We start from the raw sequence: 57,671 nt of genomic DNA, 5'->3' as shown, positions 1-57,671 counted from the left end.
TTTTATCACTTGTCAAAATTACGGGAGTACTTCGCGAAGTCATATGACTTTTATCATACTTTTTTGCGTCATATCTACTTATTTTAGAGAGGAATTTAAAAGCGTCGGATCATGAAAAAAGGAACTCCAGTCTCGGCAATAATGACTAAGCACGTTATTACATTAAAGACAACCGATAATCTTGAAACAGCGGAAAGTCTATTTAAAAAATATCATATAAGACACATACCGGTGTGTTCTGGCAGCAAATTGATCGGCATGCTCAGTTATACTGATTTATTACGGATCAGTTTTGCCGATGCCGTTTATGAAGATGAGGAAACAGTAGACTCTATGGTGTACAATATGTTCAGTATTGAGCAGGTTATGGCCAAGAATCTAGTCAGTGTATCATCAAATACCATGGTAAAAGATGTGGCCGAACTCCTTTCAAAAAGGGAGTTTCATGCGATACCAGTGGTTGATGATGGCAAACTGGTCGGCATAATAACCACGACCGATCTTATCAATTTTTTATTGCAGCAGTATGAAGATTAGGTTTTAGTTTTTTATTCTTCTTCCGATGTACCAGCCGAGGGTTCATCATCTTCACCTTTCTCTAAATGATGTTGCATGATGTTCAATTTTTTCAACTTGGCTTTCCAGCCATCCAAAGCCTCTTTCTGCTTTTGTACCTTTTTGATCACATCTTGCACCAAAGGATTATCTTCCGAGGCATTGGAAAAGAATTGAAGATTATTTTCTAATTGTCGGATGTCATTTTTACTCTCATCTATCTTTTTGCGAATAAAAGAACGTTCGTTGGCAATGGCCCTATCGTTTTCGGTATTGGCCAGCTGTTGGATTTTATTGCCATATTTTAACAGCTCTGATTCTTGCCTGCTCACATCCAATTTCTTGAAAATGGCATCCAATATGATGTTGAACTTTTGATTGATGTTCTTTTTGTTAAAAGGTACCCGGCCGTACATTTTCCACTCTTCTATGAATGATTTTATCGATGCCAGATCTTTGTCCCTTTTTCCTGATAATTCAAAAGCTTTTAATCGTTCAAGACAGGCGTTCTTTTTATCAAAATTTTCCATCTCGTCCTTATGGGCCTCATTTTTCAGGGCATGCAAACGATCAAAATAATGATTACAGGCACCTTTGAACTCCTTCCAAATTTTATCGGAATATTTACGGGGTACATGACCTATTTTTTTCCATTCGCTTTGAATGCGCTTCATTTCGGAAGTGGTCTTATCCCATTCCTCACTATCTTTCAATGAAATGGCAAGATCCAATAATTCACGTTTTTTATCAAGGTTTTCCTGTTGCTCCTTTTTAAGATTTTTGTAATACCCATTTTTACCTCGATTGAAGCTTCGTACCGCTTCCTTGAACCCTGCCCAAGTCTGTTCGTTCACTTTTTGGGGCACTTTACCGGCCTTAAAAAAAGCATCTCGTAAAGATTCGATTTGTTTTATCTGTTGCTGAAGTGCCTTATGGTTATTGGCGATGCTACCGGCTATATCTTGAATGGCCGAGATAATTTCCTTCTTTTTTATTAGATTCTTTTCATAGGTTTTATCAAGGTCATTATAATAATCCTGTCTTCTTTGGTGCAATACCTTGGTGGCCTTGCTAAATCGTTCCCAGATTTCTTCGCGATGCTCTTTATCTACTGGGCCAATATCCTCTTTCCAGATTTTATGCAGGGTCTGTAATTCACGAAATGCCTTATTAAGATCTTCCTCTTTTTCCAGGGCCTCTGCCTGTTCGACCAATTTGATTTTTTCTTCTAGATTATGCTTGAAATCCAGATCACGTAATTCGCGGTTTATATGAAGAAAGTCATAGAAAATTTCAATATGATGGTGATAGGTTCGCCAAACATCGTTATAGTGGTTGCGGGGAACTGGACCTGCATTACGCCATTTTTCCTGAACCTCTTTAAAGTGTTTATAGGTAGTGTTGATGTCCTCTTCTACATTCACCAGACTTTTGAGCTCTTCGATAATCGACAATCGATTCGCAAGATTCTCTTTCAAGCTATTTTCGAGGGATTTATAGTACTGATTTCGTTTTTCACGATATTCGGAATATACCTCGTTGAACTGTCTTTTTGAAACCGAGTTATATTTAAAATCCAACTCATGACCTCCATTGTTGATGAAATCCTCTTTTTTCTCTTCAATGAACTCCTCGAATTTCAGGTCGAACTCATATTTAATACCATCTACATGTTTTCTGATGGCCTGTACTTTTTCATTTTTGACCAAGCGTTGTAATTCACCCACCAAATTTTCCATAGACATGGCATGGTAGTCCAGAATTGGAATATGGTGTCTATGATGGTTGTCTTGATCCTCGGCATCTTCGGCATTCGATTCGTCGATTTCCTCAAGAACCGCATCTTCCTTCTCCTCTGTTTTCTTTTTGGTTGCTATCTCGGAAGTCTCCTTTTCAGCCGCAGGTTCTGAGGTGTCCTCTTCGGACACCGGTTCAGTAATTTCCTTTTTGGATACTGGTTTAGAGGCTTTCTTTTTAGAAATAAGCTCAGAAGTCTCCTTTTCAGGCGCCGCCTCGGATGTGTCCTTTTTGGATACGGGTTTAGAGGCTTTTTTTTTGGTTATAAGCTCGGAAGTCTCCTTTTCGGATTTGGTGTCCAGAGGTCCGGGGGCATCGTCCGAATTTGAATTTTCAGTCGTATTTTCAGTGCTTTTCTCCGAGGTGTTTTCGGTAGTTTCTGAATAATTTTCTCCACCTACAGTTTCCTGTAGTTCTTGATCTTTTTCTTCTTGCATCGAAATTCTTGTTAGTTCTGCTTAAGAATGCTTATGTAATATACTAACTACCGAATGAATACCAAAGCTTATACTTGTTCTTTTTTGGGACAGATATTATGAATTCCAGATTTCCCATGCCTTTTCGGCCTGTAACTCTAGCATCCTTAACCCATTACAGATCGCTGCACCTTGTTTCCCCCCTTCTTGTAGGAAGGCCGTTCTTTCCGGATTGTAGATCAAGTCGAAAAATAGATGTTTTTCTGTGATCAGATGATACGGAATGTCTGGTTTTTCTTCAATATTAGGGAAAGTGCCCAATGGGGTGCAATTGACCAGAACCGTATACTTTTTAACTGTTTTTTCATCCAATTCGTTATACCCAAATTGATTATTACCGGGCGTTCTAGAAACGAACTTGAATTTTATACCTAATTCATTGAATACATAGGCAACGGCTTTTGATGCACCTCCGGTACCTAAGATCAAAGCTCTTTTGTGATGCTTTTTTAAAAATGGTTGTATTGATTTCTTAAAGCCATAACAATCGGTATTATAACCTTTTAGACCTTTTTTGGTGAATTTGATCGTATTGACTGCACCAATTTCATTTGCCTTTTTATCCAGTTTATGCAGATAGGGAATTACGGCTTCTTTATAGGGTATGGTAACATTCAGTCCTTTGAGGTTTTTGTTGTCGTCAACAAGATCTTTGAAATCCTCAATCTGGGGCAGATCGAAGTTTTTATAGGAATGATCCTTCAGGCATAGGTTCTCGAATTTTTGGGCAAAATATCCCTCGGAAAACGAATAGGCGATATTCTTGCCTACCAAGCCATACTCATTTTTTTCTATTGTCGCCATACCACTCCAAACCTAATAAAATAAAAATACCTAAGATGATAAAGAATATGGCCCACCAGGTTTCGGTATTTCCAAAATCGGGAAGATACCGTTCATAGTTCAAAATAATTTCTTTACCGTTAGAATCCAAAAATACCTGTCCTGTCTCATCTGTTTTAAAAATAGTGCGTTTCCAAGGCCATACTACCCCTAATGAACCCGTGATAAAGCCAATGATTACAGCGGTTGTAATATGCTTAAAGTGCTTTAAGACATACGTGAGGATATGGGAGAGGGTGACCAGTCCTGCGGCCGATCCGGCGGTGAAAACTGCTAATATTTTTAGGGTTTCCAATCGTTCACCATTGTTCACAAAGCTAAAGTCCCCCCGTAACATTTCAGCCATTGAATCATAAAGGGCATTTACCGAATCGACTAAGAGCAGTACATAATTCCCGAGTAATATTAGAATAAAAGAGCCCGAAAGCCCTGGCAGGGTCATACCCGAAACACTGATCATACCACAAACAAAAATAAACCAGAGATTGTCATTTTCTTTTGCAGGATTTAAAAAACTAATCGATAGCCCTACAAGAAGACCCAAAATACCGGCGGTCAATGTTTTTTTGTTCCAATGCTTGAAATCTTTCGAGATATAGTAGATCGAACCTAAAATCATTCCGAAAAAGGTGGCCCAAACAAAAAGTTCTTTGCGTTCCAGAAAATAATCCAATATTTTGGAAACGCTAAAATAACTGACTAACATGCCAAAAATAAGTAGCGTTAAAAATTGACCATTTACATAGCGGTAAAAACTTTTGAACCTACCGTTAAATAATAATTTAATGGCTTTTAGATTTATTTTCTGAAGGGAGTAAATGAATTCTTCGTAAAATCCACCGACGAAAGCCACTATGCCTCCTGAGACACCGGGTACTTTATTGGCCGCCCCCATAGCAAGTCCCTTAAGGACCAAAAACAATTTATCTATAAATGTTCTAGGTTCGTACATACGGAGCCATGATTATTTTCTTGAGGCAAGTTTCTCAAGTATAAAAATAAGGGAAAAACCAATGATCGCAGCGATTAAGGCGAACATTAATTGTGGGTCGCCCTCGAAGTTGAAAGGCGAAATGTTTTGTTCTTTTAAAGGTATGATCTTGTCGCCGATCGTTTTGGCTTCCAATATTACTTTCCAGGGCCAAATTTTGTTCAATGAACCTAAAATGAAACCTGTCAATAAGGCTAAGGTAAGGTTCTTATAATGGCTGAACATCCATTTTAAGAGTTTAGCAAAGCTAAGCAGTCCAAAAATAGCGCCTAAGGCCACTGTGACAATCACTTTGATTTCCCTTTCATGTACGGCGTCCAAAATAGTTTTATACGAACCCAATAAGACCAAGATAAAAGCTCCTGAAATACCCGGTAAGATCATTGCACAAACGGCTAAAGCCCCGGACATAAAAAGATAGGGGAGGCTAGAGGCATTTTCTGAGGCAGGCAAAGTAGTAATGAAATACGCAATTGCCGCTCCTAAAAGTAACATGATGACTGTGGCCAGATTCCATTTGGCGATTTCCTTTCCAACGAAAAAAATACTGGCCGCAACCAATCCAAAGAAAAACGACCAAAGCAAGATAGGTTCATTTTCCAGTAACCAACTCACTAATGTAGCTAAAGAAAAAAGACTGATGAAAATCCCCAAAAACAATGCTACCAGAAAATTACCGTTCAATTTTTTCCAAAAGGAATTGAATCCCTCATTTTTCCAAATTTTCAGTAAAGCTGGGTCAACATTGTTGATTGAAGTAATCAATTCTTCGTAAATGCCTGAAATAAAGGCGATTGTACCTCCAGATACACCAGGGACAACATCGGCTGCACCCATGGCCATTCCTTTAAGGGTAATAAAAATATACTGGAGTAAATTTCGATTTTCCATAAACAAAAAAGCAAAAATAGACTATTTATCTAGAAGCTCATTTGTTGTCTGCAATAATGTTCTGGGTCCATGCTGTTTTGAAGTAGCTGGGAAACTCTTTTTGAAAAAGGTGTATTTTTTCAGAATTTTTCTTCAGTGCATCCAATAAGCGAATTCGGGCATTTATTTTATCATTGGCCAAGAGTAGTATGCCTACTGTTTTATATTGTATCTCAGCACTTTCGGGATAAAACTCCTGACCTTGGGCCAATATGCGGATTCCTGAGTCATAATCCTTATTTGCTTTTGCAACATTCGCCCAGCTTAACCAGGTATCCAATTCGTAATTGCCCAGTTCAACGGCTTGTTGAAAGGAATAGTCCGCCTGATCGTATTGTTTCAAGGCTGTATTGATAATGGCGCTTTTTTTCCAATAAGTAGGATTCTCTCCGTCAATATTCAAGGCTTTATCTATGTAATAGAGGGCTTTGTTAAAATCCTTTTTTTTGTAATAGAAATCTGTTATCGCCAACCAACCTTTATCCAATAGTGGGTCTTCATGTACCGTTTGGTAATAATAGTATTTGGCCATATCATCATTGGAAAGACGTTCATAACACCTGCCGATCCTTAAATAAGCATGTGAAGTAGGATCGTCTATTTGAATTGTGGTCTCATAATTCTCAATGGCCTCATTGAACTTACCTAGCTTTTCGAGTACCTTCCCTTTTTCAAAATAGGCACCTATAAACGCATCGTCAGAGATTATGGCAAAATCAAAAGCCGTCAAAGCCTCTTTGAACATTCGTTTAGAAATATATTGTTTTCCCAATTGATGCCAAGCAACCTCGCAATAAGGATTTCGGTCTAGATAATCGTTGAGATAAACAATGGCACCTTCAAAATCCTCAAGAAAATCGAAACAATAAATAACATTATAAAGGGAGGAATAATCCTGTTCGTCAAAATGCACACATTTCATGAAACTCTCCTTCGCGAGCTTGAATTCGTCCATAAAAAGATACTCCATTCCGAGTAGGGAATAAATATCATAACTATCCTCTGAAAGTTCCAAGGCCTTTTTGAGCAAGTTGACCGCTGCTGAGTGATTGTCCTTTTTTGAATATATATTCGCCCTTTGTATATAGATCTCTTCGTTGGCTCTGTCGAGAAGTTGCAGCTTATCCAAGAGTTGCTCTGCCCTGTCAAGATTATTCTCGAAAACCAATACCTCAACGTCTAAAAGTTTGAGTTCAATGGAATCGGGGTGTTGTTTTAAACTTATTTTTATGGCTTTTTTTGCCAATGCTATCTTTCCATGATTCAGATAATGGTGTATAATATCCTCAAAATCCTCAGCATCAAAGAAATAGACATCATCTGTCTTCAGCATGGATTCGAATTTGGCAATGGGCTTGTCTGGCCTTTCATTGGCTTCTAACGCCATAGGTAGTATTTGGTTAATCTATGGATTTAAAAGTAGTCTTTTTGGGACTAAGCTTCAAACCTGTTAAGGGCTATATTATTAACAAATTAGTTAACAAATTATTGTTTATAGCTATTCAAAAGTTCAAGTATGGTATGGCAACCTTGTTCTATTTCCTCATGGGAAATAGTAAGGGGAGGTGTTATTCTAACCGCACTTTTCTCAAATAATAACCAGAATAAGATAAGGTTTTTCTTGGATGCCGAAAGGATTAGGTAATCCGCTATTTCGGCACTTTCCATAATTAAGGCCAACATAAGACCTTTACCTCTTATCTCTTTGATATACTTGTGTTTAAGTAGTTTTCTTATCAGTTTTTCTTTCTTTAATGTTTGGGGTATAAGGCCACTTTCTGTTATTTCCTTCAACGTGGCTAAACAGGCAGATGCTATTACCGCATTGCCTCCAAAAGTGGTAATATGGCCCATCTTCGGATGATCTTGTAAGGTGGCCATCATTTCCCTGGAAGCCGTGAAAGCACCTACAGGAAGACCGGAGGCCATACCCTTTCCTATAACCAGAATATCAGGGACACAATCGTAATTTTCAAAGGCGAACAATCGTCCCGTACGGCCAAAACCAGGTTGAATTTCATCAAGTATCAGCAAAGCGCCAACTTCCGAACAACGTTTTCTTACCTTTTTCAAATAATTCTTTGAAGGCTCAATAAAACCGGCTCCACCTTGTATGGTTTCCAAAATAACCGCAGCGGTTTTATCCGTTATTCTCTGCAGATCGGAGGTTGAATTGAATTCAACAAAGGAAATATCAGGGATCAGTGGCCTAAAAGCACTTTTTCGTTCTTCGTACCCCATAACACTTAAACTACCCATTGTGTTGCCATGGTAGGCCTTATGTGCAGCGATGATTTGTGTTCGCCCCGTATACCGTCTGGCCAATTTTAAAGCGCCCTCAATGGCCTCTGTCCCTGAATTGACCATATATGTCGTTTGTAGTGAAGGCGGTAGTAAAGAAGCCAGTAGTTTAGCATATTCTACAGCGGGTCCTTGAATGTACTCCCCATAGACCATGACATGCATATACCTATCCAATTGAACTTTTACGGCCTCGACTACCTTGGGATGACAATGACCCAGACTACAGGCTGAGACACCGGCAACAAAGTCCAAATGTGCATTGCCCCCGTTATCATAAATATAGGAACCGCGGGCATGTGACACGTGCATTCCCAAAGGGTGGGGGGAGGTTTGGGCTTGAAATTTAAGAAAGTCCTTTTTCATAAATTACATTATTCGGCTTTCTGTTGTGTTGACTTTTTCTTTGGATCGGTCGCTTTGTCGTTCGCCTTATTGCGGCTGTTCACCGGATCGTTTTCATTGGAATTGCGTTCCTCTTCCTCAGCATCGATATCGATAGGGTTTGAGATTCCTCGGATTACCGGAAGCACAATATTGTTATCGTCTTCGTCGAAAATACCATCTTTGGTGAGGATGCGTTCATCACCACGCCATATAAACCCCTTTAATTTTCTACTGTTTTCCGGTAATTCGGTTTCGGGATAAATATTGCCATCTGGATTGGTGAAAAAGGTAAGGTCTTCAATGTCATTATTGGCCATGGTTATACGAATAGCGCTACAAATGGTCTTATCGATCCCTATGAGCTCATCATCGTCGTTGTACATATAGTAAATGACCTCTGTATTTTTGATTAAATCTATAATCTTGAGTTGATTGTCCCGGAATTTGCCAAACAGATCTATTCCTTTCGCTTGGTTATACCCCTCCATGCTCACACTGTCCAATGAAATGATAAAGGCATTGTTCAAGACCTTAAGCGAATCCATTTTTTCGGTCTTTAAATCCGATTTTAAATGAATACTGTCCCCTGTCATTTGATTTGGACCATTCCACAGAATGGGATTTGTGATCAATTGGGTTATTCCGGTCTTTTGATCCGCATGGATGGAATCGCATTTACCGCTCAAATCGGTTTTGAAGAACTTGGCGTTTCTAAAGGCCCTAAGTACCCTATGATCGGGTTTTCCAGTCACCATTAAGGTGTCGCCGTGCATATACAATGAATCTTGCTCCATTAAGGAAATCGAGACGGCACGCTTTGTGGCAAATACGGAATCCTTGGCTTTAAAGACCTCCGCATAATGCGCCTTGATCACTCCGTTGTTGACCGTATCGATGACCTTGATATTATTGGTCGCCGATGCAAACTCCCTGGCTTTATTAAAATATACGCTATCCCCTTTTATGATTCTATTGTTATAATCGATTCTTGTATTTTTTATAAAGTAGCCGCTTTCTACCTTTGTATCATAAAATCCACGTTCACAATATATTTTATAAGATTTTCCCGTTATGGTCGATGGGCCATAGAGATAGGCGTTTTTAGAGGTTTCGTAATAGTCCAATTGTTCTGAATCAAGGATATAATCGGGATTTTTTAGGTGGACACTGTCTAAAAACTGTAATTTTTTATTTTGTAGAAAATATCGCCCTACTTCGCTAGTCAATGTATTTACAGAATCTACCACGGTTCCGAAATCCTGATAATAAGCTTGTTGCGCCAATCTATTAAAACGCAAGGTGTCCGTGGTCAAGGTCATTTTGGAGTTGCTGGTCAAAACAACATTTTCCCAAGCCTTGGCCATATTTACATTGCCGTCATAGTTGATCTTACCACTGGTCATTTGAATGGAATCACCTTGCTGCAAGCGAATGTTGCCAATGGCCTTAAGCTTATTTTCTTTTTGATAGTATATGGCGATATCACAGAATAAATCGGCGCCTTCATGCTCAAATTGTATTTGTCGCTCGTCTTTGCTAAAGATGGAAGCTCCGGGATACTGGGTCTCATCCTTGGTAAAGTTGGCACCATAGACGATATTGATTTGTTTTACTTCTTCCCGAGGGGCATCTTGGGAAAAGAGGGGTATTGTAACCAATACAACCAGTAGAGAAATGATTTTACCGAACAACGTAAATAATTTTGCCCAAAAATATGATTTTTTAAGGGAGCTATATAATGATTGGGATAGTTTTAGGAAATGTTAATCCTTCCTGTGCCTAGCCTTGGATTTACCTCTATAAAAAAAGCCATCTGAACTTAAAAAGTGCAGATGGCCAAATTGATCTTTATGGTGTGACCGAATATTAAAATTCCCTATAGGGCCCTTCTAAATATTGATTCGCCTCTTCTTCAGCAAATTTTGCGGTTTGGTTATCCCAATGAAGGGTCTTATTCGGAAATCGACCCGCGATAACACCCAAAAGAATGGTTTCCGTTAATCGTGATGCATAGGAAAATGGAGCACTGCATTCCCCACGGCCCAAACAAGCTTCTACGAACTCGTGATAATGCTTGGGTCCCTCGGAATTATAATTACGTACTGGTTTACCCATATTATTTGCTTGCCCGATTGCAGTAATTTCGGCCGATATATCAACATATTTCCCATCGACTATTTTACTGGGTAATTGCATAAAATGGGGCAGTAACAATCGACCTTTTTCGCCTACGAACATCGCACCTTGTTCAGGTAATGTTCCCGGACCGGTTGCTTGGGTTTCAAGGGACATTTTATCTTCTACCGACTTTTCTTTTTCTTTATTTTTGACAGACCTTTTTTCAGCTGCCCCGGGCAATTTCAAGTCTTCGTGCATCTTGGGAGCACCAGGTCCATCGTACCAAATCCACGTTAAGGTATCTGCCGTATGTTGTGTACCCGGAAATTCATAAGTGACCGAATTGTTTTCAGGGAAACCAACACCATTCGGTTCCCTGCATTCATTTCGTATGGTTCTGGGAACATCCAATTTCAAGGCATTATAGGGGGTGTCGAAAATATGGACTCCCATATCGCCGAGGGTACCACAGCCGAAATCCAATAGTTTTCGCCAATTTCCAGGGTGATAAACCCCCTTTTTGTATGGTCTTTCGGAGGCAGTTCCTAACCATAGGTTCCAGTCCAAGGTCTCGGGAATTGGATCGCTTCCTACCGGAGCTGGTCCATCATAGCCCCAATTTTTTGGAGACCAGGCATGTACTGTATGTACTTTTCCAATAATTCCGGATTGTATCAATAGGGTCGCCAATTTATAATCATAGAACGAATGGACTTGTATCCCCATTTGTGTGACGAGGTTTTTATCCGCGGCTAATTTTTTCATGGCCCTAGCTTCGGAAACATGATGGGTAAGGGGTTTTTGACAATATACTGGTTTGCCAAAATCCATAGCCATTATCGAGGCTGGTGCATGGGTATGGTCTGGTGTTGAAACGATTACCGCATCAATATCATCACCCATTTCATTCAACATGACCCGATAATCGGAAAACACTTTTGCATTCGGATGCATTTTCTTGGCGGCAGCCAAATTATTGCTGTCAACATCACATAAAGCCGTAACATCGACCAACTCATGGGAAGATATCGCCTTAAGGTCTTCATTACCCATACCGCCCACACCGATATGAGCTGTTCTCAGCCGGTTGTGTGGTCCCATTTTTCCAATGAAGGATGGTGCCAATGCCAAGCCTAGAATTCCTAAACCACTTTTCTTTACAAAATCCCTACGATCATTTCTATACGTACCCATAAATTTTTATTTATTGTTTGCTAAATCCTTTATTTCAATATTTCTAAATCGGACCACATCACCATGGCCAAGAAATGCGATATGGCCTTTGTTTCGCTTTAGTCCGGGATGATCTTTCTTATCCATAGTTCCATTTTTACTGGCATCTAGGAAATCCCCATCCAAAATAACACTTCCATTTAAAACGACCTTTACTTTTGAACCTTTTATATACACTTCCTGCTGGTTCCATTCCCCAACAGGATTTAAAAAACCACGCTTGGCGGGGATTATCCCGTATACAGAGCCATGATATTGATAGGGTTGTAGGCTTGCGTATTTTTCCGCTGTATTATCCAAAATCTGTAATTCCTTTCCGACATAGGCCGCATCGCCTTCCAAAGGGGCATGAATGCCCAAACCGTTATTGGCGCCGGGAGTCAATTGAAATTCTAACCTCAGGATAAAATCGCTGTATTCCTTCGAGGTGTATAGGTTGCCTCCGCTACCACCTTCATTCGGGTCAACCACAATCATTCCATTTTCAGCGCGGTACGCTGCCTTATTACCGACCCATCCTTCCAGATTTTGACCATTAAAAAGCGGTTCGAACCCTTCGTTATTTCCCTTCTTGATGGCACCACAAGATACCATCAAAAGAGCGATGATTAAAGTAAACAGGTATGTTTTAGCATCTTTTTTATTCATTTTGTTTGTCTTCCTTTAGTGACATTGATTAGGAAATGATTTGCAATGGATTCGTATTTTTCCAATTGCCACGAGTGAAATCAGGGAAATTTTGGGGTGAACCACCACTTGCCACGGAACGCTCGCTCAACGGGGCCACTGCGCTCCAGAAGCAACCTTCATACAGGTTTTGGTCTAGAGGCAATCCTTTTTGCAGGCATTCAACGATTCTGTACATCATGATGCCGTCCATACCGCCATGGCCCGTATCCTTGGTGGCTTGGTTCAATCTTTTGTACAAAGGATGGTCGTACTTTTCATAGATAGCCGCCAATTGTTCCCCTTGGGCCCATGAATGGTGGTTTTCCGTAGCTCCTTCCACACCACCTTCCAAGGCAACCCTCGTCGGGAAACCGGCCAAGATACCCTTGGTACCTTGAATTAAATTTAATCGTGAATAGGGCCGTGGACTTGTTTCATCCCATTGCACCAAAATAGTACGACCTACCTCTGTTTTAATGATCGAGGTATTAAGGTCTCCCCCTTTATAATCCAGCTGATTCCATTTATGGTCAGCTGCATAGTTCTTTTCAGCATATAGCTTTCGACCTAAGGCAGGGGTTGAAAATGACACCAAGCTTTTGAAATTGTCCTCGTTACGGGCTAAATTCATGTATTGGGCTACAGGGCCGAGGCCATGGGTAGGGTATAGATTCCCATTTCGGTTGGCATAATGATGGGTCCTCCAGGAACCTGTTCCCCGTTCTTGTTCGGCCATCTGGAATCGAAGTTCGTGAATATAGGAAGCCTCGGCATGCAAGGGCTGACCAATGACACCTTGCCTACACATATTCAGGAACATCAATTCATCCCGGCTATAATTTACATTTTCCATCATCATACAGTGTTTTTGGGTCTGTTCTGATGTATTGACGATTTCCCACATTTCTTCCAGCGTAACTGCAATAGGTACTTCAACAAAGGCATGGGCGCCTTTTTTCATGGCTTCTATAGCCATAGGGGCATGATTGTTCCAGTTGGTTGAAATGAAAACGACATCAGGTTTTACCTCATCCAGCATTTTCAGCCATTGGTTTTCATCCCCAAAGTATTGGGCCACTTTTTTATGTCTAACCCCATTACCGATTTTTTCGGCTTCCTTACTCCATTTTTGCGTTAAATCCTGATAGAGGTCACAAAGGGCCACTACTTCGGTTCCGGGTAACGAAGCGAAGAATTTCAGATGTCCCGGACCTCGCGCTCCCACCCCGATAAAAGCAGCCTTGATGGTCTCTAATTTCGGCGCCACGAAATCACCCATATACTGTGCTCCATAGGGTCGTTCAGGAATATTGAAATTTTCGTTTGCAAGTATAGGGGAAACGGCCATGGCCGCTCCTGCCAAAGAGGTTTTACGAATGAAGTTCCTTCTATCAATATTTTTCATGTCCTACTTTTTTTTAAATATGGCAGCGTAACCTCCGCCGCTGGAAAGTTTTATATCTAGCTTGTTATTACGATTTACGGATTTGTTGACCATCTTATAATCCTGGGCATTTCTTGAGGCATTCAGTCCGTCTTGGTAAGCTTGCATTCCATAGTCACCATCTCCTAAAAAGGAAAGGTTTAATTCAAAATCCCTAGCAGTCCAATCGGTCATTGCTCCAAGGTACCAATCATCACCTTTTCGTCTAGCCACAACGATATAATCGGAAACCGCACCTTCAAGAACCACAGTTTCATCCCATATGGTCGGTATTTGGGTGATAAAGTCAACGGTTTCCTGTTCTTTGTAATATATCGTCGGGGATTCGCATAGCATTTGAAGGGGCGCTTCGAAAACCACATACATGGCCACTTGGTGAGCCCTTGTACCAAGACTCATTGGCCTTGTGAACAGAGGGGCGAAATTCGGCCCGCCTGTTTCATAGTCCACTTTATTCATATTAATCATGGCACCGGGCGTAAAATCTAATGGCCCAGCTGCCATTCGAATAAATGGGAGCGTTACATTGTGCTCCGGGTTTATATCACCACTCCATTTATTGTTTTCATTGCCCTTAACCCCTTCATAATTTATGATATTGGGCCAAACACGCTCAACTCCTGCAGGTTTAAACGCGCCGTGATAATCGACTAACATTTTATACTTTGCGGCGATTTCGGCAATTTTTCCATAGGATTGAACCACATATTGGTCACTACGCTGCATAAAATCGACCTTGATGCCCACCGCACCCCAACTACTATATAACTTTAAGATTTCATCCGGATTTTCATCGAGAGGCTTCCATAAAACCCATAAAATAATCTCCACATTCTTCGATTTGGCATATTGTATAAGTTCAGGAACATCGAGATTTTCGTTATCCTCCATTATTTCAGTGGTCGATTTTGTCCACCCCTCATCCAAAATCACATATTCGATCCCATTTTTCGAGGCAAAATCGATATAATACTTATAGGTTTCCATATTAAGCCCTGCCTCAAAATCGACGCCATAGATATTATTGGCATTGTACCAGTCCCAAGCGACTTGACCAGGTTTTATCCAATCAGCATTTGGGATTTTAGTTTTATCAGCAAGCTGGGTCACTAGGTTGCTCTCAACAAAAGTCCGGTCATCATCACTAATAATGAACACCCGCCATGGGTATGATCGTTCCCCCTTGATTTTTGCGATATAATCGGCCTCTTCCACGAGGATTTGATTTCGGTCGGGGTTGGAGGCCTCATTTGGAACGGCCTTTAAAACGTACTTTGGAAAAGTGGCGGTCATCGAATTACTGCCGATTTTTGCCAGGAACATTCCAGGATAATCGATCAAGGCGGATTCCGTTAAAAGTACTTTGGCCGATTTTGTATTGAACATCACGGGCAGACTACAAAACGCACCATCTTCCATTTCTGTGATCTCCTTTACTAAATATACCCGTTCATTATGGGAATAAAAGGATTCTTCTTGTGGAAAATAGGACGTAGTCCCGTTTGGAAATGATAAGGTCATTTCCTCGTTATAAACGTTCTTAGGCTTTCCGTTGCCATCAATAAATCGATATGCTACCCCGTCATTATAGGCACGGAATATCAACTGATAATCATCCCTGAAATTTAATGTCAACTGATTGAATTCGCTTGTTATACTGGCATCCTTATTCGGGACTTGGGGCATCAGCATTTCGGTTTTATGTTCCAATTTATTCCGGCGTAATTTTGGGGTATGACCGAGAATCCTCCCATCGCCCATATTCATTGAAATGACCGCATTGGTAATGACATTTGATCCCTTAAGCATAGAGTTCCAAGAAATGTTGTCCGCTAAGGTTAAGGTAATTTCCAATTGTTTATCTGGGGAACTTAATTTGATTTCCTGGGCCACCGTCCAATGACCGAAAAGCATCAAGACCAAAACGAATAGTGAGGTTGTGATTGTCGTTGAATTGATAGAATTACCAGGATATTCTATTTTCATAGTACGCTATATTCAATTATACATTAAAAAGTGCATGAAATGGCTACTGGAGGGGTTGGTTGTATGCTTCATTTTATGTGCAGGGTTTGATGTACAATTTACGATAAAAGTGCCAATTTAAAAATTGAAAGACCTATTGCTTTTCTTATAAATTTCGATTGAATAAAACCAAAAAAAAGTGCCTCACAGGATTGATTCTTGAAAGGCACTTTACAATTTATTTTTTTCTAAAATGATAAGCTTGAAGAACTTATCTATGTATCGTCTGGGTCCTATCTGGTCCCACAGAAACGATTTTAATAGGCACTTCCAATTCTTTTTCCAGAAAGGCTATATACGCATTCAAGGTTTCAGGCAATTGTTCCGCCTTGCTCATTTTGGTTAGATCCTCTGACCAACCTTTCATTTCGGTATATATAGGAGTTACATTTTCTGGTTCAATGTTATAGGGTAAGTGTGAGATGACCTTACCTTTGTATTTGTAGGCCGTGCAGACTTTAAGTTTTTTAAAACCGCTAAGTACATCCCCTTTCATCATCATAAGTTCAGTGACCCCGTTTACTTGAACAGCATATTTCAATGCCACTAAGTCGAGCCAGCCACATCGTCTTGGTCTTCCGGTGGTTGCCCCGAATTCCTTGCCAACTCGTGACATGGTTTTACCATCCTCATCAAAAAGCTCGGTAGGGAAGGGGCCACTTCCCACACGGGTAGTATAAGCTTTGAAAATACCTTTTACATCTCCTATTTGGTTAGGAGCAACACCTAGTCCGGTGCAGGCACCTGCCGCAGTGGTATTGCTTGAAGTCACGTAAGGATATGTCCCGAAATCAATATCGAGCAATGATCCTTGGGCACCTTCGGCCAATATTTTTTTTCCAGCCTTTTGGGCTTGGTATAAATATTCTTCACTATCGATAAAAGTAAGTTCTTTGAGTGTTTTTATTGCGTTGAAAAACTCGGTTTCAAGTTCTTCAAGATTATATTCGATCTCTATATTATAGAAACCGATCATGGCCTCATGTTTATTCGCCAAGGCGCGGTATTTTTCCTTCCAGTCAGACAGCTCCAAATCTCCGATACGCATACCGTTTCTCCCGGTCTTATCCATATAGGTAGGGCCTATGCCTTTCAAGGTTGATCCTATTTTCGCTTTTCCCTTCGACGTTTCCGAGGCGGCGTCCAATAAACGATGGGTAGGTAGAATTAAATGGGCTTTTCTAGAAATGAAAAGTTTAGATTTTACGTCAATGTCAAAAGTGTCCAGGGCATCTAGTTCCTTCTTAAAGATTACGGGGTCTATAACCACCCCATTGCCAACAACATTCATGGCGTTTTTATGGAAAATGCCCGAGGGTATGGTATGTAAGACATGCTTTATACCATCAAATTCCAAAGTGTGTCCGGCGTTTGGCCCTCCTTGAAAACGCGCTATAATATCATAGTTTTTTGTGAGTACATCGACGATTTTCCCTTTACCTTCGTCTCCCCACTGTAATCCCAACAATAAATCTACTGCCATTATTTAGTTTGGTTAGTTATTTGTATTCCCTTCTTTATTTTTTGTCCCGTAAAAGTATAATGAATGATTCGTGATCTTTATGTCAAATACCTCCTCGATGGTCTTTTTTATGGATTGGATCCGAGGATCACAGAATTCCATAACCTCACCAGTATCCGTTAAGATAACATGGTCGTGTTGGCGGTCAAAATAGGATTTCTCGTACTGCGCCTGATTTTTTCCGAATTGGTGTTTTCGAACCAATTTACATTCCAATAAAAGTTCTATGGTATTGTAAAGTGTAGCCCTGCTCACCCTGTAGTTCTTATTTTTCATATTGATATAGAGCGATTCTATATCAAAATGATCATCACTTTCGTAAATTTCTTGGAGAATAGCGTAGCGTTCGGGTGTTTTTCTATGCCCTCTATCTTCTAAAAAGGTGGTAAAAACGTTCTTTACAATTTCCTGGTTCTTGTTAGGAGGCATAACAATAAGCACTACATTAAAGTGCAAATGTACGGCTAAATTTTTATTAAGTTTCTACACCCGCGTTACTTTATCTATCCCATTGATCAGCTTCAGGTTTTCAATCAATTTTTGTAGAATATTGTTGTTCTGGACCACTACGGTTATACGTCCTGTAAAGGTCCCGCCATCTGTACTGAAATTCAGGTTTCGCATATTGACGTTCATATAGTTCGAAATTACCTGGGTAATTTCACTTACCAATCCCATATTGTCGATACCCGTTAATTGAATCTCTGATCTAAACTCTTGTTGGGTCGAATCTATCCATTTCGCACTTATGATTCGATAGGCATAATTAGATTGCAATGAAATGGCATTTGGGCAATTTTTTTTATGGACCTTTATACCTTCATTGACACTAATAAACCCAAATACGGGATCACCGGGAATAGGGTTACAGCATTGTGAAAGTTTGTAATCGAGTTTTTCCTCTTCCTTTCCAAAGACCAGCATATCGTATTTCGAAGTAATCTCATCCTTATCTATATTTTCGGGAATCGGGGTCCTTCTGATCTTGCTTTTGAAGAAACTTATAAAGGCATTGTTGTACGATGAGGCAAAGTCTTTTATCTTTTGATTGTCTATGGCACCTATGCCTACGCGATAGAACAAATCTAAACTGGTCTTGAGTTTAAAGAAAATGACCATTTTGTTTATGGTATCCTCATTCAAGTTTATTTTCTGTGATCTGAGTTTTCTTCTGAGAATTTCCTTACCATCATTGGCGACGGTTTTCTTCTCTTCGCGCAAGGACGATTTTATCTTTGCCCGAGCCCTTGCCGTAGTGGCGTAGTCGAGCCAGTTTTGGTTCGGTTTGGCTTGTTCCGAGGTAATAATCTCAACTTGATCACCACTTTTAAGGGTGGTATTCAAGGGAACCAATTTTCCATTTACCTTGGCGCCTCGCGTGTGCATGCCCACTTCGGTATGTATATTGAACGCAAAATCTAGTGGTGTGGCGCCTTTTGGCATTGACTTCAGTTCGCCCAATGGTGTAAAGACAAAAATCTCCTTGGAGTATAGATTGAGTTTGAATTCCTCTACAAAATCCACGGCACTGGTGTTCGAATTTTCCAGTGCTTCCTGCAATTTATTCAACCAGATCTCAATGCCTTGTTCTTTTTGTGCCCCATGTTTGTACTTAAAATGGGCCGCATATCCTTTTTCCGCAATCTCATGCATACGTTCACTTCGTATCTGCACTTCGACCCATTTGCCCTTAGGCCCCATAACCGTAATATGCAAGGCTTCATAACCGGTTGATTTTGGGGAGGATATCCAATCCCGTAAACGTACAGGGTTTGGTGTAAAATGATCAGTGACAATAGAATAGATTTTCCAGGCAAGGAACTTTTCATTGGCCCTGTCAGACCTGTAAATGATACGTATAGCGAATTTATCGTAGATCTGGTCAAAGGAAACGTTTTGGACCTTCATTTTCTTCCGAATGGAGAAAATGGATTTCATGCGCCCCTTGATATGGTAATTGAGTCCTTCTTTGTCTAACGAATCGCGTATGATGCCTGTGAAATCATTGATGTATTCTTGCTGCTCCTCCTTAGATTCCTCGATTTTTTCCGAAATATCATGATATACATCCGGCTCTGTGTATTTTAAACTAAGGTCTTCTAGCTCTGTTTTAATATTGTATAATCCAATGCGGTGTGCTAATGGTGCATAGATATATAGGGTCTCCGAAGCCATTTTTACCTGTTTGTGTTCTGGCATGGCATCCAAGGTCAACATATTATGGTATCTATCCGCAATCTTGATAATGATAACACGGACGTCATCATGGAGTGTCAACAACATTTTACGGAAATTTTCCGCTTGTTGGGAAATATTTGTGTCTTTTTTAAGATGGGCGATCTTGGTAAGTCCGTCTACGATTCGAGCCACGGATTCCCCGAACATACGCTCTATGTCATCCAAGGTATAATCCGTATCCTCAACCACATCGTGCAATAGGGCCGATGCAATGGATACGGCATCCAAACCTATTTCCGAGGCGATGATTTTGGCTACCGCAATGGGATGGAAAATATAAGCCTCACCGGATTTTCTCCGTTGATCCTTATGGGCATCCACCGCAATTTCAAAGGCATGCCGAATCAGCGTTTTGTCGTCATCCGATAACGTTTGATAGCTGATTCGAAGCAATTCCTTGTATTGCTTTGTAATTTCCTTATTTTCCTTTTCTATTGCTGCTTGCGTCATACATAAATAAAATTACACAATCCCATTTAATACACAACAAAAATTATGCCTTTAAATTCTTGACGCGTGATATTAAGGGTGGATGTGAATAATGCATGAAAACATAGGCAGGATGGGGGGTAAGATTGCTTAAACTGTTTTTCGATAATTTCTTAAGTGAGGTGATCAATGGCATGGCCCCAAAGGTATCTTTCGCAAAATCATCGGCCTGATATTCGAATTTTCTTGACAGGTAATTCATTATTAATCCGGTAATCTCGGAAATTGGACTGTACAGAATGCCAAAACCGATCAACGCCGCATGGAAGCTGGGTTTAGAAACCCCGATAGCTTTTGATACTTCCGGGTTATTGATGAACAAGGATAAAAGAAATAAGGTGAACCCTGTCAATAGTATAGAAACCACAATATTGAAAATGATATGGTTGCGCTTGTAATGACCTACTTCATGGGCCAAAACAGCAACGATTTCATCTTCGTCCAGATCATTGATCAAGGTATCATAGAGGGTTACCCTTTTTTCCCGGCCAAAACCAGAGAAATAGGCATTTGCTTTGGTTGATCTTTTAGAGCCGTCGATGACAAAAATATTTTTAATTTCAAATCCAACCTTATGGGCATACTCCTGTATTTTACTTTTAAGACTGCCCTCATCCAAGGGTTGTTGCTTGTTGAATAGGGGTACTATCAATCTGCTATAAAAGAGGTTCATAAACAAGGTGAACAGGGCCACTACGACCCACGCATATATCCAAAAATTGGTGCCGGCCCATTCAAAAAACCATATGATGATTGCCGTAATGCCCCCACCTATGATCGCCATCATTACATACCCTTTTATTTTGTCGAGAAAGAAAGTGGTCTTTGAGGTTTTGTTAAAACCGAATCTTTCCTCGATAACAAAAGTCTTGTAGTAGCCAAAGGGCATGGTTATGACATCGCTCCCGATCATAATGGTGGCAAAGAAGACCAAGGCGATGATTATGTTGTTGTCAGATACGCTCCGTGCAATCGTATCGAGCCATTCGAACCCCCGAAAAAAGAGAAACCCTAGGGTAAGCAGCAATGAAAAAGAGGAGGTCAGAAGTCCGAACCTGTAATTGGTTTTTTTATAATCCTGTGATTTTTGGTATTTATCGGAATCAAAGACATCTTTTAAATCCTCCGGAACAGGGTCATTATATCGTTTTGAATTCAGGTGGTCGAGTGTTGTTTCAATAATGAACTCTATCACCAAAATGGCAATGATAATATAAAACAAAGTGGTATGGGTCATGTTTCGGTTTTGGTATATCCTGGTTCGGTAAGTGGCCGATACTTATTTCGATCGTTGCCGCTTTGCCTCAAATATAAGTATTGCTGCCGATACTGAGACGTTCATTGAATCTATTTCGCCCTCCATGGGAATAATGATATTTTGAGTCGAAGCTTCAAGCCATGATTGTGATAACCCTGTTGATTCTGTCCCTACCACAATCGCAGATGCCTTGGTAAAGTCGGTTTGGGTATATGCCTGGGAAGCTGATAATGCTGCACAAAATACCTGTATTTGATTGGCCTTGAGAAAATCCAATATTTCAGCGGTAGTGCCGACACCAATGGCATTGGTAAATATACATCCGACACTGGAACGGATGATATTGGGGTTATAGAGGTCACCTTTAGGGTTGGCAATAAGAACGGCATCTAAATTAGCCGCATCGGCAGTACGTAAAAGAGCACCGATATTACCTGGTTTTTCAGGGGATTCCGCAACTAAAATCAAGGCATTTTTATTTTTAAGTCTAAGGTTTTCTAGGGCATGTTTTTTTGTTTTCAAAAGGGCAATCACCCCTTCGGTGGAATCCCTGTAGGCCAATTTTTGATATACGTCTTGGGATACCTCTATTACCTCGGGTTGGTTTTTAATCTCTTTAATAAGGTCAAGGAGATCGTTCTTTGACATGATTCCAGGATAATACAATATCGAATCTAACTCATAATTGGCCTGAATGGCCAATGCCAATTCCCTTTTCCCTTCCACAACAAACAAGGCCTGTTTCCTTCTTTCACGCGATTTCTCCTGAAGAAGTACGATCTTTCGTATTAGGGTATTTTGTGGACTACTTATATATTTCAAGGTGTTCATTCGCACAAAATTAGGTCAATGGGATAAACTTTCCATTATTTTTACGACAAAGTCAAGACCATAAAGAAAGGTTAAATAAGTTCGTCTAAAAAATTCCCCATATAATTTTGATAAATTTGGGGTACATTGAAATTCATAGGAAATAATCAATATTTGGAGTTATGGAAGTATTTCTATTTGGAATTGCAAAGGATATTGTAGGGAAATCCACTTTGGACTTGTCCACATTGGAGGTAAAACCGAATTCGGTGAAAGAATTGATACTTTTTTTGAATGATTCTTACCCCGGATTCACTAAGTTGACCTCTTTGGCCGTAGCAGTTAATGGGGAATATGCGCCCCAGGAATTACATTTGAACGCAAAGGATGAAATCGCCATAATTCCACCAGTAAGCGGAGGGTAATGAAAAAACCAATTATAGAAATTGTAGACGCCATTGATACGGCAAAGGTATATGAAGAACTTTCAGATGCCAAGAGTGGTGGTATTTGTGTTTTTGTAGGTACGGTAAGGGATTTTACGAATAACGAAACTGTTGTATCTTTGGAGTTTGAAGCCTATAAGACGATGGCATTGAAAGAAATGGCTAAAATTATTGACCAAGCAGCGGCAAAGTGGCCCTTGAACAAGGTTGTAATGCGCCATGCCGTGGGCGTAAAAAAGGTACAGGAAGCTGTGGTGGTCATTGGTGTTTCGACCGCACATAGAGATGCGTGTTTTGAAGCCTGTCGGTTTATGATCGACACATTGAAAGACACGGTGCCCATTTGGAAAAAGGAAATGTTCAAGAATAAAACAGTTTGGGTTTCTGCCCATCCCTAATAATAGATGTTGATAGACAATCATAATAGAAAAATTAATTATTTGCGGTTGGCGGTTACCGATCGTTGCAATTTGCGTTGTAATTATTGTATGCCCGAAAATGGTATCGATTTTTCAAAAAGCGATACCCTTTTTACCATAGAGGAGCTCTCTAGGTTGAGCGGTATATTGGTTTCCGAAGGGATAGATAAAATCAGGATTACGGGAGGGGAACCTTTCGTGCGGAAGGATTTAATGGTATTGCTCCGCAATCTATCCAAGATGAAGGGATTGAAGGATATTTCGGTAACTACGAATGCAACCCTTATCGGCCCTTATATTGATGAACTCAAGACCTTGGGCATCAAAAACATCAACGTAAGTATGGATGCCATAAATCGCGAGACTTTTGAAAAGATCACGCGACGTGACCAATACGATATAGTACACGATAATATTTTGCGAATGATCACAGAAGGCTTCAATGTGCGCATCAACTTTATCGCCTTAAGTGGTCAGAACACCCAAGATATCCTGCCCATGCTAGAGTTGGCAAAACATTACAACGTATGTGTGCGATATCTGGAGGAAATGCCATTTAATGGGGGCTCCCGTCATTTTGAAGGGAATGCATGGGATTACAAACGTATTTTGTCGCACATTAAAGAGGCGTATCCCAACTATGTGGAACTTCCTTCGGAAGCGACATCCACTTCGATGAATTATAAAATTCCAGGTTTCAAGGGTAGCTTTGGTGTAATCCCATCTTTCAGTCGCACTTTTTGTGGCAGTTGCAACAGACTACGAATAACGGCCACTGGCGATGTGATTACCTGTCTTTATGCCCAACCTTGTATGAATATAAGGGAAATACTTAGAGGGGAATTATCGGAACAAAGAGTCAAGGAACAAATATTGAAGGCTATAGGCAGTAGGGCCAAAACAGGTTTTGAAGCACAAGAGCAGCAAAAAGGAAAGTATACGAATTCAATGACAACAATTGGGGGATAAATGAGCAAGGAGCTATCACATGTTGATGAAGCCGGTAATGCTTCAATGGTCGATGTATCTGAAAAAAACAGGTCGTTACGTACCGCAGTGGCCTCAGGGAAAGTCCTTTTTCCGAAGCAAGTATTCGAAACTCTAAAGCAACAGGAATTTTTAGGGGTGAAAGGCAGTATTATCCAAACCGCCATTATTGCGGGGATTATAGGAGTTAAAAAAACATCGGAACTGATTCCACTTTGCCATCAACTCAACCTCTCCAAGGTACATATCGATATTCAACCTATCGAAAACGCCTTGTATATCACGTGCTCGGTAAAATGTACAGAACGAACTGGGGTCGAAATGGAAGCCCTGACCGGAGTTTCTATTAGTGCGCTAACCATCTATGATATGTGTAAGGCCCTGTCTCATGATATTGTTATTTCATCCATTCAATTAGAAAAAAAATCAGGAGGCAAGAATGACTTCAACCGCTAAAATATACGGGTTGATACTCGCAGGGGGCAAGAGCATGCGTATGGGCACGGATAAAGGCCGAATTGCCTATCATGGCATTCCCCAACGCGAACATCTTTATCGATTATTGGAGGGGGTTTGTGATAAAACCTTTATGAGCATACGAAAAGAGCAGGTTGCCGAAATATCTTCGACTTTCAATACCATTGTTGATGAGGATATTTTCAAGGGCCCTTTTAATGGTATACTGTCCGCACATAAGAAATATCCCAATGTGGCTTGGTTGGTACTGGCTTGCGACTTACCCTTGATCGATGAAAAATCGCTTCGGGATTTGATAGCTGCCCGCAAAAGAAATGCATATGCCACGGCCTATTCCTTAAGGGAAAATTCATTGCCCGAACCCTTAGCTGCCATTTGGGAGCCAAAGGGGTTAAAAGCCGCTATATCATATATGGAAGCGGGAACCAATGGCTCCTGTCCACGAAAATTTCTGATTAATAATGACACCCATTTGGTCTATCCGACCGACCAACAGGTTTTGATGAATGCCAATTCAGAATTGGAATATTGGGAAGCCTTGACAAAATTGACATAAGTATGAATACGGAGCGCTATTCAAGACAGATTATGCTTGCCGAATTTGGGCTAGAAGGCCAGTCCAAATTGAGGGAATCCAAAGTCCTGGTCGTTGGCGCTGGTGGTCTTGGTGTTCCTGTTCTAACCTATTTAAATGCCATGGGGGTTGGTACTTTGGGTATTGTTGAGGCCGATGAGGTGTCGCAATCAAATCTTCACCGTCAGGTACTCTATTCGGCCGATGAGGTAGGACAATTAAAAGTTGCCATGGCCCTTAAAAAATTGAAGCGCCAAAATACGGATACTATTTTACGGCCTTATAATACATTCCTAACTCTGGAAAATGCTTTGGCGATCATTTCGGAATTTGACATTGTGGTCGATGCCACAGACAATTTTCCTACACGGTATTTGATCAATGATGCCTGTGTCATATTGAAGAAACCCTTTGTCTATGGGGCATTACACGGATTTGAAGGACAGGTAAGTGTCTTTAACTATAAGGGAGGCCCCACCTATCGGTGCCTCTTTCCTAAAATGCCCTCAGCGTTTGAAGTACCCAATTGCAATGAACATGGCGTTCTAGGTGTAATTCCCGGGATCGTCGGAAACTTTCAGGCTCTGGAGGTGGTAAAGGTGCTTACAGGATTGGGAGAGGTGCTTTCCGGTAAATTATTGTTGTTCAATGGTTTGAATCAATCTTTTCAAAAAATCAAGTTTGGTTTAATCCCTTCGAACTTAGCGATTGATGAGCTTCAAAAAGACTATGGTTTTGATTGCACAACGGACGAAAACTCAATTCAGGCAACCGAATTCCAAAATTTATTAAAGACCGAAGACCTTCAAGCCATAGATGTAAGAACTATTGGCGAATTTGAAGAATTCCATTTAAAGCATACCAAAAATCTACCTTTGGAAACCTTGGAAAGTTGGAAAGATTCACTCCATTTTGATCGTGCGGTATACCTACTTTGCGAAACAGGGATGCGAAGCCTTGAGGCACAAGCCAAATTACAAGCCTATAGGCCCAAAGCCACCTTGATAAATGTTGATGGTGGATTATATAATCTAAGAACGAATGTTGCTAAGTATTGAGAGTTTAGTCCTGTTGTGCCTTGGTTTTTTTGTAGTATCTACCTTATATTCCTCTGTCGGTTTTGGCGGTGGATCTAGCTATTTGGCCTTGTTGACCCTTGTCTTAGTCAGTTTTTTCACGATACGGTCTATCGCCTTGATCTGTAATCTGGTCGTGGTCTCTGGAAGCACCTTTCTTTATTTTAAACACGGACATGCCCGCTTAAAGGACATTCTACCCTTCGTGCTTACCAGTATTCCAATGGCTTTTATAGGTGCTTCCTTTCGATTGAAGGAAGAAGTGTTTTTCATTATTCTTGGTGCTGCATTGATCATCTCTTCCCTGTTTTTGATTTGGCAGACCTCAGGAATCAAATTAAGCGAACCTACCAAGGTGTATCCAACCTATATTAGCTACCTCATTGGGGGTGCCATAGGATTGTTATCCGGACTAGTGGGGATCGGAGGCGGCATTTTTTTGGCCCCTATTCTGAATCATATCAATTGGGACAAATCGGTGAAAATAGCAGCCCTAGCCAGTTTTTTTATCTTGGTGAATTCCCTATCGGGTTTGGGCGGATTGTTTGTCGCGGGTACCCTAGAACTTCCTTGGGTAGAAACCCTGGTTTTGGGGTTGACGGTATTGATTGGTGGACAATTGGGCGTTCGGCTTAGCCTAAAAAGACTCTCCGCCAAGGGAATCAAAAGAATCACCGCGGTTCTGGTGCTGATCGTTGGTGTGCGAGTACTCCTGGTCAATGGTTTAGGATTGTTTTAAAATACCTATACCTTAATCGGGCAAACCATACGTATCGACCACATAATCAAGATCCTTATCACCTCTACCGCTTAAATTCACTAAAATCGATTCACGTGGATTTTCCTGTGCCAATTTAATGGCATAAGCTACCGCATGGGCACTCTCAAGGGCAGGAATTATTCCTTCCATGCGACTTAGCTCGTAAAACGCATCGATGGTCTCCTTATCCGAAACCACTTCATAGGTTACTTTCTTTAAATCTTTAAGCATACTATGTTCCGGACCAACACCTGGATAATCCAAGCCACTTGCCACCGAATAGACCGGACTGGGTTCACCGTTCTCATCTTGCAAGGTATAGCATTTAAACCCGTGAATAACTCCCGGTTTGCCCAAGGTCATAGTTGCGGCATGCTCACCATGCTCCATTGAACGACCGCCGGGTTCCACTCCGTAAAGGCTGCATTCACTATCATCCAAAAAGGCGGAAAAAATACCCATGGCATTACTACCACCACCGACACAGGCAACAACATTGTCGGGCAATTCCCCTGTCATGTCAAAAAACTGTGCTTTAGCTTCTATCCCAACCACACGCTGAAAGTCTCGTACCATCATGGGGAAAGGGTGCGGACCCACGACAGAACCAATACAATAGATGGTGGTAATAGGGTCTTTCATATATGCTTCGAAGGCGGAGTCTACAGCTTCTTTCAAGGTTTTTAATCCATGTGAAACCGGAACAACATTTGCCCCTAGAATACGCATGCGCACAACATTGGGGTGTTCTTTGGCCATATCGACTTCCCCCATATGAATTTCACACTCCAGACCAAAATAGGCCGCGGCAGTCGCAAGGGCCACCCCATGCTGACCTGCTCCGGTCTCGGCGATCAGTTTCTTTTTGCCCAAGTGCTTGGCCAATAGGGCTTCTCCCATACAATGGTTTAATTTATGGGCGCCAGTGTGGTTCAAATCCTCCCTTTTAAGGTAAATCCGACCTCCATATTTTTCAGAAAGACGATTGCAATAATAAACAGGGGTAGGGCGACCTTGATAATGTTTGCGTATACTTCGCAGTTCCGAGATGAAACTATGCGATTTACTGATGGCATAGTAGGCATCGGTTATTTTTCGCATCTCCTCTTCGAGCATCGGGGGAATGAAGGCTCCACCGTATTCATTAAAAAATCCTTCTTTGTTAGGGTAGGTCTTAAAATAATTATCGGTCATATTATGGTCTCTAGAAATAGTTAGTCTTGATTGAAATAAGAAGGTTAAAAATACGGAATTTGAAGGTTAAAATGATTTTAAATAGGTTGCCATTTTAGTATCGTTCGAATTGTAAATACTGTTCTCGATGTAGATGGTCTACTAATGATTATCTTTGGGATGAGCTGTTAATTTTTTTGATTTGATTGTATGATAAACTATGATGAGGCCTATGCCAACGTATTGAGCCATACCTTGGACTTTGATCAAGAATCCGTTTCCTTAGGCCATTGTAATGGACGGATTTTGGCCGAGGATGTCTTGGCAGATAGGGATTTCCCCCCATTTGACCGCGCCACGAAGGATGGCATTGCCATTAGTTCCAAAGGGTTGGAAAAAGGTGTAAGGACTTTTAAGATCGAAGGTGTGGCCAGTGCCGGAATGCCCCAGCATACACTTCATGAACTCCATAATTGTATTGAGATAATGACAGGGGCCGTTGTGCCCAAAAATGCGGATACCGTTGTCATGTATGAACATTTGAACATCAAAGATGGTATGGCCACCTTGTTACAGGATGTGAAAAAGGCACAGGACATTCATTTTAAAGGTAGTGATGTGGTCTTAGGTACGGTTTTATTGCCTAAAAACACCATAATAGGCCCTGCCGAAATCGGTATTTTGGCCTCCGTGGGAAAGTCAGAAGTACGGGTAAAAAAAACACCCAAGGTCTGTGTGGTCTCCACGGGGAATGAATTGATTGCCGTGTCCGAAACGCCATTGCCCCATCAGATACGACGATCGAATGCCTTATCGTTATGCGCTGCCTTGCAAAAAGAAAAGATCGAGGCAACTTCAATTCATCTTAAGGATGAGAAAGCCACCATTAAAAAGGAGCTAAGCCAAATCTTAAAAACCTATGATGTGGTACTGTTAAGTGGGGGTGTATCTAAAGGAAAATTCGATTTTATACCCGAGGTCATGGATTCCCTTAAAGTAAAGAAAGTGTTTCATAGGGTTGCCCAAAAACCTGGAAAACCCTTTTGGTTCGGTATACAACCTACTTTGAAAACCATTGTATTTTCATTTCCCGGCAATCCGGTTTCCACATTTGCGAACTACCATGTCTATTTTATACCCTGGTTGTGCCGCTCTTTGGGGATTGAAATATCAAGGGAGGAAGTAGTCTTGGATGGATCTCTAGAGGTACATTTACCTTTGACCCGTTTTGTACAGGTAAAGACGGAAAACAAAAAAGGCGTGCTTTGGGCAAGACCCGTAAGGGAGAATGGTTCGGGCGATTTGACGAGTTTGGTCCATTCCGACGGATTTATTTGTTTACGCCCAAGGGAAAAAGCCTATGAAAAAGGGGAAGTGGTCCCATATATTCCAACTTAGGAGTTTTAGGGCTTCTTTTCGTTTTATTTTTAGATGGCTATTTTTCGATTGGGCAAGATTATTATGGTAATCAAATAAATCAGCACAATGGCAAAGGGGATGGCCACAAAGCGCAATTCTGGGAAAACATACCAAAGTAGTACTATTGTGATCGTTCTTGTGATACCATGGAACAATCCGACCCAGTGACTGATAATCCATGAGAATGGGATCCACATTAAACCGGTCAATATGCCGACAGACAAGGGTAAAGAGGAATAATCGATAATAAAAAATGGAATGGCTATGGCATAGACCATGGCCGCTTGGGCCACAGTAAACATAAACAGACTATCAAACGTATTTTTTGGTTTGGTCTTGTCCAAAAAATTTTCCCCGGTGAATTTGGAGATAAAAAGCCCTAAGTAAACAATACTTCCGGTGCCTATGAACAATACCCAAACCGCAGCGGTTATGGGCAAAAAGATTCCGGCTAACCCGATAATCGACCAAACGATCATTCCCGCCAACGGGGTCGCCAAGAATTTACTACCCATAAATTCCTTTCGTTGCTCCTCAAGGGTCCTTTCTAATTGCTCCATAGCTTTTATAGAGTATTTTTAAGCGTTATTCATAAACACAGGCTGAGGGGTCGTTTTTCATGTAATAAGACTTGTAATTCTGGGCTTTCTTATCGGTACAACCACATAAATCCAATACTTCGATATTCCTGAATTCAGTGTCATGGCTTTCACCTTGTATGGCGATATACCCTTCGGTCATAGGCGTACCATCCTTGAATTGCGTTTTATCCAATCCTTCTAAAAATCCTCCGATAACGGGTTTGGTAAAGGTAACTACGGTATCACCTTCCACAATTTGGTGCACGATGGAATCGCCAAGGACCACGGCCTCAATATTCACCCATTTATCGATAGGGTAGGTAGCTCCCTTGGTATCGGGTAAGCAATGATCTTCAACCAATTTTCCATCGATGTGTACATGGCAGCCTGGGGTACATAGATTGCCGGTTGGGCGTTCGCCCTCATCCTTGGCTGCCAATAATTGGAATTCCATCGACATGGGGAAATCCTGTTCCACGGACATGGTTTTTGGGTCTTGGCAATGCAGCATAAAACCATTGTTGGCAAAGGCCCATCCTGGTCCACCTTTGACCTGTTCCCCTACCATTCTGTATTGGGCCTTTAGGCGGTAGTACGAAAATTTGGTCTTATAAAAAAGATGGCCGAATTTACTTTCAAAGGAATCGTAAGCCGCATAGGAAACCCGAAGGTTGTTATCGGTGACCCTAAAGGTTTCCATCGGGTTTTCACCCAAGGTATACCCTTTTATCTTAGGGGTCCATCCTTCCAAATTTTTACCATTGAACAAAGATATCCACTCTTCTTTGTTGGTATTGGGCCCCAGTTTTGGGGTACAGCTTACCAAGAATAGAACAATACAACAGATGCCTAGAAATGCATTTTTAAGATTTTTCATCGAAGGGTATTTAATTGTCCTCAAAGATAAAATCTTTACTCGGGTTTAAAAATGTCTGGCCACCTAGAATTCAATTCGCTTTTATCGTTCCGTTTCGATATAGATCCAATGCCTTTTTTAGAAGTACGTAGATCTCAGCTATGGGGATATCGTGATGGGGGTCAACCCTGTATATTTTCATTCGGGCCCGCTTGCCGACTTCCAGTTTTGGGTGATCCAGGTATTTTCCTTCAACAAATAGAATATAGGGTTCCTTTGTTTTTTTATCCACCCAAAGGTAACAGCACATTTTTTTTCGGTAGCAAAAGCAAGGCATTCCGTATTTACGGGTTTCGGATAGGTTTTCGTCCTGGGAAAGGATCATATCGCGCAATGCCAATAAACAACTTTTGTTGGGTTCGTCTTTGGTTAAATAGAAATCATCATTTTTATCCATAGGTTATTGAACTTTGTACTTCATTTTGGGTAAAGTTGGGGTTTTGCGTTCCTGGATTACACTTTTTATGCTGCCTGACCGCACTGAACAACTAGGTTCGGGTAGGTTTTTGGATAAAAGGTGCTGCCATATTCTCCTTAATCGTTTAATCATTCTATTGTTATTAACGCCTTCACCCAGCTGGCTCCTTAAAATCCAAGGGTCTTTCAGGACTCTGCTTAACGCTCGGCTTTCCAAAGAATTTTTTATGGTTGGATGTTTCGTTTTATTTATCTAGAATATATAAACGCCTTTATTAATTTCATCTAGAAGCCTTTTATCCATGGGAACATAGGTATTGCTTTTTGGTAACATCACATAGAGTCGCCCATCGCAATTGAAACCTTCTTTTTTTAAGTCGAACTTTTTGATTTTATGGGTATGTGTAAAATTGATTTCATCCTTTATCCTAATAAAAATAGGCACTGCATATTTAGGTAGTTCTTTATGAAGATGTTCCGCAACAACTTCGATATCACAACTTTCGTCGGTACGCATCACAATAGTAGCCATTCCTGCCCGTCCGTCATTATTTGGAATTTGCACACCATATACGGCACAGATCTCTACACATTTTAAATCGCCAATAATCCCTTCGACCTCTGCGGTGGCCACATTTTCTCCTTTCCATCGAAAGGTATCCCCAATTCTGTCGATAAACCGTGCATGCCTATAACCAATGTCTTGCAACAGATCACCACTATTGAACCATTGGTCTCCGGATTTAAAAACATTGCTAAGAATTTTAACGGCATTCCCTTCTTTATTCACGTATCCATCAAAAATGGCCTTATTGCTAATTTCAGAAATCAATAACCCAGTTTCCCCTTTTTTTACCGGGATAAGAAAACCATTGGGATCTTTGATGGGCGCATCGTTTTCAACATCATATTTTACTATTTTGAAATTTTGGGGAGACCATCCTATGGTACAATCAAAATTTAGTGTATTGGTAAAACCGACATTACCGTCAGCAGCGCCATAAAACTCATAAATATTTTTAATTTGGAAACGTTTCTTGAATTGATGCCAGATATCGGGCCGCAACCCATTTCCCATTATTTTTTTAACGTTGTGGTTGTTATCCAATACCGATTCAGGAGCATTTAACAGATATCGGCATAATTCCCCAATGTAAATGAATGCCGTTACGTTGTATTTTTGTACATCTTCCCAGAAATGGGTAACCGAAAATTTTCTCCGCATAACCATCGTACAAGGGGCTGCAAGCGCTGTAGGCCATCCGACAATGAGGGCATTGGTATGGTAGAAGGGAAGTGGTACATACATCACATCATTTGGTTTGAGGTTCATGTTGACTTTACCAAACCAGTAATAGGTCGCTAACCATTTTCTATGCGTTTGTCGCGATGCTTTGGGTAAACCTGTGGTACCTGAAGTGAAAACGTTGGCATAGGCTTGATTTGCCCTTATTTGCTTGGTTGTAGCCGGATTGTTTATATCAGCTTTTTCCAACTCCTTTTTTAACTCGATATAATGCGTCGGGCAATCGGTTATGTTTTGATCACTGATCCAATAGTACTTATGATCGGTGTTTCCAGAAAGTGACGTTTTGACTTCTTCAAAAAAAGGAATCAATTCTTCTCCTATAAAAAAGTGATTGGATCTATCCAGTTCCAAAGAATGCATCAATACCTTCCCTTTCTGGTTGGGATTGATAAGGGAAATGACCGCCCCGATTTTTGCACAAGCGGCTATTAAAAAAAGAAGTTCCGGTCTATTTTCTAAAAAAGCGGTAATCGTTTCCCCATTTTTAACACCTTCTCGAAGAAGGTAATTCGCATACCTATTCACCATTTGGTTGAATTCGGAATAGGAATACCTTTGGTCTTCATATTTTAGGGCAATGTTACTTCCATGATGCTTTGCGTTCTCCTCGAGAATTTTTCCGATGGATAGTTGACTATCCGAAGCTATTGTTTTAACCTTCTTGATATACTTTATCATCCTAGGAAACTGTGGAATAAGGGCGATGATCTTTCCTATGAGAATAACCGGATTCAATCTACGGTTCTGAAATGTTTTGGCCATTTAAATGATGTTATTCATTACAACACGCTGGGTTTTTATTAATGGAATCTTCAATAATTTATTAAATAAAAAACTATACTAGGGCTTTTTATAGGGGTCGTTGTCATAACCAGTTCTTACCTTTTCTCACAAAGTCACTTTCGGCAATTTCGTTTAGTAAGTCATAGCCCCAAAATCCAGCCATATTATATTTTTTCTTATCCAATTTTTTATAATCCCCGACTATTTTGTAGCCTCTCATTAAATTCCATTCTGGATTATTTGCTCCATATGAACCAATCAAAATTTGAGGTTCAATATTGGCTTTTGAGAAATCAATATGTCCCATAATACCAATTGAGTTTTCACTTATTGTTTTAATATGCGCATGCCCTTGTTTCAAAATTTTAGAGTTTGTTAAATCCTCCAGCTTAGGAATCTTATTTCCATTCCAGTTTAAAAGTCCAATAACGATTTCCCGGGTCAATTTTAAATCCGAAGGAGGAACATCAATAACAACTCCAACAGCGTAAGATTTATTAATTAGCTTCGTAACCCAATAATCGCCAGAGTTTAATTTCTTATTAGATTTTGGAACGAATGGATAGGTCATTTTAATTGTCCATTTCGGTATCGTATAAACGCAGTAGCGGACTACAATGACCTGATTTTCGGATTAAAAGATACGTTTTTTTAACAAAATAGCGGTTCGAGTGCCAACTCGAACCGCTATTGCGTTTATAGGTGGTTGGCAACTTGTTTTTACTCTATTGTTGGTGGTGTTAAAGTATAACCCCAGGCTTGTAGATAACTTAATTGATCCATATAAGCTTCTTCTGAAATTGCTTTCCCTTCGTCATTATAGGTTAAAATAGTAAAGCCATGTGTTACACTTGGTTTACCTGTTGCAGGTTGGTCCCCGAACATCCCTGTATTGGTGCCTTTAGCGGTCCATTTACTAAATGTTTTATTGCCTTTTACATCCATTAACTCATAGGTGAATTTCATATCAGGAATGGCAGTTCTAAAAGTTTTCATCAGTCCGATGTATTCCTCTCGGTTTTTCGAGCTTTCCTCTCCATTTTGCTTTCTGATAAAATCCGGAGTCAAGTTTGCTTCCATGATGGCTGCATCGCCAGTATTCCATGCAGCGAATAGAGCGTCATTAGTTGCGCTTATTTTTTCTTCAAATGCTTTTTGTTTTGTTTCGGCTTGATTTTCAACCTCTTTTTTTTGTTGATTACAAGACACAAATAATACTATTGCTAATACTGAAAATGTGATTTTGGATAGTGTTTTCATAGTTTTGATTGGTTTTAATTAGTTAAACAAAATTTATTTGGTCCGAACCTGTTGCCAACGCCCCACTAAACACGACATCTGCGATGGCCGTGGTCGAGCTGGTACGATGGCTTGATTTTTAAGGAAATATAGCAAATTTTCTTAATAATCGGTTAAAAATCTGACAGTGCTATGGGTTTTGGTTTTGACAGATGTTTTGGGTATTGGTTTCGATCGATAGTTTGACAAGAAGTCAGCTTCATTTGAAGGAGTTCTAACGGTATTTTGCAGGGAAAGTTGCATGTAAAAGACGCAAACTTTTCGGATAATACACAAGCCGAATTTCCAGAAATGCACAAGCCTTTGTGTTAGCAATGACTTGCGCTATTTTTTATATACATTGTGGGGCATAGCGCTTTTTCCGTCCGTAATTTTCAATTGTCTATGACGAAAACTGGTGATTGTTGGTATTTGTAAATCGTATCAGTCAATACTTTTAGTTCTTTGGTTTTCCAATTCATTAGTCCAATTTGGTATTTTGTCTCCAAAGTGTCCGACAAATCCATTACAAGAAATTTCCCATTAGGCGACCAATTATGATAGACTTCACTCTGTGCATTGTCCGTCAGTTTCCAGTGTTTTTTTCCATCAGGTGTGATTGCATATAAACTATATTTTCCGTTTTGGAAACTCGTATAGCTGATAAAGTTTTCAGTCGGGTGCCATTGTGGTGGTCCAGCTTTGTACGCGTACCATTGGGCAGTTGTGTCGGATTTGGGATAGTTGGTAAGTTTCGTCAAGTCTGTACCATCATCATTTATCGTGTAAATTTCGTCAGCAAAGCCGTCTTCACGTTTCGATTTTTTGTGGGCACCACGAAAGGCGATTTTCTTTCCATCTGGAGAAAAGGTTGGGTCAACTGCATAAGGCAAGCCTGTATTTACTTTTTTAAGCATTTTGCCATTCAAGTCGATAATATAGAATACTGAATCAACACTTTGGTGCGGTGTTACAATAATTTCAGTTCCGTTTTTCCGAAAACCCATCCAACTATCACGTAATCTAAAGTCGGTTATTTTTCGGTCGTTTTTACCGTCTATGTCCATTTGATAAAGAAATTCACATCTTTTGCACGTGTCCTTATCACTTATGTAAGTAATTTTATTTCCAACACTTGAGTAGGTCCAAGCAACATCTGGGTTGTTCGAGACATTGGTGGTTTTGCCATTTTCGGGATTTACGGTAAAAATATCGTAATTGTCGTTTTCACCATCTACAAGTACATTGTAGGCAATGATATATTTTTGCTTTGCTGATGTTTCATTTTTCTTTTCTTCGCAGGAAAGGAAAAGAAAGACCAAGAAAAATGTTGCTAATATCGATTTCATTAGTTAACTCGGATTTTAGATGTTTCAAGCAAGTCGAAAACTTGTTTGGTTAGGTCTGATATTTCATGGATGATTACCATATGTGAAATTCTTGGCATTGGTCCGGTCAATTTTGATTTTTGTACGAGTTGGTCAAAAGGTCTATCTCCCAAATCCATTCCTAAACGCAATTCTCCTTTTTTAATATTGATAGCTGCAAATTCCCTTTTTTTTGTTACGGAAACGTATGTTTTCTTGGTAACGAAATCTGCGGAATTGTCCCATTTTAGAATTGCATTTTGCAATTCCTCAAAAAGCGGACGCATTTCCTGATATTTCTCAAATTGATTGTCCAAAAGATTTTGTTCGCTGGAATAAACGGGTTTTCCGTCATTTGCATAAATACCCATTAAAAGATTGGCGTTCATATGCCCAAAATTGTGTTCGGTTTTCAACCATTTTATGATGTCATTTCGTTTCTCGATGCCACTTTTGGTAATGTTGGACAACCAAGATTTAAGGTCTTTTCCCGTTTCAGTTTTTAGTCCATTGATGAACTCTTGTTCTATTTCTTTAGATGTCTTTGCCATACCATTTTAATTTTAAAGTGATTTTTTCCAAGTGTATGTTCTTTTTAGTGTCCAACCACCAGATTCATTAATTGAATAAGATGAACCTATTTCGGTGGTATCATTTGGATAGATCATATTGTGACCTTCCAAACGACTCGTTCCTTCTGGGTCCGTAAATGTTTGGGTTAAGACCGTTTCGTTATTGTTTTTATATTCAATAGTGCCGATTCCCAAACTTCCATTGTAACCAATCTGCATCAAAACGACTTTATTCTTTGAAGTGTCAAAATATTTATGGAACGTCCAAAATGTACCAATCTCTACATTGTCATTTATTCCATAAAGTCTGCCGTATAGACTATTTTTAAGAGGACTTAAAGTCCATTCTATAGCATAACTTTCGATACCGTCCTCGCTGTATTTTGAATTGTCGGCAATCCAAGTACCTTCTTGAGCTTTTATCTCCGTAATAAACCACTCGGGAATAGTTTCTTGACCTTTAGCGGTCAGTATTGATCCGAAAATCATAAAAATGATGAATTTATATTTCATAATTACTTTATTATCTCCAAATACCTAAAACAAAACCGATTACAGAAAAATAGACAATGATATAACCGCCATTTATCAATATGTATTTCCAACTTTTTTGCTCAAATAATGCAATGGACGTAAAAATTGCAGCTGCCCAACCGAAGCCTGCAAGAAAACCTGCTGTTAATCCCCATTGCCAATCGGTATTTGCATCTCCCAAGAAGAAAGCAAGGTTGTACGACATAAGAAAAGCTATTAAAAAGCTAATGCCATAAATTTTTGCAGGATTTGATTTTTTGAGTTGTTCGTCTGTCAAATTGTTTTCTCTTTTCCAAGCGCTATAAAAGAGTGCAGGGGAATACCAAATTGCTCCCAAAACCATATTAAAAATAGCACATACCAAAACTGCCCAATGGTTGATTATCATATTTTCCATAATTGAATGTTTTATTTAAGGCAAAGGTCCTTAAAAGTATGAACAACTGATAGGAAAAAATTTACCTCGACTTACTTTATTGGAACGTAGTTCAAGGATTCGCCTTTTTGGTTTAGGTATTCCGTTGGGGTGAAACCTGAAAAAACTTTAAAATCCGCTATGAAATGGGATTGGTCATAAAACCCACAATCATAGGCGATTGCAGACCAATCAACGAAACGTTGTTGCTCTATTTGTTGAATTGCCTTTTGAAAACGGATGATTTTTAAAAATGTCTTTGGGGTAACGCCCACGTTTTCCTTGAATATTTTGCAAACGTGTTTATGTGAGTAACCAACATTTTTGGAAATTTCCTTGATGCTGATTTGGTTAGGGCAGGATAGGATTTTAGAAATTGCAAAATCGACAAATGGGTTTTCCCGTAACTGGTTTAAGTAACATTGCAATAGGTTTTCTTCAAGTATTTGAAATTTTTTTCATTTGTTTTTGATTCTAAAAGTCGCTCACGGATGTTCAGTATTTCCGATTTTAAAACCAACTCCGCATCAACTACATAATTTGTCAGATTTTGCATTGGTTCGCTCAAAAAGGGAAAAGCCTTTCCCTTTTTAAACTGAACAATCAACATTTCGCTTTCCTTACCTGATGGAATGGTTATGGGTTCTGTCCGAAAGCCCGAAAACCAAACATTTTGGCAAGATTGTATTTCTTTTAAAGTTTCGTTATCATAAATATACTTTGGGTAGTCGGTCAGGTCAAAGATCAGTTGAACTTCCCCGTCTGGTAAAAAGCGGTCAACGGAATGTTCGGGATTAAATCCTGTATAATAGAAGAAATGGTCAATAAATTGATTTAGCGGATAGTTCGGTATGTGGATTTTTGTAATCAATTTTCAGTTTATTTCTGTGTTTCTTCACATTACGCCCAACAGTCTAGTAATGAAGCGTAGCATCCCACAGGGTGCTATGATTTCATATACAGTGTTGTAGCCTGTTTATTCTGATTTATCATACGCTTCTTTAATCCAATCCTTCAGTTCAGGGTCAATGTCACTCACATGTGATAATTGGACTCTGTGAGTACACATGGTGCCAAAAGGACCAGAGTTTCCTAACCTTTCGGTAGTTGGTTTATTTTTGAGTTTCAATCCCAAATCAATCCTTGTTTTGGTTGCAGGCTTGATTAATACAAATTGTCTTTTTCTAATTATACTTACACTGCCTTTTTTGGGCGTAATTGTCACATCTTTTCCCAAAGTTTTCACATAAGATATCAATTCTTTGTAAATAGGAAATAGTGCTTCTTTGCCGTTATATTGCGCTGTTACCAACTCATCTTCAGATGAAGTTTTTTCTTTAGATAGCGTAACAATCGTATTTGCATAACCATGTGTAACCTTATGTTCACTCTTCAAGTACTTGACAGCATCCGAATGTTTTGAAAAGGTCTTATCTTTTAATATTTCAATCCATTCTTCTAAGGACTTTCCTGTTTTTTCAGGCATATTGTCAATCATTGTTTTCAGTGCCTTATCCATATGTTCATTTATTCAATAATAAACCTATTTCGCTTTTTGATCATCTTGCCAAACCCCATGAATGTTCCCATCCGGATCTTTAAAAAAAGCAAGCCACCCTGAGGTAGGTATCGCCATCTTTGGAACTACTATCTGTCCCTTGTGTTTTTCAATATTTTTTAAAGCTTCATCCATATTTTCCACAGATATAGAATTTGTTATTGGTTGGTCTGGTTTTCTTTTTTTCATTATCGCACCATTTATGCCAGGGTCTTCATTGCCTGTAATAGCGAACCAGTAATCTTCATTCCCAAATTTTTGAAATTTCCAACTGAAGACTTGTTCGAAAAACTTCATAGTTTTCTCAGGATTTTCACATGGTATTTCAAAATGAGTAACTCTTTTTTCTTTCATGTTTTACTTAGGTTTATAGTTATCTAATTTTTTTATTGGCAACAACGGGCTTGGCTATGATTTCGGCGAGCTTGCCTGCCTTTGGCAGGCCCTACCCGGTAGGCCATTTAAGCCATTTCTAATTTTTATTAAATGTAGGAAATTTCAAGATAGTTCTAAAGTAGCGCTGAATTATAGCCATCCTAAGTTTGAGGTTTTTAATTTTAAACGGTATTTTCGGTATTTTTAATTCAACCTTTTTAACCATTCTACATAAGGTTTTTAATAAACGCTAGACTCAATAGTATTTATTGTTATCGCCTTTTAATAAATCTTTTCTCTTAATGTAGAAGATCATCATCATCAGAACCGACAAGTATAGAATAAACAACCAGAATGTATTCATACTTCCAGTAAATTCCGGCAAAATTAGTAGATAATTAAAGGCGGCATTAGCACTAATATGAGCGAGTATGGATGTCAGCACACTTTTGGTATAGTAATAAATCCAACTTATAAAAAGTGTTCCTAAAATCACCCATAATAGAAACACTATAAAATTCATTTGCAAAGGGATCCCTGTCCCAATCAGATATGCTGGAAAATGCCAGAATCCCCAAATCAAACCAAGTATTATACTTGAATATAACAGATTAAATGTATCCAACAATCTGGGAAGTAAAAACCCTCTCCAACCATATTCTTCACCTATTGCAATTAATACAATAATAATAATCTGTGGCAGCAATTGAGTAGTTCTCAAATCAAATCTGGAAATATCGAAATCCAAGGAAGTAAGCACGGCTAAAGATGCTAGAACAGGAATTCCAATCAGTGAAATAAGAAGCCATTTTAAGCCTGTTTTCTTCACCGTCTGTTTAACGAACAACTCATAGAGACCTTTCTTCCCTTTTGTGATGGCAGTAATAATCAGTGCAATTGTTGATGGTACGAAAACAGTTAATATTGAGACATTTGGATCATCTAATTTATAAGAACTAAAACATATTACTGAACTCAAGGCTATTACAACTACCGAGAATAGAATGATTTCTCTTTTTCCTTTTGAATTCAAAATTTTCATAATTGACCTTAATTTATTTTGCGGGAAGCATTTGGCATCAGTAATCTTCCAAATTTTTTAATTCATTTAGTTATATGCCTATAAATGAAGACTTTTCAAAAACATAAATGTTACATCTGGATGGAAATTACACACAATGTCTCGGCTCGTATTTTGCGGACACCGTCTGCCATCGCAGCGGGCGAGTTGACGCACTGGCCGGTTTCCGCCTGCCACAGGCAGGTGTTTCAGCAACTAAATTAGCAAATACAAACCGAACCTGCCTGCCGGCAAGCAGGTATAAAATCCGCAAGGACTAAGGCTTTTCATAGGATACAATGTTGGCAAACGTTTTTTATTTGTTTTACGACCATGAACAGTTCAACTTCTAATTTGATGTGACTTCAAATAGTTTAAACATTTTTCTCTCTATGGCATTTGGGACTTCAGAGATTAAAACATACTGACCTCTTGTTAGCGTAACATTGAAATATCCTTTTTTATCTCCAAACAAATCCTCTACGCCTCCTAGAAATGTCAAGCCTTTTGGCACTGGTGTCTTGAAAGCTGAATAGTCAGAAAGATTAACCCAGCTATTTAAAGAGTCTAGTTGTGCTTCATTCTCTAATTTCACTAAATTAATGTCATGACCTAGCATATGTTCATATATTTTCTGGTCTTTAAAATCAACAGAAAATGTATAGTCTCCTTCAACCAAACTGTCTTTAAAGGCAATTCCATTGGCACTAGAAATAGATATTTCTTCATCGGCAGTTGGTTCTTTGTTTCCATTGCTAGTAGCAGAAACTTTAAACTCTTTAAGCATTCCATAAAAAACATGAGGCATTCCGTTTGGCATTCTTACATAACATTCCATAATATAAGTTCCAGGTTCCAAAAACAAGGTAGTTTCTGATTCCCTATTTGGTGAGGTTAGTGCGACACCTCCGCATATTTCCATTTTAGAGGACCAAGCTGGAAGATCTTCAAACTGTTTATTTCCAGTTTCAATTTCTCCATCTATAAAGTATTCGTAAGCTCTCTTGAAAGGCGCCAGGAATTCTTTTTGGTACCTTTCAATTCCAACACTATCAGGTAACTTTTCTAGAATAAAAAAGTGTGTTTCACTAGATTTATTTGAGTATTTGAAAGTTGTCCAGCCAGAATTAATTTCATTGTCCATTTCAAAATTCATTCCTGATGAAACAACCTCCACATAATTTTTTGATTCTAAATTAGAAGACTTATTATTCTCTTTTTTTGTGTTTTTACAAGCACTTAAAAAAATAAGTAGGAATAAAGGAACCAATATTGAAATATTGTAGTGATTATCTTTCATAAGCTATTTTGAAGTTGAATTAAAGTTATTTGTGCTCTTTTGAAATGGGTGCCAACGGTCTCGCGTATGAGCAGCAGCGGATTTTATGGCGCCAAATCGCCACCTGCTGCCGACCTACGAATTTCAAATTTATAATTCAAATTTGCACTAAACACGCTATGGCTCATACACAATGTTGTGCGTCCGCCTATTCTTGAAATGATAATTTTTTACTATATCACTTTTCAATTATACATTTCCATAATCCATCAGGTTGTTTCCTCCAGACAATGAGATAGGGTTGTGTAGTTGAAATTAGTTCTCCTGTACTACTTGTTCTTTGCACTGTACCAATTCCAAAGGTATATCCCATGTCTGCTTTTTCTGACACTTCTGCACCTTGAACTTCCCAACTAATTCTAAAGTTGGGGTCTTGCCTTACCTGGGTTGTAAATTTTTTATATTGGTCGATCCCTTTAAGGGTCATGTCTGAGGACATCAACATAATCGCCTCATCTTCCCAGAAGGACCATAATTTTTCCATGTCATTGGTTTCTGCAGCAAGAGACCAAGCCTTGTCCGCATTCATGAGTCCTTCTTTTTCTATTTGGGTGTCAATTGACTGCCCTTTTGCTAAAAGGTTAATGAAAAGAAGAAACAGCAGAAGCAATATTTGTTTTTTCATGATGTAGTTATTAATTATTTCTATTAGGTGACGCACAACGATTCGTATATGAAGCGTGGCAACCGAATGGGAGCTATGATTTCATATATATTGTTGTGCTTTTGTTATTTTTCTTGTAGTCGTTTAATATCCTCTTTTATATTATCAATTAGCTTTTGCATAATAGGTTTGATCTTCTTTAATTCGTCCAAGTACTTTCTCAATGTATATCTAGCTTCTGATTTCAACGCCCCATATAAATGTTTATCACTAATTATTTTTTGTTTGTCTCGATCAGTTAATCTTTCCCACATTTCAACATTGTTGTTAAAGAACCAAGATGAAACTCTTTCATCATGCGTTTGCTCATAGTAATCTTGAAGGTCTTTAACATATTGATAATTGTTCCCATAAAGAGTTAGCAATTCTAATTTTATGCTATCGTTTGATAAAATATCCAAGCCTGAGGATTTCAAATTTTCAAAGGCAACTGTATTTAGAATCAAATCCCATGACCCAAGCATTTGAAAGAATAGTTGTCGAATTGAATCGTTACTTATTTCGTTTCTTGCATAAAGTCCAGTTTCGAGAAGTTCAAATGCTTGGATTTGTCTTTCTGTTCTTTCAATGCAAGGAGATATCTGATTAATTAAATCATCATTTAAATTTCGTTGAATATTTTTAAGATGATTTATTTCTTTTTGAGTATCTATTCTACCTTGGTTCCAATTGTTAATTTGCAGAGCAATTAAAATTCCGATCACAACAAGAATAATTTCCCCAGTTGCGTATAATAGATATTTACTGAATTTGTTTTCAGTCAGAAGTTTTTGTCTAATTTTCCTGAAGAATTTTATCATTGGTCAGCGGGTTTGGTCATAATGAAGCACAACAATTGGCTAAACGTAATATTACGTTTATCCCTTTTTTATCAATACCCTATAAAATTCTTACAAATTACCCTAACTACCAAGTATATCAACTTAAAAGCGCGATGTAAATGAGTACAAATGAATATAAACGGCTACAAAATAAGTCTCTCCTCTGCTCTAGATCGCCATCAGGTCTAAAAAGGGTAGCGTTTTTGTCACCTTCCAAGGCTGAACCCACCACTAAAGCGGATGTTCTTGATGATAGGGGATCAAAAGGGAAACTACGGCATTATAACTTTTAATCCCTTGGGTTTGGTTGTTCGCTTTCAAAAAAGTGTTGAAAATAGATTTAAAGACAGGTTCCATAGGGTTTTCGAACGATTGCCAAAAATAGGCCATTTCCTCAAAATTCCGTTGGGTTCCCGGGTGTATGGTGGCATATAATTCCTCGAATTTCGTTTCATCGTTTCTTCGGATATCACTGAGACAATAGCTTAAAGCATAGGCATAAGCGGCATACTGAAAATAGATATCCGGATTATGCATCGTGGCCAAATACCCTATAAAATTCGTCTCATTTTCCGCGGAATACCCCAATTGGTGCCCTATTTCATGACCTGCAACCACAGGAAACCTAAAATTGGGTAGACGGGCATTTACTTGTCCTTCATGGGTAAACGGGTTCAGATAACCGCCGTATCCCATATAACTTAACCCCGTACTGAAAAGCGATTTTTTAATGCTTGGAATTTTATAGGCAAGAAACGGATAGGTATTCTCTAACCGGCTATACCCGATCAGGGTTTTTTCAAAAATCTCATTTTTAGTATACGGGATCTCAACCGCACGTGCCGTATCTTTCGTAATGCTGAATTGCAATGCATTCGTTTTTATGATCAGGGCTTTGGTCAAATCCATAAGTCCTGCTTCGGAATTTTTATCCTCCAAAGCGAATTTCTGGGCGATGGGGAGTCGGTAGTAGTTAAGCCCCCACAGTAGGTGAAAAGAGAAATAGGCGATCGAAAGAACAAAAACAACATTTCGTATAAAACCAAAGGGATAGGTCTTGATTTCCAATCGTTGTTTATATACATATCGAAGGGCCAAAAGGGCCAGGATAAAATAGAGGACATCGCCAATCGAGAATGGGATCCATCCATATAAAATTCGAAAGAATTTGGATATCCATGGATAGATGCCTTCACTATAATAACTCTCGATAAGTTCAGGATATTTGCCCAACCACTTAACGAGTATGATCTGCGGAATTAGCGATAACGCTACCCAGTTTTTGATTTTATAGACCATTAGGCCAAAAATAGGGATTAATACCCTAAAGTTGCTGGCTATAACGTATTTTTGAACAACAAATCAAAAAAGTATGAGCAAAGAAGTTAGACAGTTGGAACCAAAAAGTGTATGGAATAAATTCGCTGATTTAAATCAAGTACCAAGACCTTCGAAAGAGGAGGAAAGGGTGATTCGGTTTATGTTGGATTTTGGCAAATCGCTTGGCTTGGAAACCTTTTCCGATGACGTTGGTAATGTCATTATTCGAAAACCGGCCACCGCAGGTATGGAAGATCGTAAAAAGATTACCCTGCAATCCCATCTCGATATGGTGCATCAAAAAAATGCGGATACCGATTTTGATTTTGATACGGAAGGAATAAAAATGTACGTTTCCGGAGATTGGGTAAAGGCTAAGGGTACCACCTTAGGAGCTGATAACGGCTTGGGTGTTGCTACCATCATGGCATTATTGGAAAGTACGGATATACCCCATCCTTTTATCGAGGCCTTGTTCACCATTGATGAGGAAACGGGCATGACAGGGGCTATGGGCCTACAGGCAGGGGTATTGGAAGGGGAGATTTTGTTGAATCTCGATACGGAGGATGATGATGAACTCGATATAGGATGTGCAGGAGGAATTGATGTAACGGCCCTTCAAAGCTATACGGAAGAAACTCCCAGTACCGATGGTGTGGGTTTTTTACTAACGGTAAAAAATTTGAATGGGGGGCATAGCGGTATGGATATCCATAAGGGATTGGGCAATGCCAATAAGATAATGAACCGTTTGCTTTTCAATGCCATGGAAGAATTCGATATTCAGCTCTCTGAAATTGATGGGGGTAGTTTACGGAATGCTATACCCCGCGAGAGTTTTGCGAAAATAACAGTGAACAAGGCCCAAACCACAAAATTTGAAGCCTCATTCAAGAAATGGGCAGATACGATCAAGGCAGAGCTGTCTGTGAATGAGCCGGACTTGACAATTACGATGTCCACGACGGATCTACCTGCTAAAGTGATGCCAAAAGGTTTACAAGAAAAGTTGGTTAAGGCTATTTATACGGCCCATAATGGGGTTTATGCCATGAGTGCAGCCATTCCTGATTTGGTCGAAACGTCGAACAATATCGCCCGCATTATCGTAAGGAAAGGACAAATAAAAATAGGGTGCCTAACAAGGTCTTCGGTGAACTCGGCTAAAATGGATCTGGCGAATGCGCTTAAATCGGCATTTGAGTTGGCCGGTTGTACCGTATCATTCAGTGGGGATTATCCAGGCTGGAACCCGAATCCAGATTCGGCCATATTAAAGGTCTTGGAACGTAAATACGAGTCCCTTTACGGGGCAAAACCCCAAGTGGTAGCCTGCCATGCCGGCTTGGAATGTGGTATTTTAGGTCAAAACTACCCGGATATGGATATGATCAGTTTTGGTCCGACCATTAAAGGGGCACATTCCCCGGATGAGCGTGTGAGCATCTCCTCAGTTCAAAAATATTGGGGATTCGTCCTAGAAATTTTAAAGGATATTCCAAAGCGGTAGCTCATTTTTGCGTTTGTCCAAATGCGAATTAACACAATCTTCAGGGTCTGCTATTTAAATTTTATTAACTTTAAGTAATTGCAAAATAAATTGTTATGGGTATTAAAAGTTTTCAAGGGGCACGAAAGAACCAACAATCGAATGAAGAAGATATTCCCTTTAAGGTGAAAGACTTCATGAGCACGAAGTTAATTACGTTTAGGCCCGATCAGTCGGTTGAAGAGGTAATCGATTCTTTGATAAGCAATAAAATTTCGGGTGGTCCCGTGGTCAATGATAAGAATGAGTTGGTAGGGATCATATCCGAGGGGGATTGTATTAAACATATCAGCGAGAGCAGGTATTATAACATGCCTCCGGAAGATGATAGGATTGAAAGCCGTATGGTGAAAGATGTTGAGACCATCGATGGTGAAATGAACATTTTTGATGCAGCGAATAAATTCCTGAACGACAAACGCAGACGGTTTCCTATTGTTGAGGACGGTAAGTTGGTCGGGCAAATATCGCAGAAAGATATTCTAAAAGCGACCATAATGATGAAATCGCAGAATTGGAAAAAGTGATTTAATCGTCGTAATTCGGATTTTTAGCTTTTAATTCGTCCCGAACCAACAAACCTGCTGGGGTAATCTCACTTGCTTTCCAACCTCCCATTGCACTGGCCCTAGGTAGTAGTGCAGCTGAATTCTCTTCCTTATCCGCAATAGACCAATTGCACCATGATATTTGATGGTCATCCAAAAAATCCCACCAAGAATTGGTTTCTGCCACATCGACATAACCATCGCCCGTATATTCGGTAACTCCAAACTCAGTGACAAAAAGGGCCAAATTGGCGTCGAGGGCCTGTTGGGCCAAACTCCGCAGTTCTTCTTTATGGGAAGCTGCATAGTAGTGTAGGGCATAGGCGACGTTCTTATCTTCGACCGCATTTCCGATGACCGCGTCTACACGTTGTGACCATGACGGTGTACCACAGATAACAATATTGTCCACATCATGTTCCCGAATGGCCCCGATGACTCGTTCATGATAGGGTTTTAATACCTCGTTCCACGAAACATTCTCCAAAGGTTCATTATAGATTTCATAAATAAGATTTGGTTTGTCCCCATATTTTTGCGCCACTTCGGAAAAAAAAGTTTTGGCCTCCTCGGTAAAATCTTCGGCATGATGACTATGCCAATCGACGATTACATAGATACCCTCTGCAATGGCGGCATCGATGACCGTGAATATTTTTGCTTTTTCAACCTCTTTATTAAAGAGATACCCCCCATCTTCGTCTACGCCCATCGATGCGCGGACAACGGTACATTGCCAATCTCTTTTTAGCCACTGAACGACTTCTTTGGTATAGTATTGTCCCATCCATTGGCTCCAAAAGAGCGACATACCCCTTAATTGTATGGGATTTCCTTCCTCGTCTAAAATCTTGTTACCTTCAATAGACAGTTGTCCATGTGTTTCAACAATGGAGGTAGGAACCACCTCTTGTTCAGGGGTCGTTTTTGGTTTGCTACAGGAGCCCGTAACCATTGCGCCAAGGAAAAAAATGAGGAAGAAGAATCTATTTTTCATAAGGGAACCTTTTTTGATCGACAATAATCGACAATAAAGGTATAACAATACGGGCAATCTAGAATTACCGATATGTCAACATGTAATAAGAAACCCCTAAGCCTTTTCAAGACCTAGGGGTAATTTTGTTCTTAATTTTATCGATTATTCGACGACACCTGTTATTTCGATATCAAATATCAAACTTGAATTAGGGGGGATGGGTCCGCTACCGCTTTCACCCAATCCTAAATGTGGAGGCATGAATGCACGAATTTTATCGCCTACCTTCATGGTTAAAAGCGCTTCCTTAAATCCGGGGAATAATGGTGCTTCCGGACTATAAAGCATAGGTACCGCCTCATAGCCACGTCCCATCTTTCTTCTTTCATTGAATTTGAGGAACTTTTTGGCCACCGCTTCATCATTACTGTCAAAAAGGGTCCCATCTTCCAAATATCCTGCATAAATGACTTTCACCTGGTTACCAATATTCGGTTTTTCCCCAGAACCTTCAACAAGGTTCAAAAGCTGTAATCCCGATGGGAAGGCTTTGGCTTTCTTTTTGTCTGCGGCCAATTCCGATACAAATTCGGGCAACATCTTGTCAAAAGCTGCTTGTTTGGCCTGGTTTTCCTTTTCTTCTTCCGCCAACCTCTTTTTCTCGGCATCGAAATAATCGGTCATCACCTGCACAGCATCGAATGCTTTGGCCTCTTTTCCATTTCGAATAATTTCAACGGTATTCATGACCACATCGACAACGGGCTTATTTTTTTGAGGAGCTTCGGAGGTGGCCACATTGGCAATGGAGTCAACCACATCCAAACCTCTAATGACTTCGCCAAATACTGTGTGTACGTTATTTAACCAAGGGGTAGCTTTGTGGGTGATAAAGAACTGGCTACCATTTGTTGTTGGGCCACCATTGGCCATAGATAAAACCCCTTTCTTATCATGCACTAAGGAGTCATTGAACTCATCTTTGAATTTGTACCCTGGATTTCCAGTTCCCGAACCCGTGGGATCGCCCCCCTGAATCATAAAATCTTTCATAACCCTATGAAAGATTACACCGTCGTAATATCTTTTACCCTTGTATTGTTCACTTACAAAAGGACTTTTACCTTCTGCCAAGGACACAAAATTTGCTACGGTAACCGGGGTTTTCTGGTACTCCAATTTAACGACGATATCACCTTTGGTGGTTTGGATGTCAGCAAAAAGGCCATCGCCCAAATCCGTGTATTTACTCGATTTACAACTGACCAACGCTACAAGTAGGGTCAGTAGGAAAAGCACGTTTTTTTTCATTATAATGGGTTTAATTTTGAATACTATTTTGTTGTTTTTCGATCTGTAAAAGGGTTACTGTTACTTTTAACGGAACATTGACCCCGATTTTATTGTTGTCCCCATGGTATCCATAGGCCAAGGAAGAAGGAAATAGGAATGTGGCCGTTTCTTTCTCCTTTAATATTTTGATGCTATTTCGTAATCCGGGAAAAAGCTCTTGTTTGTCTACTTTGTACTTGAAAATCCCGATATCATCCATTGAGTAAATGGTATCGTTATTGAATCCCATGACAGTGTAGGTCATGGTAACCAGGTCATCGGGCTGGGGGGTATAGGTGTCCGTCTCATTTTTCTGGGTATAGTAGTACCAAGCTCCAGTACTGCTATGACTGTAGTCGTGTATGGAATCCCTTTTGATGATTTCCTGGATCGCACCTTCTTCCAACGCCAAAAGTTTTTTACTACGTTCAATGGAGGCATTGATACTACCGGTTTTTATTTGTACCGGGCGTCTTGGCTCAGGGCCTCCACAACCTACGAATGCAATAGCCATTAAAATGAAAAGTAGTTGTCTCATGGGTTTAATTGTGCCTTGTATTCTTTTAAGATTGAAACAAAATATTCGATGGTTTCTTGTAGCGAGACATCACTACGCCCACCGGCAGCATTGGTATGGCCACCGCCATTAAAATGTTTTCTGGCAAACTCATTCACCGAGAATTCACCCTCGGAGCGGAACGAGATTTTTACGATACCTTCTTCCTTATTTTCAATGAATATTACCGCGAAAAAGATACCGTGAAGGGTGAGTCCGTAATTGACAAAGCCCTCAGTGTCCCCTTTCTGATACCCATAGGTTTCCAATTCATCCTGGCTAAGGGTAATATAGGCCGTATTATATTCTTCTAAAATAACCATGTTCTTTAGGGCACAGCCTAACAGATGCAATCGATTTGGCGTATTCGTGTCATAGACCAGATTATGTGCTTTTGTATTTTCTGCGCCTTTATCGATCAACGCAGCCACGACCCTATGTGTTCTGCTGGTTGTTGAAGTATATTTGAATGAACCTGTATCTGTCATGATACCCGTATATAGACAGATGGCCATTTCCGGATTTATTTTTTCGTCATCGCCCAAGAACTCTATGAAATTATAGATCATCTCACAGGTTGAACTCATACTCACATCCGAATACATATAATGGGCATAATCAGATGGGGCCTGATGATGATCGATCATGATAAAGGTGGCCTGACTATCATTAAGGATGGCTTCCATTTGCCCTATACGACCCAAATGGTTGAAATCCAAGGTGAATATGACCGTGGCTTCCTCGATCAATGCCTTGGCTTGTGAATTCTCCTTTTCAAAATTCAGGATCTGTTCATGGCCTGGCATCCATTTTAAGAATTTAGGATAATCGTTCGGGACAACAATATGAACTTTCTGCCCTTTAGTTTTAAGGTAATGCCATAAAGCCAAGGTAGAACCGATCGCATCACCATCTGGATTCTTATGTGGAACAATAACTATGTTCTGGGGTTTGGAAAGTAGATTGCTTACCGCGTTTATGTCCTCTAAATTCATGCGCGCAAAGATAGTAATCTAGTGCGGACTTTCCTCATATTAGATTATTTTTAGATAGTAGACCTATAACCAAAATAGGGGGGTATTTTATTGCTACTGCCAGTCTAACTATTGTTAACAATTTGTAAATCAAGTAATTAATTCGTTTGAAGTACTATGGGATCTAACAAATTTGGTTCTTATAAAACATGATAAGGTAAATGATCTTAAGGCTAGACCAATGCTACGGCCTGTTACAAATCGATTTATCCTCGAAAATCATTGTATTCAGTAAGTTGGGTAATCGCGATTAGGTGTCGGGGCAGTTGCAACAATCCTATTAATTCTTGCCGTATTAGGAATAAAATGTATTTTTGCGCAAAATTTTACAAATGACGACAAACAGAACGTTTACGATGATTAAACCCGATGCGGTTGAAAAAGGATACATAGGTGCCATATTAGAGAAAATCACTTCTGCAGGATTTAAGATCGTGGCCATGAAATATACGCAGTTGAACAAAAGGGATGCTGAAAAGTTTTACGAAGTACATAAGGAACGTCCTTTTTTTTCGGATTTGGTCCAATTTATGACCAGGGGTCCCATTGTTTCGGCAATCTTGGAGAAAGAAAATGCCGTGGAGGATTTCAGGGCACTCATCGGTGCCACTAATCCTGCGGATGCAGCCGAAGGTACCATTCGTAAATTGTTTGCTTCCAATATGGCCGAAAATGCCGTACATGGTTCCGATAGTGATGAAAATGCAGCTATTGAAGGGGCATTTCATTTTTCAGGACGGGAGATATACTAAGCGTAGTACATCTTTTAAACCTTGGAGGTTTATTTTATCTTAAAACTATTTTTTTTACCAAATCGTTCCCAAGTTCTTCATTGAGCATCTCAATGATTTTTGATTTGCCTAAGCTTAATTCTTCCCGGAGTACCGATGAGGATAAGGAAACGTACAATGTCCCATTACGGAGTTCTATGGCTGTGGTATAATTGTTAACTCCATTGCCCATAAGTTGTACCCAGGCTTCACGGGCATTTACTTTATCGATACCTTTTTGCAGCTTGTTTGCTTGTATAAAGTCCTTTAGGGCTTCCCGTAAGGGTAGGTTGTCATTTTTTCGCTTGGCCATTATTTTTGCACATTGACAGGTTTGAAACGTTTATAACTATAGGTGATCTTATCTGCATTGGTCACTGAAAAGGAATTTTCATTTAAGGCTTCAAGTGTCTCGACCCACTCACTGAGTTTCGTTTTATAGTGCATTTCAAAGCCGTTTGATCTCTCGGTAAGGTTGAATTTCTCGACGTCGTTTGAGGTGTCGAAAGTACCATCCAAATTGGGATATACCTTTTTTCTGAATCCGGATAATTCTTTTACTTCAATATAATCCACGGTGGTATTGATCGTATATGTCTTTGTTTGTCCATTGGCCATGATCACTTTTTCTATTTCCCAATACCCATTCAATAGGGTCAGGTCTTCCTGGGAGATTTTATTTTGACATGCACTCAGCAGCACAAAGATTCCAAAAAATAATAATCGTTTCATCTTACAATTTAAATATTTTATAGGATTGATGTATGTTCTTTACAATATTCTCGGTACGTTCGGCATGGGTGTCGCTAATGAAAATCTGACCAAAATTCTCATTGTCTACCAAGCCTACGATTTGGGCGACCCGATGCTCATCCAACTTGTCAAAAATATCATCCAATAAGAGGACCGGTGTGGTTTTCGCCTGTTCTTTTAAAAAATGGAATTGGGCAAACTTCAGGGCGATCAGAAACGATTTTTGTTGTCCTTGGCTTCCGAATTTCTTAATGGGATGACCCGCTATCTCAAAATTCAGGTCATCTTTATGGATCCCTACACTAGTGTACTGTAATACGCGGTCTTTATCTATGCTCCTGGATAGCAGCCCGAGTAGGTCTTCGTGCAACAATTTACTGTCATAGCTCAGCATCACTTCTTCGTTGTCCCCTGAAATCGCACTATATTGTTCCTTGAAAATGGGGATGAAGGTTTTAATGAAATTCAACCGTTTTTCAAAGATGGCCGTACCATACGTATTTAATTGTTCATCATAGACCGCAAGTGTAGAGGCGTCGAAGTTATGGTTGGCTACAAAATATTTAAGTAGTGAATTTCGCTGAAGAAGTACTTTATTGTAATTGATCAGTGTGTTTAGATACTCCTTGTCTGACTGGGAGATGACCCCATCGATGAACTTTCTTCGGGTATCACTGCCTTCGATAATAAGGTCCCGGTCCGCCGGTGAAATAATGACCAGGGGCAATAACCCGATATGATCTGACAAACGGTCATAGGCCTTGCCATTTCTTTTGATGATTTTTTTCATTCCTTTCTTAAGGGAACAAACGATTTTTTCTTCCCTATCGGAATTTTCGAATTCACCCTCAATAACGAAAAAGTCTTCCCCATGTCGTATATTTTGGGAGCCTATCGGATTGAAATATCCTTTACCGAACGATAAGTGGTAAATCGCATCCAAGGCATTGGTTTTTCCTACCCCATTTGGACCAACGAAGCAATTGATCTTACTATCGAATTCGAAGTTTTGGGAATCGAAATTTTTATAATTGATGAGCGATAATCTCTTAAGAAACATGGTGGAAACCTCGGTTTTTTTAATATTGGAACAAGGGTATCTCGCGAAATATCAAAAATAACGAATAAATACCGCTTCGGATTTCAATAAAAACTTTATTTTTGCGCGATCAATAAAATTACCAATGGCAACATATAAAAAGCGCGGTTTTAAACCTAAAAATAAACTTGAAGGACAAAAGTTGGATGAGCATGAGAGCACAACAGCGGAGGTGTTTAGTACCTTGGATGAAAGTGCTTCGAAGACCGAGGAATGGGTTTCTAAAAACCAGAATTATATTCTTGGGTTCATTGGTGTTGTTGCTATCGCGGTTTTGGGATATTTAGCGTACCTCCAGTTTATTCAAAAACCGAAGGAAGCGGAGGCCACGAATGAGCTTTTGTATCCGCAACAATATTTTGAACAAGCCTTGAATGCGAATACAGCCAAGGATTCATTGTATAATTTAGCACTGAACGGGGCCGAAGGCAAGTATGGATACTTGGATATCATCGAAGAATACCCAGGGACAAAAGCGGCCAATTTGGCGAATTACTCTGCCGGAATGGCTTATCTTGATATGAACAAGTATGAGGATGCAATTGCCTATTTGGAGAAATTTTCCTCGGATGATGATATTTTAGGCGCCTTGGCAAAAGGTGGTCTGGGAGATGCCTTTATGCAGTTAGGCCAGCCTAAGGATGCCTTGGGATTCTACGAAAGTGCCTATAAACACAGTGAAAATGACTTTACAACCCCTAAATTCCTTTATAAATCAGGAGTTACGGCATTGGAATTAAAGCAAAATGAGAAAGCTTTGGGGTATTTCCAGAGGATAAAGGATGAGTTTCCTACTTCGAATGAGGCCAACACCATAGACGCTTTTATAGGTATGGCCAAAAGCTCCAAATAATGGCCACGGCAAACAAAAATTTATCGGAATATGATAAATCCACCATCCCAAATGCGAAGAACTTTCGTTTTGGGATTGTTGTTTCTGAATGGAATGCCGACATCACAGAGGGACTTTTCAAAGGGGCACATAAAGCACTTATGGATTGTGGTGCCACCAAAGAGAACATTATACGTTTAAATGTCCCGGGTAGCTTTGAGCTAATCTTTGGTTCAAAAAAAATGATTACGACACAGAATGTCGATGTTGTAATCGCGATTGGTAGCGTAATACAAGGCGAGACCAAACATTTCGATTTTGTATGCAGTGCCACGGCCCAAGGAATCAAGGATTTGAATGTACTTTATGATACTCCGGTCATCTTTTGTGTGCTCACCGATAATACCATGCAACAGGCAATAGACCGTAGTGGGGGTAAACATGGCAACAAAGGGGCTGAAGCGGCTATTGCGGCCATAAAAATGGCAGCTATTATCAAATAAGGCTTATTTCGGCAGCATTTTCCAAATTATTTCCCGATTTTTTCAATCAGCCGTACTGTTAACAAATTTTGGCAATACGTATACGGCATATTTTTTGATTTTAAGTAACTTTGAAAATAATGGGTATACTGAGGAAAATAACACGGATCGGAAAGAACAGGAAGTTCGACTACAAGCCCCGTTTCTATGATGATAAGGGTAAGGGTAATCCCTTCAAGATTGAACCAAAATTCGATAAATACCGCACCACAGTGAATACCCCTAGAGGAATAAAAGGGAAATTAAATTCGGCCATAGACGATATTAAGAGGGAAGGGGACCGAAATTTAAAAATACGTATGACCGTAATCATAGCGGTTTTGGTTCTTATTTTCCTTTATATTATCGATTTTGACATCTCCATATTCTTTAATCAATAATGGCGGATATCATAAAACTTTTGCCAGACCATGTGGCCAATCAAATAGCTGCAGGTGAAGTGGTGCAACGTCCCGCATCGGTTGTTAAAGAACTCCTGGAAAATGCCATTGATGCCGGGGCGACTTCTATAAAACTTATTGTAAAGGAAGGGGGTAAAAACCTTATTCAGGTTATCGACGATGGTATAGGAATGTCGACTACAGATGCCCGAATGGGATTTGAACGGCATGCCACATCCAAAATCCAAAAAGCGGAGGATCTTTTTAACTTGAGCACTAAGGGATTTCGAGGGGAGGCATTGGCATCCATAGCGGCTATCGCCCATGTTGAAATGCAGACAAAGCCAGAACAGGAAGAGATGGCAACCCATATACGCATCGAGGGTAGTGAAGTCAAATTCCAGGAGGTTTGTGTAGCTCCAAAAGGTACCTCGATGTCCGTGAAGAATTTGTTTTTCAATATACCTGCCCGCCGTAATTTCTTGAAATCGAATCAGGTGGAACTTCGTCATATTACCGATGAATTCCACAGGGTCGCTTTGGCCCATCCGAACATCGCCTTTGTTTTTTATAACAATGGAAGCGAACTTTTTAATTTGCCGAAAGCGAACCAAAGACAAAGGATCGTACATGTTTTTGGCAGTAAGACCAATGAAAAGCTAGTTCCTGTTAATGAGGACACCCAAGTGGTCAAGATATCCGGTTTCATCACTAAGCCCGAGTTTGCCAAAAAGAGTAGGGGAGAACAGTTTTTCTTCGTGAATAATCGTTTTATGAAAAGCCCCTATTTGCATCATGCGGTATTGGCGGCCTTTGAGGGATTGATAAAATCGGATGCCTATCCCGGTTACTTTTTGTATTTGGAGGTTGATCCCGCATCCATAGATATCAATATACACCCTACAAAAACGGAAGTTAAATTTGATGATGAGCATACGCTATATGCCATCCTTAAATCAACGATAAAGCATAGTCTAGGGCAGTTCAGTGTGGTTCCTGCATTGGATTTTGAACAGGACCAAAACCTTGAAACACCATACAATTATAAGGATAAACACGCAGTTCAGCCTAGAGTAACCGTAGATAGGGGGTTTAATCCTTTTCAGGACGTAGCTCAAAGATCACCCAATACTACCTACAAAAAGCAAAGTACCGAAGGATGGGAGAAACTCTATGAAGGATTGGGAGACACTGAGGGTCGGGAAGATGGCTTTAGTAGCCTTAAATTTGAGTCGGAATCGATTACCGGGTCTATTTTCGATACCTCACAAGACAATTTGGAATCCCTTGCGACAACACTTCAATTGCGTAGAAAATATATTGTCACCACTATTAAATCGGGTATGGTGGTCATAGACCAGAACAGGGCCCACCAACGGGTACTCTATGAGCGATTTTTAAAAAATATTACCGTAGATGAGGCCATTAGCCAGCAATTGTTGTTTCCTTTGAAGTTGAATTTTTCCAAGACCGATATCGAGGTCTTAGAAAATATTAAAGAGGGCCTAACAACTGTTGGTTTTCTATTTTCGAAAATCGAAGGAGAGGAAGTATGCATAACCGGAGTGCCGCCCATTGTTTCTGAAAGTGAGGTTGGGATGGTGTTAGATCAGTTGATTTCCGATTTTCAAATGCAGGTCGTCGAGGATAGTTTTTCCCAGACGGATGTACTTTCTAAAACCTTGGCGAAGACCTTGGCGGTCAAGACTGGGGAAGTGTTGAACAATGCATCGCAATTGGCATTGGTGAACGATCTTTTTGCTTGTAAGGAATCCAGATGGAGTCCATTTAACAAACCGGTATATGTAACCATAACCGAAAATGATATTGATAAAAAATTTATTTAGATGGGCAGGATGACTGATGCTATTAAGCATTTATTGATTTTAAATGTACTTTTTTTCGTAGCTACCTCACTATACGGTGAGCAAATGTATGAATGGTTTTCACTTTGGTTTCCAAAAAATGAAAATTTTGGATTATGGCAAATGGTTTCCCATATGTTCATGCATGGTGGATTGGCACATATCGGTTTCAATATGTACGCCCTATGGGCCTTTGGAACGCCTTTGGAACGGATGTGGGGTAGGAATAAATTTTTGTTTTTTTACTTTTCGGCAGGCCTTGGGGCAGCACTGATCCATACAGGGGTGAACTATTACTATTTTAATGAAGGGCTGGAGGCATTGGTAAATTCGGGAATTGCCAAAAGCCAGGTTATGGAAATTATTGCCGGAGGCCAATACAGTCCTGCCTGGTATGATATCGCCTCAAAAAGCACCATAGATAACTTTTTAAGTGCTTATAATACGCCGGCAGTGGGCGCCTCCGGTGCAATTTACGGCGTGCTGGTCGCCTTTGGGATGTCGTATCCGAATAGTGAACTTTTCCTTATTTTCTTACCCATTCCCATCAAAGCAAAATTTTTCATTCCGGTATTAATCGGCTTGGATTTATTCTCAGGGGTAACCGGGTATGGTATATTTGGCCAAGGAATAGCCCATTTTGCCCATGTCGGGGGAGCCGTTGCCGGTTTTATAATGATGTGGTATTGGAAGAAAAACCAAT

The 57,671-nt window shown here is 39.9% G+C and carries 60 protein-coding genes (1 of these 60 cut by a window edge); 17 read left to right on the top strand and 43 right to left on the bottom strand.

The features are described from left to right. Positions 1–111: 111 nt before the first annotated feature. Positions 112–537 carry a CBS domain-containing protein gene (locus HPE63_RS04815; RefSeq protein WP_188313079.1) on the top strand — a complete coding sequence of 142 codons (426 nt, stop codon included), beginning with the start codon at positions 112–114 and terminating at the stop codon, positions 535–537. 11 nt (positions 538–548) lie between these two features. On the opposite strand, the gene HPE63_RS04810 is transcribed toward HPE63_RS04815, so the two are convergent. The 16 genes from HPE63_RS04810 to HPE63_RS04735 form a co-directional block, all read right to left on the bottom strand. Further along, positions 549–2,789 carry a DUF349 domain-containing protein gene (locus tag HPE63_RS04810; protein WP_188313078.1) on the bottom strand — a complete coding sequence of 747 codons (2,241 nt, stop codon included), beginning with the start codon at positions 2,787–2,789 and terminating at the stop codon, positions 549–551. 96 nt (positions 2,790–2,885) lie between these two features. Next, entirely contained in the window at positions 2,886–3,632 is a 747-nt protein-coding gene (locus HPE63_RS04805) for a shikimate dehydrogenase family protein (protein WP_188313077.1), read from the bottom strand. Beyond that, positions 3,610–4,623, bottom strand: coding sequence for a DUF368 domain-containing protein (locus tag HPE63_RS04800; RefSeq protein WP_188313076.1), 1,014 nt, complete (start codon positions 4,621–4,623; stop codon positions 3,610–3,612). The genes HPE63_RS04805 and HPE63_RS04800 overlap by 23 nt, the downstream gene beginning before the upstream one ends. A 12-nt stretch (positions 4,624–4,635) precedes the next feature. Continuing rightward, positions 4,636–5,553, bottom strand: coding sequence for a DUF368 domain-containing protein (locus HPE63_RS04795; protein WP_188313075.1), 918 nt, complete (start codon positions 5,551–5,553; stop codon positions 4,636–4,638). Between the two features lie 37 nt (positions 5,554–5,590). Next, on the bottom strand, positions 5,591–6,979 hold the full coding sequence (locus HPE63_RS04790; protein ID WP_188313074.1) for a tetratricopeptide repeat protein: 1,389 nt from the start codon (positions 6,977–6,979) through the stop codon (positions 5,591–5,593). Positions 6,980–7,077: 98 nt separating this feature from the next. Beyond that, positions 7,078–8,259, bottom strand: coding sequence for an aspartate aminotransferase family protein (locus HPE63_RS04785; protein ID WP_188313073.1), 1,182 nt, complete (start codon positions 8,257–8,259; stop codon positions 7,078–7,080). 8 nt (positions 8,260–8,267) lie between these two features. Then, positions 8,268–9,971: an OstA-like protein gene (locus HPE63_RS04780; RefSeq protein ID WP_223198043.1), complete on the bottom strand. Its 1,704-nt coding sequence runs from the start codon at positions 9,969–9,971 to the stop codon at positions 8,268–8,270. A gap of 175 nt (positions 9,972–10,146) precedes the next feature. Further along, positions 10,147–11,592, bottom strand: a complete 1,446-nt coding sequence (locus tag HPE63_RS04775) for a Gfo/Idh/MocA family protein (protein ID WP_188313072.1) — start codon at positions 11,590–11,592, stop codon at positions 10,147–10,149. Positions 11,593–11,598: 6 nt separating this feature from the next. Then, positions 11,599–12,279 (bottom strand): 3-keto-disaccharide hydrolase, encoded by a 681-nt coding sequence (locus HPE63_RS04770; protein ID WP_188313071.1) that lies wholly within the window; start codon positions 12,277–12,279, stop codon positions 11,599–11,601. Between the two features lie 28 nt (positions 12,280–12,307). Then, positions 12,308–13,705 (bottom strand): Gfo/Idh/MocA family protein, encoded by a 1,398-nt coding sequence (locus HPE63_RS04765; protein ID WP_188313070.1) that lies wholly within the window; start codon positions 13,703–13,705, stop codon positions 12,308–12,310. Between the two features lie 3 nt (positions 13,706–13,708). Continuing rightward, a complete protein-coding gene (locus HPE63_RS04760; protein WP_223198042.1) occupies positions 13,709–15,730 on the bottom strand; it encodes a glycoside hydrolase family 97 protein in 2,022 nt (673 codons plus the stop codon). Positions 15,731–15,980: 250 nt separating this feature from the next. Beyond that, on the bottom strand, positions 15,981–17,252 hold the full coding sequence (locus HPE63_RS04755; RefSeq protein ID WP_188313069.1) for an adenylosuccinate synthase: 1,272 nt from the start codon (positions 17,250–17,252) through the stop codon (positions 15,981–15,983). A 12-nt stretch (positions 17,253–17,264) separates the two neighbouring features. Further along, a complete protein-coding gene (locus tag HPE63_RS04750) occupies positions 17,265–17,720 on the bottom strand; it encodes a Fur family transcriptional regulator (RefSeq protein ID WP_188313068.1) in 456 nt (151 codons plus the stop codon). Positions 17,721–17,774: 54 nt separating this feature from the next. After that, positions 17,775–19,979 (bottom strand): RelA/SpoT family protein, encoded by a 2,205-nt coding sequence (locus HPE63_RS04745; RefSeq protein WP_188313067.1) that lies wholly within the window; start codon positions 19,977–19,979, stop codon positions 17,775–17,777. Between the two features lie 43 nt (positions 19,980–20,022). Next, a complete protein-coding gene (locus HPE63_RS04740; protein WP_188313066.1) occupies positions 20,023–21,255 on the bottom strand; it encodes a M48 family metallopeptidase in 1,233 nt (410 codons plus the stop codon). Between the two features lie 42 nt (positions 21,256–21,297). Beyond that, positions 21,298–22,107, bottom strand: a complete 810-nt coding sequence (locus HPE63_RS04735; protein WP_188313065.1) for a TrmH family RNA methyltransferase — start codon at positions 22,105–22,107, stop codon at positions 21,298–21,300. A 161-nt stretch (positions 22,108–22,268) separates the two neighbouring features. Here HPE63_RS04735 and HPE63_RS04730 point away from each other — a divergent pair, with 161 nt between their 5' ends. The 7 genes from HPE63_RS04730 to HPE63_RS04700 are packed head-to-tail and all read left to right on the top strand — an operon-like array spanning position 22,269 to position 26,804. Beyond that, on the top strand, positions 22,269–22,511 hold the full coding sequence (locus HPE63_RS04730; RefSeq protein ID WP_188313064.1) for a MoaD/ThiS family protein: 243 nt from the start codon (positions 22,269–22,271) through the stop codon (positions 22,509–22,511). After that, the gene (locus HPE63_RS04725) at positions 22,511–22,930 is read left to right on the top strand and encodes a molybdenum cofactor biosynthesis protein MoaE (RefSeq protein WP_188313063.1); all 420 of its coding nucleotides are present in this window, start codon (positions 22,511–22,513) and stop codon (positions 22,928–22,930) included. The genes HPE63_RS04730 and HPE63_RS04725 overlap by 1 nt, the downstream gene beginning before the upstream one ends. 6 nt (positions 22,931–22,936) lie before the next feature. After that, positions 22,937–23,920, top strand: coding sequence for a GTP 3',8-cyclase MoaA (gene moaA, locus HPE63_RS04720; protein WP_188313062.1), 984 nt, complete (start codon positions 22,937–22,939; stop codon positions 23,918–23,920). Then, on the top strand, positions 23,921–24,394 hold the full coding sequence (gene moaC / locus HPE63_RS04715) for a cyclic pyranopterin monophosphate synthase MoaC (RefSeq protein ID WP_188313061.1): 474 nt from the start codon (positions 23,921–23,923) through the stop codon (positions 24,392–24,394). It begins immediately after the preceding gene. Further along, positions 24,378–24,971 (top strand): NTP transferase domain-containing protein, encoded by a 594-nt coding sequence (locus tag HPE63_RS04710; RefSeq protein ID WP_188313060.1) that lies wholly within the window; start codon positions 24,378–24,380, stop codon positions 24,969–24,971. The genes moaC and HPE63_RS04710 overlap by 17 nt, the downstream gene beginning before the upstream one ends. A 2-nt stretch (positions 24,972–24,973) precedes the next feature. After that, a complete protein-coding gene (locus tag HPE63_RS04705; protein WP_188313059.1) occupies positions 24,974–26,047 on the top strand; it encodes a HesA/MoeB/ThiF family protein in 1,074 nt (357 codons plus the stop codon). Then, positions 26,031–26,804, top strand: coding sequence for a sulfite exporter TauE/SafE family protein (locus HPE63_RS04700; RefSeq protein ID WP_188313058.1), 774 nt, complete (start codon positions 26,031–26,033; stop codon positions 26,802–26,804). Before HPE63_RS04705 ends, HPE63_RS04700 begins: the two co-directional genes overlap by 17 nt. Before the next feature lie 12 nt (positions 26,805–26,816). Here the strand turns inward: HPE63_RS04700 and trpB are convergent, their stop codons facing one another. Next, positions 26,817–28,019 (bottom strand): tryptophan synthase subunit beta, encoded by a 1,203-nt coding sequence (gene trpB / locus HPE63_RS04695; protein WP_188313057.1) that lies wholly within the window; start codon positions 28,017–28,019, stop codon positions 26,817–26,819. A gap of 189 nt (positions 28,020–28,208) precedes the next feature. Here trpB and HPE63_RS04690 point away from each other — a divergent pair, with 189 nt between their 5' ends. Continuing rightward, the gene (locus tag HPE63_RS04690) at positions 28,209–29,396 is read left to right on the top strand and encodes a molybdopterin molybdotransferase MoeA (RefSeq protein ID WP_188313056.1); all 1,188 of its coding nucleotides are present in this window, start codon (positions 28,209–28,211) and stop codon (positions 29,394–29,396) included. 29 nt (positions 29,397–29,425) lie between these two features. Here HPE63_RS04690 and HPE63_RS04685 read toward each other — a convergent pair whose 3' ends face one another. From HPE63_RS04685 to HPE63_RS04595, 19 genes are all read right to left on the bottom strand, one after another. Then, a complete protein-coding gene (locus HPE63_RS04685) occupies positions 29,426–29,977 on the bottom strand; it encodes a DUF7010 family protein (RefSeq protein ID WP_188313055.1) in 552 nt (183 codons plus the stop codon). Between the two features lie 25 nt (positions 29,978–30,002). After that, entirely contained in the window at positions 30,003–30,875 is an 873-nt protein-coding gene (locus tag HPE63_RS04680) for a 3-keto-disaccharide hydrolase (protein WP_188313054.1), read from the bottom strand. 70 nt (positions 30,876–30,945) lie between these two features. Further along, complete coding sequence (locus HPE63_RS04675; protein WP_188313053.1) at positions 30,946–31,311, bottom strand: DUF1801 domain-containing protein; 366 nt, start codon at positions 31,309–31,311, stop codon at positions 30,946–30,948. Positions 31,312–31,584: 273 nt separating this feature from the next. Further along, positions 31,585–33,402, bottom strand: a complete 1,818-nt coding sequence (locus HPE63_RS04670; protein ID WP_188313052.1) for a long-chain-acyl-CoA synthetase — start codon at positions 33,400–33,402, stop codon at positions 31,585–31,587. A gap of 103 nt (positions 33,403–33,505) precedes the next feature. Further along, entirely contained in the window at positions 33,506–33,994 is a 489-nt protein-coding gene (locus HPE63_RS04665; protein WP_188313051.1) for a hypothetical protein, read from the bottom strand. 149 nt (positions 33,995–34,143) lie between these two features. After that, positions 34,144–34,683 carry an ester cyclase gene (locus HPE63_RS04660; RefSeq protein WP_188313050.1) on the bottom strand — a complete coding sequence of 180 codons (540 nt, stop codon included), beginning with the start codon at positions 34,681–34,683 and terminating at the stop codon, positions 34,144–34,146. A gap of 413 nt (positions 34,684–35,096) precedes the next feature. Beyond that, entirely contained in the window at positions 35,097–36,050 is a 954-nt protein-coding gene (locus HPE63_RS04655; protein ID WP_188313049.1) for a TolB-like translocation protein, read from the bottom strand. Next, the gene (locus tag HPE63_RS04650) at positions 36,050–36,619 is read right to left on the bottom strand and encodes a DUF5655 domain-containing protein (protein ID WP_188313048.1); all 570 of its coding nucleotides are present in this window, start codon (positions 36,617–36,619) and stop codon (positions 36,050–36,052) included. The genes HPE63_RS04655 and HPE63_RS04650 overlap by 1 nt, the downstream gene beginning before the upstream one ends. A gap of 12 nt (positions 36,620–36,631) precedes the next feature. Next, positions 36,632–37,153, bottom strand: coding sequence for a hypothetical protein (locus HPE63_RS04645; RefSeq protein WP_188313047.1), 522 nt, complete (start codon positions 37,151–37,153; stop codon positions 36,632–36,634). Between the two features lie 10 nt (positions 37,154–37,163). After that, positions 37,164–37,571 (bottom strand): DUF1761 domain-containing protein, encoded by a 408-nt coding sequence (locus HPE63_RS04640; protein WP_188313046.1) that lies wholly within the window; start codon positions 37,569–37,571, stop codon positions 37,164–37,166. Positions 37,572–37,642: 71 nt separating this feature from the next. Then, entirely contained in the window at positions 37,643–38,017 is a 375-nt protein-coding gene (locus HPE63_RS04635) for a helix-turn-helix domain-containing protein (RefSeq protein WP_188313045.1), read from the bottom strand. After that, positions 38,002–38,460: a DUF6597 domain-containing transcriptional factor gene (locus HPE63_RS04630; protein WP_188313044.1), complete on the bottom strand. Its 459-nt coding sequence runs from the start codon at positions 38,458–38,460 to the stop codon at positions 38,002–38,004. The genes HPE63_RS04635 and HPE63_RS04630 overlap by 16 nt, the downstream gene beginning before the upstream one ends. A 105-nt stretch (positions 38,461–38,565) precedes the next feature. Further along, positions 38,566–39,108, bottom strand: coding sequence for a DUF4287 domain-containing protein (locus HPE63_RS04625; RefSeq protein WP_188313043.1), 543 nt, complete (start codon positions 39,106–39,108; stop codon positions 38,566–38,568). A gap of 24 nt (positions 39,109–39,132) precedes the next feature. Further along, a complete protein-coding gene (locus HPE63_RS04620) occupies positions 39,133–39,501 on the bottom strand; it encodes a VOC family protein (protein WP_188313042.1) in 369 nt (122 codons plus the stop codon). A gap of 277 nt (positions 39,502–39,778) precedes the next feature. After that, a complete protein-coding gene (locus HPE63_RS04615; RefSeq protein ID WP_188313041.1) occupies positions 39,779–40,564 on the bottom strand; it encodes a CPBP family intramembrane glutamic endopeptidase in 786 nt (261 codons plus the stop codon). Between the two features lie 367 nt (positions 40,565–40,931). Continuing rightward, positions 40,932–41,882: a hypothetical protein gene (locus HPE63_RS04610; protein ID WP_188313040.1), complete on the bottom strand. Its 951-nt coding sequence runs from the start codon at positions 41,880–41,882 to the stop codon at positions 40,932–40,934. Between the two features lie 217 nt (positions 41,883–42,099). Next, positions 42,100–42,546, bottom strand: a complete 447-nt coding sequence (locus HPE63_RS04605; RefSeq protein WP_188313039.1) for a YybH family protein — start codon at positions 42,544–42,546, stop codon at positions 42,100–42,102. A gap of 104 nt (positions 42,547–42,650) precedes the next feature. Continuing rightward, positions 42,651–43,385, bottom strand: a complete 735-nt coding sequence (locus HPE63_RS04600) for a DUF6090 family protein (RefSeq protein ID WP_188313038.1) — start codon at positions 43,383–43,385, stop codon at positions 42,651–42,653. 252 nt (positions 43,386–43,637) lie between these two features. Continuing rightward, entirely contained in the window at positions 43,638–44,705 is a 1,068-nt protein-coding gene (locus tag HPE63_RS04595) for a DUF3810 domain-containing protein (protein WP_188313037.1), read from the bottom strand. A 73-nt stretch (positions 44,706–44,778) separates the two neighbouring features. Here HPE63_RS04595 and HPE63_RS04590 point away from each other — a divergent pair, with 73 nt between their 5' ends. Beyond that, positions 44,779–46,239 carry an aminoacyl-histidine dipeptidase gene (locus tag HPE63_RS04590; protein ID WP_188313036.1) on the top strand — a complete coding sequence of 487 codons (1,461 nt, stop codon included), beginning with the start codon at positions 44,779–44,781 and terminating at the stop codon, positions 46,237–46,239. A 95-nt stretch (positions 46,240–46,334) separates the two neighbouring features. Further along, positions 46,335–46,805 (top strand): CBS domain-containing protein, encoded by a 471-nt coding sequence (locus HPE63_RS04585; RefSeq protein WP_188313035.1) that lies wholly within the window; start codon positions 46,335–46,337, stop codon positions 46,803–46,805. Position 46,806: 1 nt separating this feature from the next. Here HPE63_RS04585 and HPE63_RS04580 read toward each other — a convergent pair whose 3' ends face one another. The 4 genes from HPE63_RS04580 to HPE63_RS04565 all read right to left on the bottom strand — a co-directional run bounded on the left by HPE63_RS04580 (position 46,807) and on the right by HPE63_RS04565 (position 50,688). Beyond that, entirely contained in the window at positions 46,807–47,823 is a 1,017-nt protein-coding gene (locus HPE63_RS04580) for a glycoside hydrolase family 5 protein (protein ID WP_188313034.1), read from the bottom strand. 144 nt (positions 47,824–47,967) lie between these two features. Next, on the bottom strand, positions 47,968–49,116 hold the full coding sequence (locus HPE63_RS04575; protein ID WP_188313033.1) for a peptidylprolyl isomerase: 1,149 nt from the start codon (positions 49,114–49,116) through the stop codon (positions 47,968–47,970). Between the two features lie 10 nt (positions 49,117–49,126). Beyond that, complete coding sequence (gldI, locus tag HPE63_RS04570) at positions 49,127–49,675, bottom strand: gliding motility-associated peptidyl-prolyl isomerase GldI (RefSeq protein ID WP_188313032.1); 549 nt, start codon at positions 49,673–49,675, stop codon at positions 49,127–49,129. Beyond that, the gene (locus tag HPE63_RS04565) at positions 49,672–50,688 is read right to left on the bottom strand and encodes a DHH family phosphoesterase (RefSeq protein ID WP_188313031.1); all 1,017 of its coding nucleotides are present in this window, start codon (positions 50,686–50,688) and stop codon (positions 49,672–49,674) included. Before HPE63_RS04565 ends, gldI begins: the two co-directional genes overlap by 4 nt. 371 nt (positions 50,689–51,059) lie before the next feature. Between HPE63_RS04565 and HPE63_RS04560 the strand changes: the two genes are divergently transcribed. Further along, the gene (locus HPE63_RS04560; protein WP_188313030.1) at positions 51,060–51,479 is read left to right on the top strand and encodes a nucleoside-diphosphate kinase; all 420 of its coding nucleotides are present in this window, start codon (positions 51,060–51,062) and stop codon (positions 51,477–51,479) included. A gap of 34 nt (positions 51,480–51,513) precedes the next feature. Here the strand turns inward: HPE63_RS04560 and HPE63_RS04555 are convergent, their stop codons facing one another. From HPE63_RS04555 to recF, 3 genes are read right to left on the bottom strand one after another with little or no spacing between them, the layout of a single operon-like run. Then, positions 51,514–51,810, bottom strand: a complete 297-nt coding sequence (locus HPE63_RS04555; protein WP_188313029.1) for a DUF721 domain-containing protein — start codon at positions 51,808–51,810, stop codon at positions 51,514–51,516. After that, the gene (locus tag HPE63_RS04550) at positions 51,810–52,229 is read right to left on the bottom strand and encodes a hypothetical protein (protein ID WP_188313028.1); all 420 of its coding nucleotides are present in this window, start codon (positions 52,227–52,229) and stop codon (positions 51,810–51,812) included. The genes HPE63_RS04555 and HPE63_RS04550 overlap by 1 nt, the downstream gene beginning before the upstream one ends. A gap of 1 nt (position 52,230) precedes the next feature. Beyond that, positions 52,231–53,310, bottom strand: a complete 1,080-nt coding sequence (gene recF, locus HPE63_RS04545; RefSeq protein ID WP_188313027.1) for a DNA replication/repair protein RecF — start codon at positions 53,308–53,310, stop codon at positions 52,231–52,233. Between the two features lie 124 nt (positions 53,311–53,434). Between recF and HPE63_RS04540 the strand changes: the two genes are divergently transcribed. The 5 genes from HPE63_RS04540 to HPE63_RS04520 all read left to right on the top strand — a co-directional run. Then, positions 53,435–54,202 carry a tetratricopeptide repeat protein gene (locus tag HPE63_RS04540; RefSeq protein WP_188313026.1) on the top strand — a complete coding sequence of 256 codons (768 nt, stop codon included), beginning with the start codon at positions 53,435–53,437 and terminating at the stop codon, positions 54,200–54,202. Continuing rightward, a complete protein-coding gene (ribH, locus tag HPE63_RS04535) occupies positions 54,202–54,684 on the top strand; it encodes a 6,7-dimethyl-8-ribityllumazine synthase (protein WP_188313025.1) in 483 nt (160 codons plus the stop codon). Before HPE63_RS04540 ends, ribH begins: the two co-directional genes overlap by 1 nt. 119 nt (positions 54,685–54,803) lie before the next feature. Beyond that, the gene (locus tag HPE63_RS04530) at positions 54,804–55,103 is read left to right on the top strand and encodes a riboflavin synthase subunit beta (RefSeq protein ID WP_188313024.1); all 300 of its coding nucleotides are present in this window, start codon (positions 54,804–54,806) and stop codon (positions 55,101–55,103) included. Beyond that, positions 55,103–56,950, top strand: a complete 1,848-nt coding sequence (gene mutL, locus HPE63_RS04525; protein ID WP_188313023.1) for a DNA mismatch repair endonuclease MutL — start codon at positions 55,103–55,105, stop codon at positions 56,948–56,950. Before HPE63_RS04530 ends, mutL begins: the two co-directional genes overlap by 1 nt. After that, positions 56,951–57,671: the 5' portion of a rhomboid family intramembrane serine protease gene (locus HPE63_RS04520; protein ID WP_188313022.1), read on the top strand. The gene runs 23 nt beyond the window's last position; the window shows 721 of its 744 coding nt (coding positions 1–721); the start codon lies at positions 56,951–56,953; its stop codon lies beyond the right edge, outside the window. It abuts the gene before it with no gap.

The sequence above is a fragment of the Maribacter arenosus genome (genome assembly GCF_014610845.1).
Taxonomy (GTDB): Bacteria; Bacteroidota; Bacteroidia; order Flavobacteriales; family Flavobacteriaceae; genus Maribacter_A; species Maribacter_A arenosus.
The sequence above is the reverse complement of the archived record's forward strand: the minus strand, read 5'-3'. Positions and strand labels throughout refer to the sequence as shown.

What these genes read in the sequence shown, in the direction of transcription:
- HPE63_RS04705 (WP_188313059.1), top strand. Translation starts at nt 24,974, where the DNA reads ATGAATACGGAGCGCTATTCAAGACAGATTATGCTTGCCGAATTTGGG.
- HPE63_RS04690 (WP_188313056.1), top strand. Translation starts at nt 28,209, where the DNA reads ATGATAAACTATGATGAGGCCTATGCCAACGTATTGAGCCATACCTTG.
- HPE63_RS04620 (WP_188313042.1), bottom strand. Translation starts at nt 39,501, where the DNA reads ATGAAAGAAAAAAGAGTTACTCATTTTGAAATACCATGTGAAAATCCT.
- HPE63_RS04680 (WP_188313054.1), bottom strand. Translation starts at nt 30,875, where the DNA reads ATGAAAAATCTTAAAAATGCATTTCTAGGCATCTGTTGTATTGTTCTA.
- HPE63_RS04755 (WP_188313069.1), bottom strand. Translation starts at nt 17,252, where the DNA reads ATGGCAGTAGATTTATTGTTGGGATTACAGTGGGGAGACGAAGGTAAA.
- HPE63_RS04665 (WP_188313051.1), bottom strand. Translation starts at nt 33,994, where the DNA reads ATGACCTATCCATTCGTTCCAAAATCTAATAAGAAATTAAACTCTGGC.
- HPE63_RS04795 (WP_188313075.1), bottom strand. Translation starts at nt 5,553, where the DNA reads ATGGAAAATCGAAATTTACTCCAGTATATTTTTATTACCCTTAAAGGA.
- HPE63_RS04745 (WP_188313067.1), bottom strand. Translation starts at nt 19,979, where the DNA reads ATGACGCAAGCAGCAATAGAAAAGGAAAATAAGGAAATTACAAAGCAA.
- HPE63_RS04590 (WP_188313036.1), top strand. Translation starts at nt 44,779, where the DNA reads ATGAGCAAAGAAGTTAGACAGTTGGAACCAAAAAGTGTATGGAATAAA.
- HPE63_RS04565 (WP_188313031.1), bottom strand. Translation starts at nt 50,688, where the DNA reads ATGAATTTAGAGGACATAAACGCGGTAAGCAATCTACTTTCCAAACCC.
- recF (WP_188313027.1), bottom strand. Translation starts at nt 53,310, where the DNA reads ATGTTTCTTAAGAGATTATCGCTCATCAATTATAAAAATTTCGATTCC.
- HPE63_RS04530 (WP_188313024.1), top strand. Translation starts at nt 54,804, where the DNA reads ATGGGTATACTGAGGAAAATAACACGGATCGGAAAGAACAGGAAGTTC.
- HPE63_RS04640 (WP_188313046.1), bottom strand. Translation starts at nt 37,571, where the DNA reads ATGGAAAATATGATAATCAACCATTGGGCAGTTTTGGTATGTGCTATT.
- trpB (WP_188313057.1), bottom strand. Translation starts at nt 28,019, where the DNA reads ATGACCGATAATTATTTTAAGACCTACCCTAACAAAGAAGGATTTTTT.
- HPE63_RS04760 (WP_223198042.1), bottom strand. Translation starts at nt 15,730, where the DNA reads ATGAAAATAGAATATCCTGGTAATTCTATCAATTCAACGACAATCACA.
- HPE63_RS04575 (WP_188313033.1), bottom strand. Translation starts at nt 49,116, where the DNA reads ATGAAAAAAAACGTGCTTTTCCTACTGACCCTACTTGTAGCGTTGGTC.
- gldI (WP_188313032.1), bottom strand. Translation starts at nt 49,675, where the DNA reads ATGAGACAACTACTTTTCATTTTAATGGCTATTGCATTCGTAGGTTGT.
- HPE63_RS04585 (WP_188313035.1), top strand. Translation starts at nt 46,335, where the DNA reads ATGGGTATTAAAAGTTTTCAAGGGGCACGAAAGAACCAACAATCGAAT.
- HPE63_RS04595 (WP_188313037.1), bottom strand. Translation starts at nt 44,705, where the DNA reads ATGGTCTATAAAATCAAAAACTGGGTAGCGTTATCGCTAATTCCGCAG.
- HPE63_RS04670 (WP_188313052.1), bottom strand. Translation starts at nt 33,402, where the DNA reads ATGGCCAAAACATTTCAGAACCGTAGATTGAATCCGGTTATTCTCATA.
- HPE63_RS04700 (WP_188313058.1), top strand. Translation starts at nt 26,031, where the DNA reads ATGTTGCTAAGTATTGAGAGTTTAGTCCTGTTGTGCCTTGGTTTTTTT.
- HPE63_RS04625 (WP_188313043.1), bottom strand. Translation starts at nt 39,108, where the DNA reads ATGGATAAGGCACTGAAAACAATGATTGACAATATGCCTGAAAAAACA.
- HPE63_RS04740 (WP_188313066.1), bottom strand. Translation starts at nt 21,255, where the DNA reads ATGACCCATACCACTTTGTTTTATATTATCATTGCCATTTTGGTGATA.
- HPE63_RS04790 (WP_188313074.1), bottom strand. Translation starts at nt 6,979, where the DNA reads ATGGCGTTAGAAGCCAATGAAAGGCCAGACAAGCCCATTGCCAAATTC.
- HPE63_RS04615 (WP_188313041.1), bottom strand. Translation starts at nt 40,564, where the DNA reads ATGAAAATTTTGAATTCAAAAGGAAAAAGAGAAATCATTCTATTCTCG.
- HPE63_RS04785 (WP_188313073.1), bottom strand. Translation starts at nt 8,259, where the DNA reads ATGAAAAAGGACTTTCTTAAATTTCAAGCCCAAACCTCCCCCCACCCT.
- HPE63_RS04730 (WP_188313064.1), top strand. Translation starts at nt 22,269, where the DNA reads ATGGAAGTATTTCTATTTGGAATTGCAAAGGATATTGTAGGGAAATCC.
- HPE63_RS04580 (WP_188313034.1), bottom strand. Translation starts at nt 47,823, where the DNA reads ATGAAAAATAGATTCTTCTTCCTCATTTTTTTCCTTGGCGCAATGGTT.
- HPE63_RS04750 (WP_188313068.1), bottom strand. Translation starts at nt 17,720, where the DNA reads ATGCCTCCTAACAAGAACCAGGAAATTGTAAAGAACGTTTTTACCACC.
- HPE63_RS04810 (WP_188313078.1), bottom strand. Translation starts at nt 2,789, where the DNA reads ATGCAAGAAGAAAAAGATCAAGAACTACAGGAAACTGTAGGTGGAGAA.
- HPE63_RS04710 (WP_188313060.1), top strand. Translation starts at nt 24,378, where the DNA reads ATGACTTCAACCGCTAAAATATACGGGTTGATACTCGCAGGGGGCAAG.
- HPE63_RS04540 (WP_188313026.1), top strand. Translation starts at nt 53,435, where the DNA reads ATGGCAACATATAAAAAGCGCGGTTTTAAACCTAAAAATAAACTTGAA.
- HPE63_RS04685 (WP_188313055.1), bottom strand. Translation starts at nt 29,977, where the DNA reads ATGGAGCAATTAGAAAGGACCCTTGAGGAGCAACGAAAGGAATTTATG.
- HPE63_RS04770 (WP_188313071.1), bottom strand. Translation starts at nt 12,279, where the DNA reads ATGAATAAAAAAGATGCTAAAACATACCTGTTTACTTTAATCATCGCT.
- HPE63_RS04550 (WP_188313028.1), bottom strand. Translation starts at nt 52,229, where the DNA reads ATGAAACGATTATTATTTTTTGGAATCTTTGTGCTGCTGAGTGCATGT.
- HPE63_RS04610 (WP_188313040.1), bottom strand. Translation starts at nt 41,882, where the DNA reads ATGAAAGATAATCACTACAATATTTCAATATTGGTTCCTTTATTCCTA.
- moaC (WP_188313061.1), top strand. Translation starts at nt 23,921, where the DNA reads ATGAGCAAGGAGCTATCACATGTTGATGAAGCCGGTAATGCTTCAATG.
- HPE63_RS04645 (WP_188313047.1), bottom strand. Translation starts at nt 37,153, where the DNA reads ATGAAATATAAATTCATCATTTTTATGATTTTCGGATCAATACTGACC.
- HPE63_RS04800 (WP_188313076.1), bottom strand. Translation starts at nt 4,623, where the DNA reads ATGTACGAACCTAGAACATTTATAGATAAATTGTTTTTGGTCCTTAAG.
- HPE63_RS04650 (WP_188313048.1), bottom strand. Translation starts at nt 36,619, where the DNA reads ATGGCAAAGACATCTAAAGAAATAGAACAAGAGTTCATCAATGGACTA.
- HPE63_RS04675 (WP_188313053.1), bottom strand. Translation starts at nt 31,311, where the DNA reads ATGGATAAAAATGATGATTTCTATTTAACCAAAGACGAACCCAACAAA.
- HPE63_RS04560 (WP_188313030.1), top strand. Translation starts at nt 51,060, where the DNA reads ATGACGACAAACAGAACGTTTACGATGATTAAACCCGATGCGGTTGAA.
- moaA (WP_188313062.1), top strand. Translation starts at nt 22,937, where the DNA reads ATGTTGATAGACAATCATAATAGAAAAATTAATTATTTGCGGTTGGCG.
- HPE63_RS04775 (WP_188313072.1), bottom strand. Translation starts at nt 11,592, where the DNA reads ATGGGTACGTATAGAAATGATCGTAGGGATTTTGTAAAGAAAAGTGGT.
- HPE63_RS04765 (WP_188313070.1), bottom strand. Translation starts at nt 13,705, where the DNA reads ATGAAAAATATTGATAGAAGGAACTTCATTCGTAAAACCTCTTTGGCA.
- HPE63_RS04600 (WP_188313038.1), bottom strand. Translation starts at nt 43,385, where the DNA reads ATGATAAAATTCTTCAGGAAAATTAGACAAAAACTTCTGACTGAAAAC.
- HPE63_RS04725 (WP_188313063.1), top strand. Translation starts at nt 22,511, where the DNA reads ATGAAAAAACCAATTATAGAAATTGTAGACGCCATTGATACGGCAAAG.
- HPE63_RS04555 (WP_188313029.1), bottom strand. Translation starts at nt 51,810, where the DNA reads ATGGCCAAGCGAAAAAATGACAACCTACCCTTACGGGAAGCCCTAAAG.
- HPE63_RS04605 (WP_188313039.1), bottom strand. Translation starts at nt 42,546, where the DNA reads ATGAAAAAACAAATATTGCTTCTGCTGTTTCTTCTTTTCATTAACCTT.
- HPE63_RS04735 (WP_188313065.1), bottom strand. Translation starts at nt 22,107, where the DNA reads ATGAACACCTTGAAATATATAAGTAGTCCACAAAATACCCTAATACGA.
- mutL (WP_188313023.1), top strand. Translation starts at nt 55,103, where the DNA reads ATGGCGGATATCATAAAACTTTTGCCAGACCATGTGGCCAATCAAATA.
- HPE63_RS04655 (WP_188313049.1), bottom strand. Translation starts at nt 36,050, where the DNA reads ATGAAATCGATATTAGCAACATTTTTCTTGGTCTTTCTTTTCCTTTCC.
- HPE63_RS04805 (WP_188313077.1), bottom strand. Translation starts at nt 3,632, where the DNA reads ATGGCGACAATAGAAAAAAATGAGTATGGCTTGGTAGGCAAGAATATC.
- HPE63_RS04660 (WP_188313050.1), bottom strand. Translation starts at nt 34,683, where the DNA reads ATGAAAACACTATCCAAAATCACATTTTCAGTATTAGCAATAGTATTA.
- HPE63_RS04815 (WP_188313079.1), top strand. Translation starts at nt 112, where the DNA reads ATGAAAAAAGGAACTCCAGTCTCGGCAATAATGACTAAGCACGTTATT.
- ribH (WP_188313025.1), top strand. Translation starts at nt 54,202, where the DNA reads ATGGCCACGGCAAACAAAAATTTATCGGAATATGATAAATCCACCATC.